At 39.9% G+C, this 57671-nt stretch carries 44 protein-coding genes (2 of these 44 running past the window's edge); 22 read left to right on the top strand and 22 right to left on the bottom strand.

Features of this window, described 5'->3' with window-relative positions; all coding sequences use genetic code 11:
* From CVU62_05065 to CVU62_05050, 4 genes are all read left to right on the top strand, one after another.
* On the top strand, positions 1-966 hold the 3' portion of the coding sequence (locus CVU62_05065; protein PKN38231.1) for a phenylalanine--tRNA ligase subunit alpha. Its footprint begins 51 nt before the window's first position; 966 of the gene's 1017 nt are visible here — the last part of the coding sequence; the start codon falls outside the window, past its left edge; it ends in the stop codon at positions 964-966.
* Positions 967-981: 15 nt separating this feature from the next.
* Positions 982-3390 (top strand): phenylalanine--tRNA ligase subunit beta, encoded by a 2409-nt coding sequence (locus CVU62_05060; protein PKN38230.1) that lies wholly within the window; start codon positions 982-984, stop codon positions 3388-3390.
* Positions 3391-3423: 33 nt separating this feature from the next.
* The gene (locus CVU62_05055; GenBank protein PKN38229.1) at positions 3424-3696 is read left to right on the top strand and encodes an integration host factor subunit alpha; all 273 of its coding nucleotides are present in this window, start codon (positions 3424-3426) and stop codon (positions 3694-3696) included.
* Positions 3697-3931: 235 nt separating this feature from the next.
* The gene (locus CVU62_05050; protein ID PKN38228.1) at positions 3932-4270 is read left to right on the top strand and encodes a MerR family transcriptional regulator; all 339 of its coding nucleotides are present in this window, start codon (positions 3932-3934) and stop codon (positions 4268-4270) included.
* Between the two features lie 306 nt (positions 4271-4576).
* Here CVU62_05050 and CVU62_05045 read toward each other — a convergent pair whose 3' ends face one another.
* The gene (locus CVU62_05045) at positions 4577-4858 is read right to left on the bottom strand and encodes a hypothetical protein (protein ID PKN38227.1); all 282 of its coding nucleotides are present in this window, start codon (positions 4856-4858) and stop codon (positions 4577-4579) included.
* A 246-nt stretch (positions 4859-5104) separates the two neighbouring features.
* On the opposite strand from CVU62_05045, the gene CVU62_05040 reads away from it, so the two are divergent.
* From CVU62_05040 to CVU62_05010, 7 genes are all read left to right on the top strand, one after another.
* Positions 5105-5554, top strand: coding sequence for a D-tyrosyl-tRNA(Tyr) deacylase (locus CVU62_05040; GenBank protein PKN38226.1), 450 nt, complete (start codon positions 5105-5107; stop codon positions 5552-5554).
* A 3-nt stretch (positions 5555-5557) separates the two neighbouring features.
* Positions 5558-6028 (top strand): hypothetical protein, encoded by a 471-nt coding sequence (locus CVU62_05035; protein PKN38225.1) that lies wholly within the window; start codon positions 5558-5560, stop codon positions 6026-6028.
* A gap of 172 nt (positions 6029-6200) precedes the next feature.
* Positions 6201-7661, top strand: a complete 1461-nt coding sequence (locus tag CVU62_05030) for an IMP dehydrogenase (protein PKN38224.1) — start codon at positions 6201-6203, stop codon at positions 7659-7661.
* A gap of 48 nt (positions 7662-7709) precedes the next feature.
* Entirely contained in the window at positions 7710-11180 is a 3471-nt protein-coding gene (locus tag CVU62_05025) for a DNA polymerase III subunit alpha (protein PKN38223.1), read from the top strand.
* 280 nt (positions 11181-11460) lie between these two features.
* Entirely contained in the window at positions 11461-12180 is a 720-nt protein-coding gene (locus CVU62_05020; GenBank protein ID PKN38222.1) for a hypothetical protein, read from the top strand.
* 158 nt (positions 12181-12338) lie between these two features.
* The gene (locus CVU62_05015) at positions 12339-13202 is read left to right on the top strand and encodes a hypothetical protein (protein PKN38221.1); all 864 of its coding nucleotides are present in this window, start codon (positions 12339-12341) and stop codon (positions 13200-13202) included.
* 265 nt (positions 13203-13467) lie between these two features.
* Positions 13468-14874: a hypothetical protein gene (locus CVU62_05010; protein PKN38220.1), complete on the top strand. Its 1407-nt coding sequence runs from the start codon at positions 13468-13470 to the stop codon at positions 14872-14874.
* Positions 14875-15312: 438 nt separating this feature from the next.
* Here CVU62_05010 and CVU62_05005 read toward each other — a convergent pair whose 3' ends face one another.
* The 9 genes from CVU62_05005 to CVU62_04965 all read right to left on the bottom strand — a co-directional run bounded on the left by CVU62_05005 (position 15313) and on the right by CVU62_04965 (position 24135).
* Positions 15313-16275, bottom strand: a complete 963-nt coding sequence (locus tag CVU62_05005; protein ID PKN38219.1) for an integrase — start codon at positions 16273-16275, stop codon at positions 15313-15315.
* Positions 16276-16373: 98 nt separating this feature from the next.
* Positions 16374-16955 (bottom strand): indolepyruvate oxidoreductase subunit beta, encoded by a 582-nt coding sequence (locus tag CVU62_05000; protein ID PKN38218.1) that lies wholly within the window; start codon positions 16953-16955, stop codon positions 16374-16376.
* A 66-nt stretch (positions 16956-17021) separates the two neighbouring features.
* Positions 17022-18785, bottom strand: a complete 1764-nt coding sequence (gene iorA, locus CVU62_04995; GenBank protein PKN38217.1) for an indolepyruvate ferredoxin oxidoreductase subunit alpha — start codon at positions 18783-18785, stop codon at positions 17022-17024.
* Positions 18786-18810: 25 nt separating this feature from the next.
* Positions 18811-19491 (bottom strand): hypothetical protein, encoded by a 681-nt coding sequence (locus CVU62_04990; protein ID PKN38216.1) that lies wholly within the window; start codon positions 19489-19491, stop codon positions 18811-18813.
* A gap of 1 nt (position 19492) precedes the next feature.
* A complete protein-coding gene (locus CVU62_04985) occupies positions 19493-19912 on the bottom strand; it encodes an acyl-CoA thioesterase (GenBank protein PKN38215.1) in 420 nt (139 codons plus the stop codon).
* Entirely contained in the window at positions 19902-21125 is a 1224-nt protein-coding gene (locus CVU62_04980; protein PKN38568.1) for a cofactor-independent phosphoglycerate mutase, read from the bottom strand. Before CVU62_04980 ends, CVU62_04985 begins: the two co-directional genes overlap by 11 nt.
* 18 nt (positions 21126-21143) lie before the next feature.
* Positions 21144-22454 carry a homoserine dehydrogenase gene (locus tag CVU62_04975; GenBank protein PKN38214.1) on the bottom strand — a complete coding sequence of 437 codons (1311 nt, stop codon included), beginning with the start codon at positions 22452-22454 and terminating at the stop codon, positions 21144-21146.
* A gap of 316 nt (positions 22455-22770) precedes the next feature.
* Positions 22771-23184, bottom strand: a complete 414-nt coding sequence (locus CVU62_04970; GenBank protein PKN38213.1) for a cupin domain-containing protein — start codon at positions 23182-23184, stop codon at positions 22771-22773.
* A gap of 36 nt (positions 23185-23220) precedes the next feature.
* Positions 23221-24135, bottom strand: coding sequence for a hypothetical protein (locus CVU62_04965; protein PKN38212.1), 915 nt, complete (start codon positions 24133-24135; stop codon positions 23221-23223).
* On the opposite strand from CVU62_04965, the gene CVU62_04960 reads away from it, so the two are divergent.
* The gene (locus tag CVU62_04960; protein ID PKN38211.1) at positions 24019-26844 is read left to right on the top strand and encodes a penicillin acylase family protein; all 2826 of its coding nucleotides are present in this window, start codon (positions 24019-24021) and stop codon (positions 26842-26844) included. The two genes, CVU62_04965 and CVU62_04960, sit on opposite strands and share 117 nt — an antisense overlap.
* Before the next feature lie 48 nt (positions 26845-26892).
* On the opposite strand, the gene CVU62_04955 is transcribed toward CVU62_04960, so the two are convergent.
* Positions 26893-29355 carry a DNA helicase RecG gene (locus CVU62_04955; GenBank protein PKN38210.1) on the bottom strand — a complete coding sequence of 821 codons (2463 nt, stop codon included), beginning with the start codon at positions 29353-29355 and terminating at the stop codon, positions 26893-26895.
* Positions 29356-29450: 95 nt separating this feature from the next.
* Between CVU62_04955 and CVU62_04950 the strand changes: the two genes are divergently transcribed.
* The 5 genes from CVU62_04950 (at position 29451) to rpmB (ending at position 34316) form a co-directional block, all read left to right on the top strand.
* Positions 29451-30500, top strand: a complete 1050-nt coding sequence (locus CVU62_04950; GenBank protein PKN38209.1) for a phosphoribosylformylglycinamidine cyclo-ligase — start codon at positions 29451-29453, stop codon at positions 30498-30500.
* A gap of 10 nt (positions 30501-30510) precedes the next feature.
* A complete protein-coding gene (locus CVU62_04945; GenBank protein PKN38208.1) occupies positions 30511-31131 on the top strand; it encodes a phosphoribosylglycinamide formyltransferase in 621 nt (206 codons plus the stop codon).
* Positions 31132-31194: 63 nt separating this feature from the next.
* A complete protein-coding gene (locus CVU62_04940) occupies positions 31195-32637 on the top strand; it encodes a hypothetical protein (GenBank protein PKN38207.1) in 1443 nt (480 codons plus the stop codon).
* 3 nt (positions 32638-32640) lie between these two features.
* Positions 32641-33939 (top strand): diphosphate--fructose-6-phosphate 1-phosphotransferase, encoded by a 1299-nt coding sequence (locus tag CVU62_04935; GenBank protein PKN38206.1) that lies wholly within the window; start codon positions 32641-32643, stop codon positions 33937-33939.
* A gap of 179 nt (positions 33940-34118) precedes the next feature.
* Positions 34119-34316, top strand: a complete 198-nt coding sequence (rpmB, locus tag CVU62_04930) for a 50S ribosomal protein L28 (protein PKN38205.1) — start codon at positions 34119-34121, stop codon at positions 34314-34316.
* Here the strand turns inward: rpmB and CVU62_04925 are convergent.
* A complete protein-coding gene (locus tag CVU62_04925) occupies positions 34309-35103 on the bottom strand; it encodes a hypothetical protein (GenBank protein ID PKN38204.1) in 795 nt (264 codons plus the stop codon). The two genes, rpmB and CVU62_04925, sit on opposite strands and share 8 nt — an antisense overlap.
* A gap of 26 nt (positions 35104-35129) precedes the next feature.
* Positions 35130-35351, bottom strand: a complete 222-nt coding sequence (locus CVU62_04920) for a DUF4911 domain-containing protein (protein PKN38203.1) — start codon at positions 35349-35351, stop codon at positions 35130-35132.
* A 110-nt stretch (positions 35352-35461) separates the two neighbouring features.
* On the opposite strand from CVU62_04920, the gene CVU62_04915 reads away from it, so the two are divergent.
* The 3 genes from CVU62_04915 to CVU62_04905 all read left to right on the top strand — a co-directional run bounded on the left by CVU62_04915 (position 35462) and on the right by CVU62_04905 (position 39558).
* A complete protein-coding gene (locus tag CVU62_04915) occupies positions 35462-37378 on the top strand; it encodes a hypothetical protein (protein PKN38202.1) in 1917 nt (638 codons plus the stop codon).
* Positions 37379-37450: 72 nt separating this feature from the next.
* Positions 37451-39190, top strand: coding sequence for a single-stranded-DNA-specific exonuclease RecJ (gene recJ / locus CVU62_04910; GenBank protein ID PKN38201.1), 1740 nt, complete (start codon positions 37451-37453; stop codon positions 39188-39190).
* A gap of 23 nt (positions 39191-39213) precedes the next feature.
* On the top strand, positions 39214-39558 hold the full coding sequence (locus CVU62_04905) for a hypothetical protein (protein PKN38200.1): 345 nt from the start codon (positions 39214-39216) through the stop codon (positions 39556-39558).
* A gap of 133 nt (positions 39559-39691) precedes the next feature.
* On the opposite strand, the gene CVU62_04900 is transcribed toward CVU62_04905, so the two are convergent.
* The 9 genes from CVU62_04900 to CVU62_04860 form a co-directional block, all read right to left on the bottom strand.
* Complete coding sequence (locus CVU62_04900; GenBank protein ID PKN38199.1) at positions 39692-40960, bottom strand: AMP-binding protein; 1269 nt, start codon at positions 40958-40960, stop codon at positions 39692-39694.
* A gap of 222 nt (positions 40961-41182) precedes the next feature.
* On the bottom strand, positions 41183-41983 hold the full coding sequence (locus CVU62_04895) for an ABC transporter ATP-binding protein (protein ID PKN38198.1): 801 nt from the start codon (positions 41981-41983) through the stop codon (positions 41183-41185).
* A 148-nt stretch (positions 41984-42131) separates the two neighbouring features.
* Positions 42132-43202, bottom strand: coding sequence for a branched-chain amino acid ABC transporter permease (locus tag CVU62_04890; protein ID PKN38197.1), 1071 nt, complete (start codon positions 43200-43202; stop codon positions 42132-42134).
* Positions 43203-43214: 12 nt separating this feature from the next.
* Positions 43215-44093: a branched-chain amino acid ABC transporter permease gene (locus CVU62_04885; protein ID PKN38196.1), complete on the bottom strand. Its 879-nt coding sequence runs from the start codon at positions 44091-44093 to the stop codon at positions 43215-43217.
* A gap of 10 nt (positions 44094-44103) precedes the next feature.
* Entirely contained in the window at positions 44104-46137 is a 2034-nt protein-coding gene (locus CVU62_04880; GenBank protein PKN38195.1) for a long-chain fatty acid--CoA ligase, read from the bottom strand.
* Complete coding sequence (locus tag CVU62_04875; protein PKN38194.1) at positions 46049-46876, bottom strand: ABC transporter ATP-binding protein; 828 nt, start codon at positions 46874-46876, stop codon at positions 46049-46051. The genes CVU62_04880 and CVU62_04875 overlap by 89 nt, the downstream gene beginning before the upstream one ends.
* Positions 46877-46967: 91 nt before the next feature.
* Complete coding sequence (locus CVU62_04870; protein PKN38193.1) at positions 46968-48173, bottom strand: hypothetical protein; 1206 nt, start codon at positions 48171-48173, stop codon at positions 46968-46970.
* Positions 48174-48491: 318 nt separating this feature from the next.
* Positions 48492-49859, bottom strand: a complete 1368-nt coding sequence (locus tag CVU62_04865) for a Fis family transcriptional regulator (protein PKN38192.1) — start codon at positions 49857-49859, stop codon at positions 48492-48494.
* A 63-nt stretch (positions 49860-49922) separates the two neighbouring features.
* The gene (locus CVU62_04860; GenBank protein ID PKN38191.1) at positions 49923-51593 is read right to left on the bottom strand and encodes a hypothetical protein; all 1671 of its coding nucleotides are present in this window, start codon (positions 51591-51593) and stop codon (positions 49923-49925) included.
* Between the two features lie 128 nt (positions 51594-51721).
* On the opposite strand from CVU62_04860, the gene CVU62_04855 reads away from it, so the two are divergent.
* Positions 51722-54295, top strand: a complete 2574-nt coding sequence (locus tag CVU62_04855) for a DNA internalization-related competence protein ComEC/Rec2 (GenBank protein ID PKN38190.1) — start codon at positions 51722-51724, stop codon at positions 54293-54295.
* A gap of 351 nt (positions 54296-54646) precedes the next feature.
* Positions 54647-57671 carry the 5' portion of a hypothetical protein gene (locus CVU62_04850; GenBank protein PKN38189.1) on the top strand. 2339 nt of this gene lie beyond the right edge of the window, so 3025 of the gene's 5364 nt are visible here — the first part of the coding sequence; it begins with the start codon at positions 54647-54649; its stop codon lies off the right edge, out of view.

Raw genomic sequence — 57671 nt, 5'->3', positions numbered from 1 at the left:
ACGGCTGAGACCGAAGATCAATTTTTAAATATAAGAACCAAATATCTTGGTCGAAAAGGGCTATTGACTGGTCTTTTAAGGAATATTGCTCAAGTATCCGACGCAGAGAAACCTCTATTCGGTAAACTTTGCAATGAATTAAAAAACCTTCTCGACGCCAAAATTGAGGAAGCGCTTCAACAGCAGGCGATCCGGAATAAAGAAGACATCCTGTTGAAGGAAAAAATTGATGTCACTTTGCCCGGAAATGCCATAAAATGCGGACGGATTCATCCTGTAATTCAAATACGCAGGGAAATTTGTGCCATATTTGCTTCTTTTGGTTTTTCCGTAGTGGAAGGGCCGGAAGTCGAACTTGATTATTATAATTTTGAGGCTCTGAATATTCCCAAGGATCATCCCGCCAGAGACATGCAGGATACTTTCTACATTTCAGATAATGTCGTTTTACGCACACATACCTCGCCGGTACAGGTGAGGATTATGGAAAAAATTCAACCGCCGTTGCGGATTTTATCACCGGGAAAAGTTTACCGGCGTGATTCGGATGTTTCTCACACTCCGATGTTTCATCAAATAGAAGGATTGCTGGTGGATAAAGGCGTTAGTTTCGGCGACCTCAAAGGAATTTTAACAGCTTTTCTTAAAAATATTTTCGGAGATAATACCACTTTGCGATTCCGTCCCAGTTTTTTCCCTTTCACAGAACCATCGGCGGAAGTAGACATTCGCTGTGTCATGTGCGGCGGACGCGGCTGTCGTGTTTGCGGACAAAGTGGTTGGCTGGAGATCCTTGGTTCCGGTATGGTTGATCCCGCAGTTTTTCAAAATGTTAATTATGATTCTGAAGAATATTCCGGTTTTGCCTTCGGTCTCGGTCTGGAACGCATTGCCATGTTGAAGTACGGCATTTCCGACATCCGGTTATTTTTTGAAAACGACATCCGATTTCTTAAACAATTTTAGGAGATATTTTTCTTTATGCTGGTCAGTCTCAAGTGGCTTAAAGATTATGTTGATATAGAATTAACAGCGGAAGAGCTCGCTCACCGCCTGACAATGGCCGGTCTGGAAGTTGACGAGATAAAAACTATCCGTCCGCAATTCAGCGGTGTTGTCGTCGCTAAGATTTTATCTGTAGAGCGTCATCCTTCCGCGGATCGACTCTTGCTCTGCTCCGTCAGTGACGGTGAGCAAAATTATCCTGTCGTTTGCGGAGCAAAAAATATCGCGCCCGGAGATATCGTTCCCCTGGCTAAAGTCGGCGCTGTAATCCCCGGCGGATACACGATTAAACCATCAGTTCTGCGCGGAGAAAAATCCGACGGAATGTTATGTTCCGAAGCGGAACTGGAGATCGGCGATGATGAATCGGGTATCATGCATTTACCTGCTGATTTGCCGCTTGGCTCTCCTCTGGAGACTGTTTTAAATATAGAAGATACCGTTCTTGACGTGAATGTTACTCCCAACCGCTCCGACTGCTTGAGCATGATCGGAATAGCGCGGGAAGTGGCCGCCATGACCGGTAAAAAAATAAAACTGCCGTCTATAAAGATTAAAGAATCGTCCGAGGATATCAATTCCCTGGCTTCAGTTAAAATAATTGACGCCGATCTTTGTCCCCGTTACACGGCGAGAATGATAAAAAACGTTAAAATAGGTCCTTCGCCTGTCTGGATGAGGGCCAGACTGGAAGCGGCCGGATTGCGCGCCATCAATAACATTGTCGACATCACTAACTTTGTCATGCTGGAAATGGGACAACCACTGCACGCATTTGATTTCCGTTTTCTGGAAGAGGGAAAAATAGTTGTCCGCAAATCCAGAGAGAATGAAGAATTTATCTCTCTGGACGAAAAAAGCCACAGACTTCCCGAGAATACTTTACTGATCTGCGATGGTGTCAAGCCCGTGGCGATTGCCGGAATTATGGGCGGCCTGAATTCCGAAGTTAAAGAAGATACGCAGGTTGTTCTGCTCGAGAGCGCGTATTTTAATCCGCCGTCCATACGCCGTTCCGCTCGAAAGCTGGCCATGCCTACCGACGCCGCTTTTCGCTTTGAACGGGGCATTGATCCGGAAGGGGTGGTAAAGGCACTTAATCGAGCCGCTCAGTTGATTGCCGATATTTCCGGCGGCCACGTTTGTAAAAACCTTATTGATGAATACCCGAAAAAAATCCTATGCGCCCAGGATATTCCACTACGACTGGATAGAATCCGCCGAATCATCGGCACGGAAATAAGCGTAAAAGATGTTGCCGGAATTTTACGCAGTATCGGCATGCTTGTTAAACGGGGAGGGAAGGGTACATATCTTGTTACGCCGCCGACTTGCAGGGTTGATATCTCGCGGGAAATCGATTTAATTGAAGAAGTGATCAGACTTTATGGTTACGATCGCGTCCCTGTCACATTGCCCGCCGTTGCCGTGACGGAAATGGAAGTTATTCCCCGTTTAGACATGGAAGAAAGACTCAGGCTATTACTTGCAGGCAGCGGATATACTGAAATTGTCAATTACAGTTTCGGAACACCACAGGCTTCGGATATCCTGTGTTTGCCGGAAAACGATGAAAGGCGGAGTCCTGTGCGGATTAAAAATCCGCTGGGTGAAGATCTTTCCGCCATGCGCACAACAATCATTTACGGGCTTCTGGAAACGGCTAAAAAGAACGCTAACAACGGTTCTTTTGATTTAAAAATTTTCGAAATCGGGCGTGTTTTCCTAAATCCTTCAGCGGCGGAACTTCCTGTAGAAAAAAATATTATTGCCGGACTTTTGACAGGGAAAATGACCGATGATTTTTGGGATTCGAAAAAAAACGCCGACTTTTATACGTTAAAGGGATGTCTGGAAAATATTTTCTTTGATTTAAAAATAAATAATTGCCGGTATATTTCCTCTTCGGCTGAACCATTTTTACATCCCGGAAAATCTTGTGGAATTTATTTAAATGGCGAGAAAATCGGTTTTGCAGGAGAGATTCATCCAGATGTTCTGGAAAAGATTGATTTAAAAAATAATCTCTATGTATTTGAAATTAATTTAGATATTTTGGTTACAGCTTACTTAAAAAGAAATATTTCCTGTCATGAAATATCAAAATATCCGGCTGTAACTCGTGACGCCGCTTTCGTTATTCCTGATGCGATGGAAGCCGACCAAATGCTTAATATTGTTTTGGGACAAGAAGAAGATTTACTTGAAAATGTTATTATTTTTGATGTATACAAAGGAAAGGAAATTTCAGAGGGGAAAAGTCTGGGGTTGCGTTTTTCCTATCGCGCTCCTGATCGAACATTAACCGATTTAGAAGCAAATGCCGTCCACGATAGAATTGTGCAGAATACCGTTAATCTAACGGGTGCAAAAATAAGAACATAACAGAATTGATAAAGCTAAAATGGAGGTAAAGACATGACGAAGATTGATATTATTCAAAACGTTTACGAAAAGCTCGGGTTTTCCAAGAAGGATTCGGCAGACATCGTTGAAGCTGTGTTTGACATTATTAAAGACAGCCTTGCACAAGGCGAACTGGTAAAGATTTCCGGATTCGGTAACTTTGTGGTCAAGGAAAAAAGATCGCGCCGTGGACGTAATCCGCAGACCGGACAGGAAATATCGATCACCGCGCGGAGAGTATTGACTTTCAAATCTTCGCAGGTATTACGAAAGGCTCTAAATTAATAATAGCGAGTTAAAGAGGGCAGGGCATTTATTTAAAACATTTCCCATGAGCTCTTCCACTCGATTTAGCGAAGCACTTTGTTTTGCTTTGGAAACAATAAACTCAATCCATTTATACATATTTTAATATACATCAATAAATATTTTATTGGTTTATTAATATTTATCTGTGTGTTCTGTATTAAATATTTTTAGCTGTCCGGTGAATTGGCCGTAAGGGTTTTTAAGGAGCTCTATGGAAACAATAATTCCCGAAAAGGCATATTTCCGCATAGGAGAAGTTAGTAAAATCCTCAACGTTGAGCCTTATGTTATCAGATATTGGGAAACCGAATTTAAAACTGTAAATCCGGTGCGCACAAAAACGGCTCAACGCTTGTACAGAAAAAAAGATGTGCAGGAATTATTAACAATCAAAGACTTGCTTTACTTACAGCGATTTACCATTGATGGTGCCAAAAAGCAGCTTCATAAAATGCGTGGAAATATCGAACCCGAAACTATAAATTCCGAGAAACAAAAATTAGATCAGATTAAACAGGAACTACAGAAAATAAAAGCAATGATCAGCTAATACCATCCGCTTGTAATTACCACCTTGAAGGCGGTAATTACCGGTAAGGTAAAAAACATTATTTCTAATGCGCTCCCCTGCGGGATGCGCCTCCGGTCTTTGGCTAACTTTGTTGGCTACGTCGTCGGCTTCCTCAACGTATTATTAATACGCCTGCGGAGCCTCCTCCCTGCCGCCGCGTTATCCTTTGAAAGCAAATGGTATTAAAAAAAGCCGGCGATTTACATCGCCGGCTTTTTTATTCTACTGAAAATAACTTGTAAAAAATTAATATTTTCACCGCGACAAAATTGAGTGCAGTTTTTATTATTTTTTATTTGCCCTTTTAGACGCCTTGAGCGGATTGATTTTTTGCGTTGATTCTTGTATTTCCAGTTTAACATGCGTTGCGGTTGGACATCTTCCGTTTTGCCACTTACTGGTTGGATCAGGATAGACTTTGCAGTATTTCCCTGATTCATAATCCATTATCTTTCCACAGCCTTCGCATTTGTCGATTATTTTCTGACAGCTGCCGTTAAAGAAACCGCATCCTTTTTTGCTCATAAAAGCGCATTCGAATCCCGCTTTAACAGTTTGACAAAGCATTTGAATTACCCCCTTATATAATAAACTACTCCATTTTTAAGACGTTGCCGGAAAATTGAAGAAAAGAAAAAGAAATTTCCACAAGCGCCATTGACCTAAAACCGGCGTGTCCTTAGCAACAAAAACAACACATGTCAAGAAAAATTGAATCCTTAAAAATTAAAACGGGCATAATCTAAGCAGAAATAACTTGAACCGGAAACAATTTGTTGCTAAACATAACGAAATTATTAAACGGAATCACCAATGCGTGCAGTTATTCAGAGAGTTGACCATGCCGGTGTCAGAATCAACCATCAGGAATTATCTTCGATAAATGAAGGAATTCTTGTATTATTAGGCGTAGAAAAAGAAGATTCAGAGGCGGACGCCGATTATGTCCTGGAAAAGTCAATAAACCTGCGCATTTTCGAAGATGAACAGGGTAAAATGAACCGGTCTTTGCTGGATATCAATGGCTCGATGATGGTTGTATCGCAATTTACCTTATTGGGCAATTGTGTGAAAGGAAGAAGACCTTCATTTATTGCCGCGGAAGAACCCATAAAAGCAAATAAACTTTATGAATACTTTGTTGACAGGGCAAAAGAAAAAGTAAATCAACTGGCAACAGGAAAATTTCAGGAAATGATGAAAATTGAGCTAATCAATAATGGCCCTGTTACCATATTAGTGGACAGCAGGAAAAATTTTTAAACAATGGATAATTTTGAAATAAAAATAGACAAAGACGGCACCTGGTATTATAACGGTGCACACATGTTCCGCAAAGAAATACTGAATGTCTTTTTTGAGCATCTAAAAATTGATGAATGCGGTAAGTACTTAATTGAACTGGGTCCGGAACGCTGTTATCTTGACGTGGAAGATACGGCTTTTGTTGTTGAGGCCGTTTACAAAACAAAACTTTCTTGTGATAACCGGGAGCAAATTGAAATTATTTTAAACGATGACTCCTGCGAAAAACTGGAAATGAATTCTTTGTATACAGGCAAGGAAAATGTTCTTTATTGCCAAGTTAAAGAAGGAAGATTTACAGCCCGATTTTCGCGCAAAAGTTATTATCAGCTTGCTGAATTTATAGAACCGTCTGAAAATGGCACTGATTATTTTATTAATTTAAATGGTGAAAAATATTTTATTACTGAAACTCCAATTCCGAAAGCGTAGCGCAGCGGAATTGGCAAGTTGTAATGAGTCTAGAGTTTCAGAAGCTAAGCGCGCTGAAACTTGCTAGACGAATTATCCCGCATAGCGGAGGGCATGACACAATCAGGCTTTTTGAGGAATTCATACCCGTGATCAACAGCAATAAGGCTTTATAATTATATAGGAGGATACAATGCTTGATGATACAGTAAAGGAGTCTTTGACCTTTGATGACCTTCTTCTAATTCCGGCAGCTTCCAATGTTTTGCCTCGGGATGTCAATACATCCACTTTATTAACAAAAAACATTTCTCTCAATATTCCCATAGTTTCCGCTGCCATGGACACGGTAACGGAATCACGCACCGCTATTTGTATGGCCCAGGAAGGCGGCATTGGCATCATTCACCGCAACATGAGCATAGAACAGCAAGCGATTGAAGTGGACAAGGTAAAGAAATCAGAAAGTGGGATGATTGTTGATCCAATTACCATCGAACCAGACCGCAAAGTCAGCGACGCTTTGAAACTGATGAATCAATATTCCATTTCTGGTGTGCCGGTTGTCAAAAAAGGAAAGCTTGTCGGGATTCTTACCAATCGGGATCTGCGGTTTGAAGAAAATATAGATCAGCCTGTCGCCAATGTCATGACCAAGGAAAATCTTGTTACAGTATCTGCGAATATTTCTCTGGAAGATTCCAAGAAACTTCTTCACCAGCATAGAATTGAAAAACTTCTTGTTGTTGATAAAGAGTACAGATTAAAAGGCTTAATCACAATTAAAGACATTGAAAAAATACGCCGCTATCCAAACGCCTGTAAAGATTCATTAGGAAGACTGCGGGTAGGCGCAGCGGTCGGAATTATTGATAGAGAAGCAAGAATTGACGCGCTTCTTGCGGCCGGTGCTGATGTAATTTCAATTGACACATCACATGGACATTCCGCAGGAGTCATAAGAGCCATTAAAGCGACTAAATCAAATTTCCCAAAATGCGAGTTAATCGCCGGAAACGTCGCAACATCGGAAGGTGCCAAGGCTCTTATTGCCGCCGGTGTTGATGCCGTAAAAGTCGGTGTTGGTCCCGGATCCATTTGCACCACACGAATTATTGCCGGAGTCGGTGTGGCTCAGATGTCGGCAATCCGAGACACGTATAAGATTGCCTCCAAAAAAGGCATTCCCGTAATGGCTGACGGCGGAATAAAATATTCCGGTGATATTGTCAAAGCAATCGGCGCAGGAGCCCACTGTGTGATGATCGGCGGATTATTTGCCGGCACAGAAGAAAGTCCGGGAGAAACCATTTTATTTCAGGGACGCAGTTATAAAGTTTATCGCGGCATGGGTTCGCTGGAAGCAATGAAGATGGGCAGCCGTGACCGTTACTATCAGGATGATATCGAAGGTCCGGCAAAAATCGTTCCCGAAGGAATCGAAGGAAGAGTTCCTTTCCGCGGTTCTCTTTCCGCAAGTATTCTTCAACTTATCGGCGGACTCAAAGCCGGCATGGGTTATGTCGGATGCAAAACAATCCCGGAAATGATTGAAAATGCGCGTTTTGTCCGCATTACTCAGGCAGGTTTGAGAGAAAGTCATGTCCATGATGTAATTATTACCAAGGAAGCACCCAATTACTGGCTGGATTAAAATTTCAACTGTTTATCACCATTTTATTACCAATAACGAAGTTTAACTATGAAGCATTCTGATTTTGTACACCTGCATTTGCATACACAATACAGTCTGCTTGACGGAATGATTCGTCTGGAAGACCTGTTCAAAAAAGCCCGCGAATATAAAATGCCGGCAATAGCCATCACCGATCATGGCAATATGTTCGGCGCAATTGATTTTTATCAGCATGCCTACAAACATGGAGTCAAACCTATAATCGGGTGTGAATTATACGTCGCTCCCAATAAGCTAACGGATAGAACCGCCAGCGGTGAAAGCGCAAAACATTTAATTGTTCTGGTCAAAAATGCACAGGGTTATAAAAACCTGATGAAGCTGACAACGGCCGGTTATTTGAAGGGTTTTTATTACAGACCCCGCGTGGACAAAGAATTGTTGAAGGAATGTCACGAGGGATTAATCGCTTCCAGCGCCTGTTTGCATGGTGAAATAGCCGATTTAATCATGCGGGGTAATATAGAAGAAGCGAAAAAAGTCGCCCGTCATTATCAGGACATTTTCGGTGAAGATAATTTTTATCTGGAAATAATGGAGAACGGGATTCCCGAACAGAAAATTGCCAACGCGGGTTTATTAGAAATCAGCAGCGAGTTATCAATTCCGCTTATAGCAACCAACGACTGTCATTATCTGGAACGTGATCATGCCGAGGCGCATGATATTTTACTGTGCATCCAGACAGGTAAAACAATCAAAGATGCGGACAGGATGAGCTTGAGCACGGATCAATTTTATTTCCGTTCTCCCGAAGAAATGCACCAACTCTTTTCCCTAACGCCGGAAGCCTTGTCCAACACGATAAGCATTGCCGAAAGATGCAACTTTTCTCTGGAAACAGGTAAATTTTATTTACCTAATTTTGAAATCAAGAATCCCGAAGAATCTCTTAACGAATATCTGGAAAGAAAGGCAAGGGAAGGGCTGGAAAAGCTTTTTCCTGTTATATTAAAAGGCCAGAAAGAAAATGAATCGGCCATAAAGGAAAAGTACGAAAAACGTCTTAATGAAGAATTGGAAATAATTAAATCCATGGGTTTCGCGGGTTATTTTTTGATTGTTTCCGATTTCGTCAAACATGCCAAACATAATAACATCCCCGTAGGTCCCGGTCGTGGTTCCGCTCCGGGAAGCCTTGTGGCATATGCGATAAGAATCACTAACATCGATCCCATCCGTTATAATTTATTCTTTGAACGGTTTTTAAATCCCAGCCGTATTACTATGCCGGATATTGATATTGATTTTTGTCAGGAAGGCCGGGATGAAATTATTAGATATGTGACTGAGAAATACGGCCAGGACAAAGTTTCTCAAATTATCACTTTTGGAAAAATGCAGGCCAAGGGCGTAGTTCGTGACGTAGGACGCGCCTTGGATATACCTTACAGCGAAGCGGATAGAATCGCCAAATTGATTCCCAACACCCTTAACATAACACTCAATGAAGCGATCAAGGCGGAACCTCGACTGGCTCAGGAAGAAAAAAATAATCCTCAGATAGCCAAGCTTTTATCATTGTCCCGCATTCTGGAAGGAATTAACCGTCACGCCTCGACTCACGCAGCGGGAGTAGTAATCTCCGATGTGCCTTTGGTCGAAAGGGTTCCTCTTTGTTCTCCCAAAGACGATGTTGTTTCTCAGTATTCCATGAATGACATCCAGACAGTTGGTTTGACTAAGTTCGATTTTCTGGGTCTTAAAACATTAACAGTAATTAAAAACACTCTTAATTTCATCAAGGCATCAAAAGATATCGAGATAGACATAGACAACTTGCCTCTGGATGATAAAAAAACTTATGAACTTTTAATGAAAGGTGAAACAGACGGGATTTTTCAACTGGAAAGTTCCGGTATGAGAGATCTTGCCATTAATTTAAAGCCTGATCATATTGAAGATATAATCGCCCTTATTGCTCTTTACAGGCCCGGGCCGATGAAAATGCTTCCGGAATTTACCGCCCGCAAACAGGGGAAAACCAAAATATCATATGAGCTGCCTCAACTGGAAGCTATACTGAAAGAAACCTACGGTATTATTCTTTATCAGGAGCAGGTTATGCAGATTGCCAGCATAATCGGCGGCTACAGTATGTCCGAAGCGGATACCTTACGTAAAGTTATGAGCAAAAAAAAAGCCGCGGATATGGACAAGGAAAAACCCAAATTTCTTGAAGGCGCTAAAAAACATAAAATTAATGAAAACAAAGCAAAGACCATCTGGGAGCAGATGGAGACATTTGCTGAATACGGCTTTAATAAATCTCACAGCACGTCATATGCGATAATTGCTTATCAGACTGCCTATCTCAAGGCCCATTATCCGGCGGCATTCATGGCCGCGCTGCTCACAAGTGAAAAAGACAACCGGGATAAAATAATAAAGTATATGAGCGCCTGCAAGGAATTGGGCATCAATATTCTGCCACCCGATTTAAATGAGTCACAAAGAGATTTTACGATTTCCGGAGAAAATATTCGTTTTGGAATGGCAGCGATTAAAAATGTCGGTTTGGCTGCTGTTGATTCGATAATTTCTGTCCGTAAAGAAGCGAAATTCACTTCCTTTATGGATTTTCTGAACCGGGTTGATTTGCGCAAAGTCAACAAAAGAGTAATCGAAAGTCTTATCAAATGCGGTGCTTTTGATTCTTTGAGCTATAAGCGTCGTCAACTCATGGAACATTATGAAGAGGCTATGGATGAAGCTCAGCGCAATCAAAAAGAAAAACAAAGCAATCAGTCCAGTTTTTTTGACCAATTTAAATCCGGTGCTTCATCAGAAAATAATGGTGCTCAATTTTATCAAATACCGGATGATGTACCGGAATGGGATCACAAAAAACTGTTATCCATTGAAAGGGAAGCTTTGGGTTTCTATATTACCGGCCACCCTCTACTGCGTTTTGCTGATCGTTTGAAATTTGTTACCAATGCTGATTCCGGCAATTTAAACACTAAAAATGATAAAGATACTGTGACTGTTGCCGGAGTAGTAAGTGGCATCAGTGAAAAAACGACAAAAAGAAAAGATATAATGTGTTACGTTACTCTCGAAGACTTGCAGGGTTCAATAAATATTATATTTTTTGCTGAGTTATATAAAAAATATTATTCTCTTCTACATGAAGAAGAACCAATCGTCGTTAAAGGAACTCTTGATATAGGTGGGGGGGAGGAAACGCCGAAGATAATTGCTCTGGAAGTAACTTCTTTGAGTAAATCTTTAGAAAATCCTTATAAGCAAGTCCGGTTTATGGTTGACGCCAATAAGGTATCGACGGAGAGCCTTTCATCGTTTATTTCTTTGATGAAGAAATACCAGGGTAAATACGAAAGTTACATGCACATTATGAATGGGAAAAGTGAAACAATTGTCTATCTTGGTGATGATTTTCGTCTCGACATTAATGATAAATTAAAGAAAGAAGCGGATGGGATATTAGGGGAGGGCGCCACAATCTACTCTTAATACCATTTTCTTCTTCGGCTAACTTTGTTGGCTTCGGGTTCGACTTCCTCAACGTATGTTAACAATACGCCTCGTCGTTTCACCCTTGCCGCCGCGTTATCCTTTGAATAAAATGGCATTAATGAGAGATACTTTGTTGTCATTACCCGGTCATAGATGACCCCACGGTGACTTTAGGTTATTCAGGGTAGAGAGGACTAGGACTAGTCCTTGGGTGAGGGTGAAAATCACCCGTTCATCCACACACCATCCAGGGGTAGAGAAAATTCTTGCAATTGATATGAAACATGAAGAAAGAACATATAGATCATTAATAAATAAAGATAATCTTACTTCGTATAATGTCCAAATTGCCGAGAGCGATTTATTGATCAGCTCGGATACCAACCTTACAGACGAAGCCTTCGAATCATTGGGCAGATATCGCCACTCATTAGAAACATATATTAAAAATCATCCGAACTTTCGTTCTTCACTTCTGCCCCTGCCGGAAGACAATTTAGCGCCACAGATAGTTCGGAACATGCTTTTAAAATCAAAAATATGCGGGGTAGGGCCGATGGCTTCTGTTGCCGGAGCCATATCCGAATATGTGGGAAACGATCTTCTCCGTCAAACTGAAAACATTATTATTGAAAATGGCGGAGATATTTTTTTAAAGTCGAAAAAAGAACTGACTGTTTCAGTTTACGCAGGAGTTTCTCCTTTAAGTTATAAAGTAAATTTTATAGTAAAACCTGAGAAAACTCCTCTAGGTATTTGTACATCATCTGCCACTGTCGGTCCATCTTTGAGTTTTGGTAAAGCAGACGCTGTCTGTGTCATTTCCCCATCCGCAACACTGGCCGACGCCGCTGCTTCTGCCATTGGCAATAAAGTTAAAAGTAAAATAGATATTAAACGCGCCCTTGATTTTGGAATTAAAATTCCCGAAGTTACAGGAATAATCATTATCATCGGCAATGATATGGGAGCGATAGGGGAGGTGCAGTTTGTTTAAGAAAACTATACATAAAATCCGGCGGATGCCATGGGGTATGTTCATCTTATTTTATTAATAATAAAAAAGAATTTGACTTTTTAAATATTTATATATAACACTATTCAACAATATTTTAATTCTAAGCTTTCTTATATTGATGGACTTGGAGATTTTTCATGGTTCAGCTACGCAAAAAGTTATTGCTGATTTTACTCGTAATTTGTTTTTGCCTTTTTCAAATTATAGCAGTAGCTTATGGCACGGGTGTAACGATTGACTTTAGTAACTTTAGCCTTGGAAACATTCAGTGGGGAGCAACAAATAATAATCCTTCTTCTCAACCAACTCAGCCAACACCACCTCCACCGTTGTTAATACCTACAACCGTCAATACAACTACTTCATCTTCGACACCAATTACCAATTCAAATATTTCTAACCTTACTAATTTTACATCTTCATATCAAAAATTTAATTCACCATCAGGGCAATCGCCAATTTCTTCCATTGATACACACAAACTTACTAAAGAACTCACTCAATCTGTTCCTGTTACTTTTGGCTCTTTACCAGAAAACGAACCTTTATTGCCGAGTCCCGAATCTTATATTGTGACTGTGTGTTTATCCTTTAATAATATGCCTGCATCAGGCTGTTCCGATAAAGCAACATCGACACAGGCAAGCGAAAAACTAGCAGAAATCATTCTGGACAAATATTTTAAAGGTACTGAATCCAGACCTTTCAGAGTTGTTATGTCCTCAACGATGACGATGGCTCAGCAAAAAGAATTGCTGCACCAAATTGAAATACAGGCTATGACTCTTGTTGAAACTGGAATATTTAAATCTAATGGAACATTTATAAAGGAATATGACAAAGTTGCCAGAGAAGAAGCAGAAAGAGGCGTCAACTGGTCACATACATCGAAAGATAACAAGTCAATTCATGATTTTTATACAAAAAAGGCTTTCACCAGGTTAAACAATATTGCAATTCAAGAGAAAAAACTGAGTTCTAAGAATTTCAAAAATAACTGAACAAAAGTGAGATTGAACATTAAAAAATTAATTGCTTCCCATGTCATGTTTACATAAGATATCTTATAGGACGTAAACTTTATGAAACACCTTTATTTTCCTCAGCAAAATTTTCATGCTTTTTATTTTTCAAAATTACGGAAGCTTGTGAAGATTTATTTTTAATTTCCATGAAAAATATATTTGATCAAAAAATAAAATGCTTGTTAAAATTAACATGATATACTATTCATATTAAGTTTTAATTTTTTGGAGGTAGTAAAATATGAAGTTATTAAGTAGAAGAGTCTTTGTTTTAATTAGTTCACTGGTTTTGATTCTTGCGTTTGGAACTAATAGTTTTGCGGCAGAGGCTCTTGTAAAGAAGACCTTAAATCGCAGGGTAGATCCTGTTATCATGGATGGTAAACTTGCCAGTGAGGTTATAGGTTCTTCACTTGAGGGTTTACGACTCTATGCTTTTCATAATGGAAGATTTGAACCTATTCGTTTTCAGATAGATGAAATGACTGGCGAAAAAGGTGACTGGATATTATATGGTGGACCAATTCCCAACTGGGATTTAAGCAACGGTAAATTTGATACCTGGGATAAATTGCTCTTTATGGCCGAAGATACCGGGGATAAAGCACCAAAAGAGGCTTGGCTTCCTGGATATACCAGGGGTTCTGAAATAGAAGTAATTGACCCTCTTACCGGAGAAAAAGGATGGTGTTATTTGCTCTACTTCGCTTCCAATCCCCCTGCCCGCTCGAAGTTACCGGATTATGTTAAGTATGATTATAGTACTGAGACTACACAAGGCAGTTCTTATTATTATCAGTATATAATTACCAAAGACGGTTTGCATTCCACATATTATAAGGTCATGAGTTTGAAAGGAAAAAACGGAATAGGTAAAAATTTTGTTGACCGGCTCAAAGTAAGACCAACATTAAAAATAGCAGGCGCCATTCCCTTGCATTTCAATGAAGAGACGCTCAAGAGTAATGTGATAGCCTATAAAACCGGTCCTGTACGGGCCATCAGACGCGTTGAACAATATGTTCAGATCGCCTGGATGAAATCTCTTCGTGCTGTAGTTGACGTCATGTATTATGCTGATGTGGTAACAGTTCCGATGATTGTTACTATTCCACTTAAACCCAGCTCATTGGGAAGTTCTCTAGTGGTCAGATTTGGGACCGATTATAACCCTAACGCTTTTTCAGACATGCATGCCTATAATTCCAGTAATCCAAAAGGTTTTCTAATCAACGGAAAGATGGATGAAACCAAAAAGAATTTCAATCCGGAATTTGACTCGTGGAGATTAGTGCGTGGTGAGCAAATGGGTGGAGCATTTATGACCCGAACAATCATTAATCCCAATTTAAAAGGGTATTTAAAACTTAAGATGGGTCTCATTGACGACAACACAAAAAAAGATTCTCCTGAGAACCATCCAGGGCTTTACGGTTTTATGTGGCAGGATTGGGATATATCAGATGTTCCCAAGGGTAAATATCATTTTTGCTTCCTGGAATTCTACGGTATATCTCCATACAAGCAGGGAGATGAAGTCTCTTACTGCAACTATATGGATCATCTACTCAAAATCAGGTCGGGAAATCAGGAATGTATAAATCGGGCCACACTTCTCCCTGAATTGGGAGATCGATACAAAAAATAAATTTATTCTTCGAAAGATGCTGATGCACCCGAATGGAGAAGATACTGCTTCTATATTTATAATATTGGATTATATTCGATTGATTATCAGATAATTAAGCTGCAGAGCTTTACGCAGCAAAATTAAGAAAGTAGCGTTAAAAAGGCAATATCGGAGACGAACCATTATCTTTTTTTGATTTTTGTTTTTCATAATATTTTAATAGGTTACGCATTGCTTCTTCAAGTACATCATTAATAGGTCTTTCAAGATCTATAGCAAGTTTTTTAAAATTTTTGAGCAAGTCGGCATTGATTTGATTCGTAAACATTTTCTTTTTCATATTTATATAAATAACATAAGTTAATTAAGAAATCAATAAATATTTAAATAAATATATCAATAATGGATAGGACTATACTGTTTTATTTATTAATAAATGATGGCTTTTTTAATGAATCAAATTCCATCGTCAGCAAGTTGCTGAACGAGCTTCATTTGACGATCTGATAACTTCTTTGGGACATCTACATTTATTTTTACGTATAGATCTCCTTTGGGAGCACCTTTTAATCCGGGCACGCCATAACCCTTCATTCTTATCTTGGTATTGTTCTGTGTGCCGGGGCTAATTTTCAATCTCTTTACAGAGCCATCTAATGTGGTGACATCGATAGATGTTCCCAATATCGCCTGGGTAAATTTGATGGTTTTTTCAATATATAAATCGTTGCCGTCGCGTGCATATATAGGATGCGGCAATACGTTTATATTCAAGTATAAATCGCCGCTTGGTCCACCATTATAACCTGATAATCCCTTGCCGGGTAGCCTTAGTTTTTTGCCGCTACTGATTCCGGCCGGTATCTTTACACTGATATCTTCGACGCGATTTTCCAACTGAAAAGAAATCTTTTTATCCGCGCCAAATACTGATTCTTCCAAAGCAATAGATAGGTTATATTCAGCATCCTGCCCTTTTTGAGGCATGTTCGCATATTGTTGCCGTCCGCCACCCATACCACCACCAAACAAACCGGCAAAGGGATCGTCATAATCATCACGGGCACCGCCGCCTCTTCTAGTTGTCCGGAAAGTTGTTCTTCCTCCCCCTGCCCTTGCTCCGCCAAAACCAAAACTCCTTAATATTTCGTCCAGATCGACATCCCGGAAAATGTCTTCCTGAGAATACTGCTGTCTATACTGCTCGGCGGAACCAAACTGGTCGTACTCTCCACGCTTTTTATCGTCGCTTAAAACGGCATAAGCTTCGCTTATTTTTTTGAATTTTTCTTCCGCGGCTTTGTTATTTGGATTTTTATCCGGATGCCATTTTAAAGCTAGCTTGCGGTATGCTTTTTTTATATCGTCCGCTGTTGCTTTTTTGTCTACACCTAGAACTTGATAGTAGTCTTCTGCCATATTAACCCTTTCTTACGGCCACGTAAAAAAAACGTATTCTACTTTGCATCTGGAGATTTTTACGAGGTCTTAAATGTTACGCATTTATTTTCGTTAACTTAAGCATCAATTCCCATTTGAAAAGCAATTAAGTTCATTTTTACCAATTTTTCCGGAAATGATTTCTTAATAACGCTTTCCCAGATAGATTTATCAATATTCATAAGGTTGGATATAGCACCCAGAAGGACCACATTTGCCGTTTTGATGTTACCGGCTTTCTGAGCAAGCTCGGCAGCATTTAAACTTATAACCTTCCCATAATGCTTCCGCAAAAAAGATATAATTTCTTCCGGATATGGTGCATCACCCATATTGACTTCCGGAGGATAAATTTCTTCCGTGTTCACAACAATAACAGCATTTCTATACAGGAATTTTAAATAGCGCAGAGATTCCATTTTTTCGAAAGCTACAAGCGTTTGAATTCTTCCCGGCTCTGCCAGCGGTGAATATACTTTTTCCCCATATCGGACATGGCTGGTCACACAACCACCCCGCTGAGCCATGCCATGAACTTCGCTTTTTTTAACATCCAAACCGGCTTCCATGATCACTTCACAGATAATATCACTGGCTCTTAAAATACCCTGTCCGCCAACACCGGCAAACAATATACTTTTTACTTCATTATCAGACATTTCACCCTCGCCCTCGCCCTAGCCCTCTCCCCTCAAGGGAGAGGGAAGAAAAGCGGTAATTCTACGTTAACTTATAGCTCCGAATTTGCAAACCTGTTCACATAAACCGCACCCATTACAAATGGTTCCATCAATAAAAGAAATACCTTTGCGTTTTGATCCTTCCTTCGTTATACCTTTTTTCCAGGATATCGGCGGGCAATTCAAATTTAAACACATCTTGCAGCCTTCACATTTATCCGGATCAACTTTCAACGCCGGCTTCGCTTTAATATTTGCTCTCTTAAATAAAGCACAAGGGCTTTGGGCAATAATGACAGATGGGCCATCTTTGCCCAGTTCTTCTTTGATGGCACTTCTTGTTGCTTTCTGATCAAGCGGATCAATAATCTTTATATTTTCAATGCCTAGGGCTGATACTAAAACTTTTAGATTAACTTTTTTCGCCTCTTCCCCCATTAAGGTATAGCCGGTTCCGGGGTGTTCCTGCATCCCTGTCATGGCTGTTGTGCTGTTATCCAGGATAATGATTAAAGCATCACTATTATTATATGCCATATCCAAAAGAGGAGTTATTCCTGAATGTAAAAAAGTAGAGTCGCCTATTACTCCAACCACCTTGCCCTTCCCTTTTTCCTTCATAGCTTTACTCATACCGTGCGCCATTCCGATACTTGCGCCCATACAAATGCAGGAATGCAAACCTTCCAATGGTTTCATATAAGACAAGGTATAACAGCCGATATCACCGTGAACATAAACTTTGTGTTTACGTAATGCATAAAACAATCCGCGGTGCGGACAACCGGGACAAAGATTCGGCGGACGTGGCGACAGGTTTTCTTTGTAAGGCGAAACGGCTTCAGGTGTATTTTTTTCAATTGCGTTTTTAATAACTCCCGGATCAAATTCAAGAGTATAAGGAAAGATTTCCTTGCCGATTAATTTAATGCCCATCGCTTTTATCTGTTCTTCCAGAAAGGGATCCAACTCTTCAACGACATATATTTTCTTAACTTTCGATGCAAAATCGCGAATTAACTTCTCCGGCAACGGATAAACCATGCCCAATTTTAAATATGAATAATCGGGAAAGACTTCTTTGGCATAGTTATAAGGCATTCCAGCTGTAATAATTCCAACGTTCGGATTGTTGATTTCCATTCTGTTTTCAGAAAATGTTTCCACGAATTCTTTCAACAGCTGCTGTCGTTTTTCCACCTCCACCCTTCGCAGTCGCGCACAGTGAGGTACCATAACGTATTTCTCGGTGTTATAGACGAAACCCGTTTTGTCTTTATATTTTTCTGGTTCTTCAACAGTTACAACTGATTTGGAATGAGACACGCGTGTGGTAGAACGTAAAAAAACCGGCGTATCAAATTTTACGCTGATTTCAAAAGCAAGCTTTATATATTTCTTAGCTTCCTGAGCATCGGATGGTTCCAGGATGGGAATCTTGGCAAACCGCGCGTAATTGCGATTGTCCTGCTCATTTTGAGAGCTGTGCAGTGAAGGATCATCGGCACTGACAATAACCAACGCCCCGTTAGTTCCGGTATAGCTGACTGTGAAAATAGGATCGGCGGCAACATTGACACCAACGTGTTTCATAACCGCCATGGCTTTTTCTCCGGCCAAAGCCGCACCTATGGCAACTTCGACAGCAACCTTTTCGTTGGTCGACCATTCGGCGTAAACACCTTCATATTTTGCAAATGCTTCAAGAATTTCTGTGCTGGGAGTTCCCGGATAAGCTGCCGCAAACCTAACGCCCGCTTCATACGCACCGCGGGCAATAGCTTCATTCCCTGACATTAGTACTTTCAAAATATTGTCCTCCGCATCGTTTTGATCAGCTCAGGAAAGATATCTTTCGCTTGATGAAAACCGTCATGGAAGGATCAGTGGTCTTTTGTAAAGCTTTTTTATAGTTTTCCAAAGCGTTCTTTTTATCATTCAATTGTTCATATATGCGGGCAATATTGCGAAAACCGATTGATTCAAATCCAATATTATCACTCTTTTGAGCTTTTTCGAAATATTCCAGCGCAACTTTAAGATCTTTCTTAGCTTCATAACAATAGCCCAATGAGGTAAGGGCCAGAAACTTTATTCCGGCTTTGTCCGATCTATAAGAAGAAACAAATTTTTTATATTCAGAAGTCGCATTATCAATTTCACCTATACTGTAATAAAGATTCCCCAGATGATAATGCGACATTCGTCCACTCCAACTATGGGGGTATTTTGCAATCAATTCCTGAAATATTTTAATATTTACTCTGACGGCATCCGGATTTCCGATATTTCTTGCGATATCATTCCGGGCTTTAGCATACATTTCTCTTGCAGAGGATTGATAATAACTCCAGTACATATAAATGCCGAAAGTAATAACCGCAGATACTATAACCGCCGTCACAATGGCATAGAAACGGGTCTTATTTTCGGAAATATAATTCATTATCACTTCCACAGTGGACTGAAAAGCATCCGGTTGTTTCAGTTCTTTTTTTGATAATTTTGCCGCCATATTATTCCCCTTTAATATTATATTTATTTATCAGCTCAAGAAGCAGTTTAGGTATTCTGCGTATTTTACCCTCATTATTTGTGCAGGCGTGAATAGTGTATCCTTCCGCAATCAGATTTTCTTTATTTTCATTCCATATTCTTGAATTGTATCTTACAGTTGCCTTCTTGATATAATCAAATTCAGTCTCGACAGTCAAAAGCTGATCGTATGTCGCAAATTTCAGATATTCACAGCTTACTTTTATAAGTGGAAGATTCAGACCAACTTTTCCCAGTTCCGTATAGGGAACCCCCATTTGACGCATTAATTCACTGCGTCCGATTTCAAACCATTTTATATAATTTGTGTGATAAACCACGCCCATAGCGTCGGTATCCGCGTAAAGCACTCTGACTTTAGTTGTATTGCTAACTGACAATAGTTTTCCAATCCTTTATAAATTTTTCCATCAACAGATACCCCGGAGAAATTAATATAGAACTTTCTTTCGCGGTTATCTCATTAAAGGGCAATCCCGCAGCTTTGTTCTCTTCTTTAATGGAAGATAAAACAGCGAACGGGCTGGGATCGCTGACATGGGTTCTCACATCCAGCGGCGTTGGATGATCACTTAAAACAATAATCCGGTAATTACCGAAAGATCCAATTTTGTTTAAAATCGGTCCTACTATTTTTTCATCAAAAAGTTCGATCGCCTGAATTTTACCGGCGGCGTTTCCTTCATGTCCCATTTCATCAGGAGCTTCCAGATGGACAAAAACAAAATCCATAAAATTCAAAATATCCAGAGCCATTTTAGCCTTGCCATCATAATTAGTATCAATGTAGCCCGTCGCCCCTTCCACAGGAAATACTTTTAATCCGGCAATAATGCCGATGCCTTTGAGTAAATCAACTGCGGAAATCATTCCGCCCGACAGAGCATATTTTTGAGTAAGTGGAACAATCTGCGGTTTTCTCCCCTGCCCCCAGAGCCAGATGGAATTAGCCTGTTTCTTGCCGGCATTTTTTCTTTTGGCGTTAACAGGATGATTTAGTAAAATTTCTCCGGCACGCCGCATAATCGAATTAATTTCCTCAAAAGAATTGCCGCGTGGAATATATTCAGCAATGGGCTTGCCGGTGATATCATGAGGAGCAGTTGTTTCAGGAGCATCAGGAGCATCACGCCAAACGAACAAATGACGATAACCGACACCCGGGAAAAACTGGTACGGAGGCAAACCGAGTTCTTTATTTATATCAAGAATTATTTCGCGTGCTTCTTCAGTGGAAATATGGCCGGCGGTAAAATCATCCATAAAAGCGCCGGGCGAATCCTTATCTCCTATTGTTACAAGATTACAACGATAAACCATATCATTAGGTTCGATGGTTATCCCCATGCTGGCCGCTTCCAGCGGTCCGCGACCGGTATAGTTCTCAAGGGGGTCATACCCCAGAACGCTTAAAGTGGCGACATCGCTTCCCGGATTCAATCCTGCGGGAATGGTATCGACACGTCCCAGAGTGCCTTCTGCGGCAATTTGATCCATAAAAGGAGTAAATGCACACTGTAGTGGAGTTTTTCCGCCAAGTTTCTCTGTCGGATAATCGGCCATGCCATCGCCGAGCAATACTACGTATTTCATATTTGTATTCATATAATTTTAATTTAAATCATCCTCAATTCTGATCAAAACAGTGTTACCGTGAACTATATCCAGTTTATCTATCTTCTTGAGCGCCTGACGCACGTTTTTTTCCTTAGCCTTGTAAGTTGTCATAACAATCGGTACGGCTCCTCTTTTACCCCGCGCCTTCTGGATGCAGGTAGCAATGCTGATGTTATATTTTCCAAGTATACCGGAAATCTTGGAAAGAACTCCGGGACGGTCATTCGCGGAAAAACGGAAATAATATTTTGTCTCAACATTATCCATAGGTATAAGTTTTATCTGCTGCATATCTGCTTCATTTATCGAACGCAATGGTCCACGGCAGTTTGTGCCGTTTAAGACATTGCGGGCGCTGTCTATAATATCGCTGAAAACGGCGCTGGCGGTGGGCATCATTCCTGCCCCTTGTCCGAAAAGAAAAACAGGACCTGAAGAATCACCCACGATGTGAAAGGCATTATAATTCTGATTGACGTTAGCTAAAAGGTGAGCGGAAGGAATCATAGTCGGATGGATTCTCGCTTCCACCGCGCCATTTTTTAAGATGGCGATCGCCAGTAATTTTATTCGATAACCCAATTCCCGGGCAAATCCGATGTCCTCGCGGCTTATTTTTGTAATTCCTTCCAGATAAATGTCTTTCAGGTCTACTTTTTTCCCGTAAGCCAGAGAAAGAATTATGGCCATCTTATGAGCGGTATCAATTCCTTCAATATCAAAAGTCGGATCTGCTTCAGCAAAACCAAGCTTCTGCGCTTCTTTTAATACAGTATCAAACGCTTTATCTTCATCGGTCATCTTAGTCAAAATGAAATTGCAGGTGCCGTTCATAATGCCCATGAAGGAATTGATTTTATTGGCGACAAGACTTTCTTTTAAAGTCTTAATTATTGGAATAGTTCCGCCAACACTGGCTTCAAAACCGATATCCACCGCTTTTTTCTGGGCAGCCGGAAATATTTCATTTCCGTAAGTCGCCAAAAGCGCCTTGTTGGCAGTAATAACATGTTTGCCGTTGGAAATTGCATCGAGAACAAAAGTACGGGCTGGCTCATATCCACCCATCAGTTCGACAACAATGGGAATGTCTTTATCATTGATTATCTCTCTGGCATCGGTAGTCAGTAGATTTTTACTAATTTTGATACCGCGGGATGAGGTAATATTAATATCAGCGATTTTCTTCAAAACAAGCCTGGCACCCAACTTTTTTGTAATAAGTTCCTCATTCTGCCGTAATAGCTTAACCACACCTGTTCCAATGGTACCAAAACCAATTAACCCGATATTAATATCCTTCATCATACACACCTGATATTATTTTAATATTTTGCATTTCTAACGTAAAAGGCTAACAATTTCACACGGATTTTTCTATAACAAATACGGTCGTTTTGTCAATTAAATATAAATTATATTTAAAGATTTAGCTGATCAAAATCTAAAGAATTAAATAGCAGGATTTATAAATTATAATATTTTTTTATGCGCTTATACCGTTTTCTTTCAAAGGATAACGCGGCGGCAAGGAGGAGGCAACGAGGCGTATTATACATACGTTGAGGAAGCCGACGACGATGCCAACAAAGTTAGCCAAAGAAAGAAAACGGTATACTATTTATTTGATTGTTATCGGTTTATTAACCGTGCCTGCGTAGAAAACTACAATCTCTGCCGTTTCCATACCCTCGTTTTTTCCATAATGTTTTTTATTGACCAGCTCGACAATGGAATCTCCAGCTTTGAGACGTAGTGTTTTGTTGTCTTCCGCTATTACAGTTAGCTTTCCTTTAAGTAAAATTCCCGCATTTATTACCGGATGATTATGAATTTCCAATTTAGCACCGGCGGGAATCTTTATTCGTAGTATTGTGACTTCCGGCTGGCCCTTAGGATAAGCTGGTAAAGGTTTACCATCCCAACTTTTAGTTGATTTTGCCAACTGCTCAACGGCAACATTGTTTAAATTTCCCGCACAGGCAATAATAAACAAGGACGATATAACTAATATCCCCAAAATAATTTTTTTCATTTTATCTTCCTCTTACGTCATGTAAATAATCAGTGACTATTTCAATTGATCATAAATTTCATCATGCAGAGGTGTGGGCACACCTGATTCTTTACCTGCTTTACAGAGGTAAGCGGTCAAAGCATCAATTTCCGTTTGTCTGCCGTTTTCTCTATCCAGTTGCATGGATGTTTTTGAGTTGTAACCAAAACCGGCGACCATTTCCATCGCTTGATCCACTGCTTCTTCTGTTAAATTAACATGATGAGCTTTGGCAACAGCAACTACTTCCAGCATCATGTTTCTTGCCTTTTTTCTAAGTATAAGATCCTCCCATATACCGCCGTATGTTTTACCTGTAGCAGAAGTCAGAGAACCGATGGGGCACATCAGCAGGTATTTTGTCCATAATACCTCTGAGATTTTATCGGTTAAGACGGCATTGATTTTTGCTTGCAATAAGACATCAAGAATGTATGAATATTTTTTCGCCGTTTCTGAGTCATCCGTGCCGAATGTCAGTTTGCAAGCGCCTCCTTCCTGTTTGACAACTCCTGGCTTTTCAATGTGAGAAATGATGTAGACACTACCGTTTATGATATGTGTCTGCGGCAATACAGACCGAAGTCTTTCCGAAGCGTTGACACCGTTAAGAAGCGGAATCACGATTGTTTTATTATTAAAACAAGAGATAAATTCCCGTGCCGAATTTTCCAGCGAGTAACTTTTGGTACAGAAAAAAGCTATATCGAACAGTCCGGCTGTCGCCGGATTATCCGTGGCAATGTTCGGCCATGCCAAATAATCCCCTCCCCTCGTATATAAGTGTAATCCGTTTCTTTGAATAGCCTTTAAATGTTCACCACGTGCGATAAAAATTACTTCGTGTTCGCTGGACTTTTCATTTGCTTTGGCCAGCTTGCCGCCGAAATAACCGCCTACCCCACCTATGCCGATAATTCCTATTCTCAATTTCTTTCTCCTGACTTATTTTTCTCGCTAAAAATTATATATCATCTTTTATTAAGTCAAGTGTTGAAAATATTAATACAGTATTATTATTTCTTGCTGGTCGGAATATTTACCTTGACGGGCACATCTGACTGTAAATATATAAACTATATTAAAGAACCATTCATCTTCCACATTAAGGGGGTTGTTATGAGAATCTTTTCTTTTGCCGATTTTTTCCGTTTAAAATTATCTGTAATTCTTATCATTGCCTTTTGTCTTATAATCTGCGGCTGTTCATCAATTCTTAACATGTCTTTCAGCAAAGCACTGCCGCCGATGGACGGAGAACAGATTGTTCCCGGCATATCACAAAAAATCACTGTAAAACGCGACAATATGGGCATTCCATTGATTGAAGCCGCCAATATGGACGACCTCTTATTTGCCATGGGATATGTAAGCGCTTATGACCGTTTTACACAAATGGAAGGATTTCGCATGGTGGGCAAAGGCAGGCTTTCCGAACTTATCGGCAAAGCCACTCTGGAAATTGATATTTACATGAGGGCATTAAATATTAAACAAGTGGCTGAAACTTTATACGGCAGTGCTTCTCCGGAAATTCTCCACATACTGGAAAACTACAGTAACGGTGTTAATGCTTATCTGGCAAATGCACCTCTTCCCATGACACTAAAAATGGCCGGACATAAGTCTGAACCTTGGAAGCCAATTGATTGTGTCTACGTATTTGTGGTTTTGACACTTGGTTTGGGTCAAAATCTTCATGAAGAGATTGATATGCTGAACATTGCCAAACAAATCGATGTTGATAAATTAGCCTGGCTGTTTCCTATTTATCCCGATGAACCTTTACCTTTTGATGAAATGAAAAAATTAAAAGGACTTGATTTGAAATCCGCTTCCCTGGATATTGAAAAACTTCGTCAAATTTCCAGCAGGGTAAACCAGATTGTTATTCCTGCATCGGCGGCATCTAACAACTGGGTAGTATCCGGAAAACTTACCAAATCGGGCAAGCCTATTCTTGCTAATGACACTCACCTGCCTCTCACGATGCCTTCCATCTGGCATATGATGCACCTTAAATGTCCTGACATCGAAGGCGCAGGCATCGCCATTGCCGGAGTGCCGGGAATTATTGCCGGATATAACGGCAATATTGCTGTGGGCATGACAATGGTAATGGCTGATAATCAGGATATCTTTCTGGAAAAACTTAAGCAGGAATCCGATGGTCTTTATTATCTTTACGAAGATAAATGGCAGAAAACAATCAGCCGTGAGGAAAAATTTATAGTCAAAGGTCAAAAAGATATTATTACCAAAACATTTTATGAAACCCGTCACGGCATACTTTTGAACAACATTCTTACTGATCAACCACGACATCATCTTGTACCCATGCCTGTAAGCCAGACGTTGGGTATTGCATTCAGTTGGGCAGCAAGAGAACCCGACCGTTCGATGGACGCGTTTTTCAGCATAATGCGCGCCAAATCTGTTGATGAGATTCTGAAATATACATCGCGGGATACTTCCATCATTCCTTTAAATCTGGTAATGGCCGACAAAAACGACATCGCCTGGCAGGTGACGGGTCGTTATCCTTTGCGCAAAAAAGGCCGCGGACTTTGCCCATCACCGGGCTGGACAGGAGAATACGACTGGAAAGGATTTCTCGATCCATCGTTGCATCCATCCTTAAAAAATCCGGAAAAAGGATATATCGGCACTGCCAATCATAGAACGATTCCGGCTGACTTTCCCCATATTCTTACATCTTCCTGGTATTATCCGGACAGGGCCGAGCGCATAGACCAGATGATGAAAGCAGCAAAAGATTACACGGTAGAGAATGCCAAAGCGATGCAGCTTGATGTTTATTCACCTTTTATCGAAGTAATTAAAACTGCGCTATTGAATGAAGAGACTTTGAAGGAAATGACCGCCTTTTGGAAAGATTCACAAAGCCCGAATGCCGAAAAAGCAATGGTTCTGCTGCGAAACTTCGACGGAAAAATGCATGTTGATTCCTCGGGGGCGGCTTTTTGTGGCGCTTTTTTATTCTCTTTGAGTAAAAATCTCTTTGCCGACGAACTCGGCGGCACTGAGTCCCAGGCGTATCAATCTCTTCTGGAAACATTTCTTATGAAATATTCAGCCCTACATGATCATTTAACCGACCGTTGTAAAGACAGTCCCTTCTGGAAAGGAAAAAGAAGTCAAATTCTTGCCCAAACCGTTATGGATGCCGTGGCTCTTCTGGAAAAACGCTGCGGGAATAATATAGAAGACTGGCAATGGGGTAAACTTCACACCTATTATTGGAAGACGGACGGCACTTTGCTTGCCGATTATATGGACTTCGTGTCAAAGACCGGCATCAAACTTCTTTCCGATTACTTTGACAGAGGTCCTTACCCGGCACCAGGCGATCATACAACTCTGAACGTTTCTGCTTATCATCCCGGCAAAGATTTTGATGTTTGGTTGATTCCGGAAATGCGCATTATCGTGGACTTCGGAAGTGATGAGCCGCTTATCGGTATCAACAGCACAGGGCAGTCGGACAATCCTTCAAGCCCTCATTACGATGACGGAATAACTGCTTATCGCGAGGGACGTTATCAGGCTTTTCCATTTAAAGAGGAAAATATAAAAACTCATTACATGAAGAAGCTTACATTGGTGCCAAAACAATAAAAATATAGAAAATTAAAATGAGGGTGGTATTTTAATCACCCTCATTTTTTATCCGGTTCTGGCTAAATCCAGCTTTCCCTGCCATTTCCAAAGCAATACTTCTTTTAAAATTATATGTTCCGGTTTCTCTAGAAAAGGGTCTCTTTCAGCTAATTGAAACGCATCCTCTTTAGCATCATTTAAAATTCGCGCATCACGAATGATGCTGGCTATACGAAAATCGGGTAAGCCGGATTGTCTCGTTCCCAGAAAGTCTCCTGGGCCGCGTATAGCCAGATCTTCTTCGGCTATAGCAAAACCATCCGTTGTTTTTTCCATCACCTTTAATCTTTTACGGGCATCCGCCGAACATTTATAATCAGCAAGTAGAATACAGCTCGACGGAATATCCCGCCGCCCTACCCTGCCGCGCAGTTGATGCAGTTGCGACAAACCGAAACGCTCGGCATGTTCTATTACCATCAAAGATGCTCTCGGCACATCAATACCCACTTCAATTACTGTCGTGGAAACAAGAATGTGTATTTTATTTTCCAGGAATTCCCGCATTATTTTATCTTTTTCTTTATCTTTCATTTTGCCGTGGATTAATCCCACATGAGCATCAGGGAATATATCTTTCTGAAGGTGGGCAGCCATATTGGTGGCGTCTTTTAAATCAAGAATTTCCGATTGTTCAACTAAAGGATAAATGATGAACACCTGATGGTCTTTTTCCAGTTCTGCTCTGATCGCATGATAAACTTTGTCTCTCTTCCCTTCCGATACCAGTATAGTCCGTACCGGCTTTTTACCGGGAGGCATTTCATCAATTACAGAAATATCCAGATCACCGTAAACAGTCATGGCCAGTGTCCTTGGAATCGGCGTCGCTGTCATAACCAGAACATCGGCATTGATTCCCTTGGCGCGCAGTGTTGCCCTCTGCATAACGCCGAAACGATGTTGTTCGTCTATAACAACCATTCCCAATTTATGAAAATCGACATCTTCCTGAATTAAAGCGTGGGTGCCAATGATAATGTTGGCTTTACCGTTTTGAATCTGACTAATTACTTCGTTCCTTACCGAATTTGTCATGCCTCCGGTTAGTAATACTGCCTTTAAACCTAATTGTCCCACCCATGTATTGATGGTTTCAAAATGCTGCTTAGCCAGAATTTCAGTAGGCGCCATAATTGCCGCCTGATAAGAGTTTTCACAGGCTGTAATCATCGCTGCCATTGAGACAATAGTTTTCCCGCTGCCGACATCGCCTTGCAGAAGTCTATGCATCGCTGTTTCTTTGGCCATATCAGCTCTTATTTCATTAATTACCCTTTCCTGAGCAGTCGTCAATTTAAAAGGCAGCAGCGCCAGAAATCTTTTTAAATAATTTCCATCGATATTGAATTTAATACCGGCATCGATAATCCGTCCTTTTTTCTTGACTGCCATGCCCAGTTGAAAAAAGAAAAACTCATCATAGATTAAACGTCGGTGGGCCTCCGATTGAAAAGACATAAATATTTCCGGTGATTCATTGTTGCTGGGGAAATGAACTGACAACAGCGCTTCATGAATATTGGACAGATTGCGCTTCTCGCAGATATTATAGGGTATCGGTGAAGTCACATAACGTGAATAATTTTCCAGCGCGAAGCTCATCACCTTGCGAAAATATTTCTGATTTAGCCCTTCCGTCTCCGAATAAATCGGTACTATTCTTTTAAAGTTTAAAAGATTATCTTCGTCTTTATCATCCAGTATTTCATAATCAGGATGAATCATTGACTTGCCGCTATAATCGGGCCTCACATCTCCCGTAAATATTACTTTTGTTCCCTTTTTGAAAATTCCAAGCAGATAAGACATTTGCCCTTTAAACCATTTCGCAGTAAGATTTGCCGTTCCATCGCTGATAACGATTTCCAGTATTTTTTTTCTGCCATAATAATGATACTGCGCTGATGTTACACTACCAACTGCGCTCTGATTTTTTTCTACTTCCAGACGATTTATTTTTTTAATTTCCCGTCTGTCTTCATAAGTTCTCGGTAAAAATAACAGGAGATCTTCGACATTAGTAATTTTTTTGGCGGCAAATCTGTCGGCCATTTTCGGTCCGACACCCTTTAAGTATTGAACCGGCAGGTTAAGCTTTGCCAAAGCTTCTTTCAAATCTGATATTCTTTGAATTGTCTGTTGGTCTGGAGGATGAATAGTTTCGTATGCTTTTGACGAATTAATAGCAATTTTCATTTTGTCTAATACAACCATAGCACTTTCAATTTTAATTTTTTTTAATTCCATTTCCTGCCAGTCGTAATCAGAAAATATTACCAGTAATTCTTCCGTGTGACGCAAAAAATCAGCATCTGCGACGGACGTTAACGAACTTTTCAGCAATGATAATAAATTTAGAAGGGATTTGCCCAAATCTTTAATGTGAGGAAGATTTTTATAATTATCCTTGGATCCAAAAATCAAAGGGTTTTCTATTTTGTGCAAAATCTCTCTTATTGAATCCATTTAAGTCTCCACAAGGAATGATTGACTTAAAAACTGATTTACGTTACACAAATTAACACACTTTATATAAATAATCTATTTCATACAGGGGCGACATGACAAATAAAACTACCTATAAAGATGCAGGCGTGGATATTGATACTGCTAACGAATTTGTAGAACGCATTAAACCAGCAATAAAAACAACCGCACGCAAAGAAGTTGTTTCAGGTATCGGCGGTTTTGGCGGTCTTTTTCATCTTAATCCTATCAATTATAAAAATCCTTTGCTGGTTTCTTCCACCGATGGCGTAGGCACTAAACTTCGAATTGCCCAATTACTGGACAAGCACGATACCATTGGCATAGATCTGGTAGCCATGTCGGTAAACGATGTAGTTGTTCAGGGCGCGGAGCCTCTATTTTTCCTCGATTATCTCTCTACGGGGAAAATAGAATTAGAAAAAAGTGTAAAAATTATTGAAGGAATAACTGAGGGATGCAGGCAGGCCGGATGCACACTCTTGGGCGGCGAAACAGCTGAGATGCCCGGTTTTTATAAATCCGGAGAATATGACCTTGCCGGCTTTTGCGTTGGCGTGGTGGAAATGGATAAATTAATTAACGGATCCACAGTTAGTGTAAATGACCGGCTGATCGGACTCGCTTCCAGCGGTTTACATAGTAACGGCTTTTCTTTAGCCCGAAAAGTTCTTCTGGAAAAAGGGAATTTAAGTGTTAACGATAAAGTTACCGGTCTGAAAAATACAATTGGTCTGGAGATGCTGGAACCAACACGAATTTATGTTAAACCTCTCCTGAATCTTTTTAAGAGTTTCAATGTCAAAGGTCTTGTCCATATAACCGGCGGCGGATTTTACGACAATATTCCCAGGATAATCCCTCAATCCTGCCGATCAGTGATTAAAAAAGGCAGTTGGGAAATACCTCCTATCTTCCATGTTATTCAGGAAATAGGCGATGTTGAAGAAAAAGAAATGTTTCGTGTCTTCAACATGGGCATTGGAATGATGATCATCGTTGCAGAAAAAGAATGCGAGGAAGTTCTTCATCGTTTGGAAATGCTGGGCGAAAAAGCTTATCTGATAGGTGTTGTAGAAAAAAAAGAAGACAAACAAGAGCAGGTTTGTCTTTCTGAAAATTAGGATTAAAAACATGGCTGATTTATTGAAATTGGGAGTTCTGATTTCCGGCAATGGTTCCAATTTGCAATCTATTATAGATCACATTGAAAAAGGATCCTTAAGAGCAATTATTAAAATTGTTATCAGTAATAATCCCGATGCATACGGTATCATCAGAGCAAAAAAACACGGCATACCCGTTGTTATTTTAAAACACACAAACTTTAAAAACAAAGAAGACTTTGATTTAGAATTAATAAATATTTTAAAAAGCAATAATGTTGATCTTGTTATTTTAGCCGGCTTTATGCGTATTCTTACTCCTGCGTTTTTGAAAGCTTTTTCTCATAAAATAATGAACATTCACCCTGCCCTCCTGCCATCTTTTCCAGGAATTCACGGACAGAAACAGGCTGTGGAATACGGTGTCAAAATATCCGGCTGTACAGTCCATTTTGTTGATGAAGGCGTGGATACCGGACCGATCATAATTCAAAGCGCTGTACAGGTTTTTGATGATGATACCGAAGAAACATTAGCCGCGAGAATATTAAAGAAAGAGCACATGATTTATCCTCAAGCAATCCAACTTTTTGCAGATGGCAAGATAGAAATAAAAGGACGCAAGGTACGAATCAAAGCCCAAGAATAAACATCTTTTAGTTTGGATTGATATCACCTGTATTATTTTATTAATGGGGAAATAAATTAATTTATGTACGATTTAATTGTCATAGGTGATGATCTTTCGTCCCATGTTGCCGCTGCAGTTGCATCCCGCCAAAACATCAATACAGTTTTGCTGGCAGAAAATGGCATAGGAGAGTCTTGTTTAATTGGAGGTTTTCCTTTCAATGTCGATCCCACGCCTTTAACCGGTTTTGGCGAAAATCAAATATGTCTTTCACTTCTTGCTGAGGCGGGAATTTTCCCAATTGAAGAAAAAAGTTCTTTATTAAACCCTGCTTATCAAATAATCCTGCCTGAACATCGACTGGATTTTTTCAACGATAAAGAATTACTGATTCAAGAAATAATTAGAGAATTCCCGCAACTGGCCGGGGAAATTCGTTCCTTTTACGATGCTGTTGTAAAAAATTCTGATATCTTAAGTACATGGGTTCATAATCACCCGTCTATTCAACTTAAAAGTGTAAAAGACTACTTTGAATTTTTAAAGCTGATACCACATTTAATCAAATATAAATTTGATAATATTAAATTTAAGTGGACTTGTTCAGGAAATATTTCTTTCAGAAAAGTCATGGAAGCACAGCAGGCGTTGCTTTCCTTCAGAATAAAAGATCAAGATTCTATTTTTTCACATTTTCAACTCTCCGCGCCTCTGCGCGGCGTTTATTATTTTTCACAAGGCAAGCAAACAATTTTAAATTCTTTATTAAAGGAGTTGGAGTCCACCAACGGTTCGTATCTTAATAATTGCGAAATATCGTCTATTAAAAAAGATAAATTAATCGAAGTAAATTTTACTGATAAAAATGGTGTTGCCTCAAAGATTTCAGCTGATAACTTAATTGTCAGTACGAAATGGCAGAAAATGAACATGCTCTTTGATCGTAAAAATCAAATTAATCTGGATGATTTGATCAGACCGATTAAAGTTCCTTATTATCCTTTTACAATTCATCTGGGAATTCGCCAGAAATCTGTGTCTGAAAAAATGGCCAGGCATGTTGCTGTAATTTCTGATGTAAATAAAGACCTCTATGACGATAATCTGATTATTTTGGAACTGAGCTCGTCAGATGATGAAAAAACTACCTCTTTGGCAAAAAGTTCTTTATCAGCAACTGTTTTCCTTCATGATGATCAAATGATTTGGTCCAGCGAGAACTTAACGGCAAATTCACGATCAATAATTGAGCGCCTCGAATATTTTCTGCCTTTTTTAAAAGAAAATATTGAAATTTTCGATATAAAAGAATCTATAAATATTTCCAGAAAACAACGCGATATTGTTAATCCTAAATATCAATTACGAAATTCTTTCATTACCGGTTTTGCAGCAAAAAGTAATAAAACTAAATTTGACAACATTTATCTTACCGGTGCGTCATTATTAGCAGACGCCGGCTTCGAGGGAGAAATAATTTCCGGCATAAATGCCGCAAACTTTGTAACAGACAAAAGAAAGTGATTTATGAAATACGATTTTTCAATTGATAATCTTGGGGAAAGATTAATTAAATCTCCTCTGGCAATAAATAATTTCACAGATGACAATAAAAGATTATTGTTCAATTCTCTTTTAGATAATTATCTTTCCTTCGCCGACAAGAAAGGTCAACCTCTTTCCGTGGAACTTGCAGGACCACGTGATAAGATATTTTTTAATCCTTCACAAACGAGAGCGGCAATTGTTACCTGCGGCGGTCTTTGTCCGGGTATTAATGATGTCATCAGATCAATTACAACAGCTCTCTTCTTCAGTTACAATGTTAAAGATATAATCGGCATCAGGTATGGCCTGCGGGGGTTGAATCCTCATTTAGGGCATGAGTTAGTCAAACTTTCTCCGGAATTGGTAAAAGATATAACCAGCATAGGAGGAAGCATCCTTTCCACGTCCCGTGGCCCACAGGACGTTAATGTGATGGTGGATTATCTTAACCGATTAAGAATCAATATTCTTTTTTGCATTGGCGGTGATGGAACAATCAGGGCGGCTGAAAAAATAACAACTGAAGTAAATAAAAGAAATCTGAAAATTTCCATTGTCTGCATTCCCAAAACTATTGATAACGATCTTAATTTGATTCAGAAATCATTCGGTTTCGATACAGCCATAGAAAAAGCGGCGGAAGCCATAAGAAGTGCCCATGTGGAAGCCAGGGGAGCCTTCAATGGGATTGGACTGATCAAAATTATGGGACGTAATTCCGGTCACATAGCCGCCTATGCGGCTCTGGCGCAAAATGACACCAACTTTGTTTTAATTCCGGAAGTGCCTTTTGACATGGAAGGTAAAAAAGGATTTTTAACAATACTAAGAAAACGCATAAAAACCAGAGGACACGCCGTTATTCTCGTCGCGGAAGGAGCGGGGCAAAACCTCTTAAGAGAAAACGAACTTGCTTTGGAAAAAGATCCTTCAGGAAATATCCGTTTGCTTGATATAGGACTATTTTTAAAAAATGCGATTAACGATTACTTCAATAAAATCAATTTGGAAATTAATTTAAAATACATTGAACCAAGTTATCTTATTCGTTCTGTTCCCTCCAATACTTCAGACGATATTTATTGCAATATGCTGGGTCAGTACTCGGTGCACGCTGGAATGGCCGGTAAAACCGGTATTCTGGTTGCTCTAATGAAAGATGAATACGTTCATCTTCCCCTTGGTGTGGTCACTTCCGGGAGAAAAATCGATCCGCAGAGCGATATCTGGTTCAGAGTTCTAGAAACCACCGGACAACCGGTTTCAATGAAAAATTAACAAAATCATAAATACTGTTAATAATATCAATTGTTTAATATTGTCTGTTCATGATTATTCCCGACAATATTTATTTTTATAAATACAAATCCCTTTAATTTAGAATATTAACGAAAAAATGCTTGCAAAATATTGACTTATGGTTTAGGTACGACGCACAATTTTAGGAGGATATTCAAATGTCTCGTGTTTGTGAAGTATGCGGTAAAAAGCCGTCTGTTGGCAACTTGGTGAGCCATGCTAATAATAAAACGGCAGCGGTGTGGTATCCAAATCTTCAAAAATTACGCTGTGTTGATGAAAAAACCGGATCGATAAAGAGAGTAAAAGTCTGCACTCGTTGTATTCGCTCCGGATTTGTAAAAAAAGCTATATAAAAGTTGGAAGCCAACTATAATTTTTTATAGTCTGAACGGTTTCTTGAAAAAATAATTCTTCATCATCAATTAAATCTCTAGCGTGCTGAAATAAATTTTTAAGACCATCATAAAATAGTTGATCATCGCTTTTCAGGCCGAATTTATCTTTGTAAAGATGAATTCGGCTTTCAATATTCATGATTTCCTCCAATCTATCTTTAGTAATATAGATGGATGCATTTCTCATTACTTCATTAATTTCATTTTTCCCCACGCCATATAACCAATTGATTGTGGCAACGAATTGATCCATTTTGTTTTTTGCAGTGAAATCTATGGCTTCCGCTAATAGATCAATAGTTCTAAATGAATTAATCTGATTTAAAATAACAAGATCATAGCTCATCTCGATAATCAAATGTGATTGATAAATCGCCTCCTCATAAGAAATTTCTTTTTTGATCATTCTGTGCAGGTCCAAGATGGAATTAATCAAATATTTGCCTTTTAGATAAGAATAGCCTTGAGAGTTAGAGTCGAATGCTTTGTGAGAATCGGAGCTAATATATCCATAATGGGAGAGATCATCTACCAGAAGATGAAACATAACGTAAGCCGATCGTGAGTATTGGGCCGGTATTTGTAAAGTTCTTCGGATATTATGAGTTTTATCGGAATTAATTTGCGGATGAATTGTTAATAAATCAGGGACAATGTTATAAACATAAATATCCAGGTCAATATTTTGTAAATCTGCCGCAGCTAAAAATTTCTGCAAGAAATAAGTGTGAGTTAACATGAACATATAAATTTGCCTGCCAAAATTGTTTATTATTTTGTCTGATAATCAGCAACTTCTTCCATTTTATATTTATTTTTCAGATCGTTAATTATATCACCCATCTCTAAAATAAAATCCGGGATAATAGAAACTTGGATTATTGCAGCGTGAGGATCAATTGTTGTTACCGTGGCCATTCCCTCATATCCTTCAATAATAAATTGGATTAAGGAAATATCTTTTCGCATTAATTTTAAATATTTTCTTATCATTTTTTGATTTTATATTTATCATTGATCAACTCAAAGATCAAGAATCAATGACCAATTGACGCCGGAATATAAAGACTGTATGATCAATCAAAATAAAATCGGAGCAAATCATGCACACACCTAAGATCATACTTATCTTTTTATCATTATTCATTTTATCCTGTTCTGCCATTAACTCCAATATTAGAAGCATAACCGACGATGGTGATATAAATACGTTTTTAAATCAGGCGCCAAAAGCCGAAGCACATCCCAACGCCGGAGTAGATGTCTTATATTCCTATAGCTATATAGAATTTTTCACCGACGGTACCAGTATCAACAAGAATTTAATGCGTATTAAAATATTTAATGAGCGTGGACGCAGTTTTGCGTCACGTTCTATATCCTACCGCGAAGGATATCAAAAAGCTAAAGTTCTTTTTGCCAATACCATCAAACCTGATGGAAAGATTGTTACTCTAGACAGTAAAGACATTATCGATTCTTCAGAGTATGAAGGTTATGAATTTTACACCGACATTAAAGTAAAGCGATTTACCATCCCGGCAGTGGAAGATGGCTGCATAATTGAATACGCTTACGAAATAGAAAATTTAAAACCTGTTTTATCCTTCGACTACTACGACATCTTTTTCTTCCGCAATATTTTCCCCATAGAAAAAGACATATTGGAAATAGTATTACCGTCCAATATCGAATTAAAATACAAGATATTTCAGACAACTCTTGCACCTCAAATCATTTCCGACGGCAGCAGAAAAAGGTATATTTTTGATAATACTAAGCAAAAAGAAATAATTCCGGAATCCAGGATGCCTTCTTTTTATGACAGCGATATCTTCCCTCAGATTTCTTTTTGGACGCTCAACAGTTGGGACATCATTTCCAATTGGTATATAAAACTTATTAAGGAACAGATGCAATCCGATAATGAATTGGATAATTTTACCAGGCAACTTATTTCCGGTAAAAATACCGATGAAGAAAAGATCGATACTATTTTTAATTTTGTTTCTCAAAACATCAGATATATTGCTGTTTTACTGGGCCCTCATACCCATAAGCCTCATAAGGCATCCGAAATATTCCAAAAAAGATATGGCGATTGCAAAGATAAAACAGTTCTTTTACTGACTATGCTTAAAATAGCCGGCATTGAAGGAAAACCTGCTCTTGTTCCAGCTAACGGCAAATATTTTGATGAATCCACGCCTTCATTAAATGCTTTTAATCATGTCATCGCGGTTATTCCATCTTCCAAAAAATATTTCTGGCTGGATGCCACGAATGAAACCGCCGCTTATAATTCGACCCCTTTTCTTATTTCCACTAACGTTTTTCTGATTAATGACGACGGCTCTTATCGCTTTATTAAAACTCCGGATTTGGACAGGAAAAAAGATTATTATAATGTAGATATAAAATACAATATTAACCAGGAAGGAAATGCGACTATTGATTATACTCAGACATATTTTGGAAAAGCTGCTGAATCTGTCAGGTACTCTTTTAAATATTCTCCACCGGAACAAAGAAAAAAATTTTATGAAGAACGCGGAATTGAAGTTAAGGATTTTAATATAAGCAGTTTTACAGACACTCAAAGACCATTTGTAATCAAACTTTCGGGAAATATAAAGAATCTGGCGCAAAAATTGGATGAAGAAACAATGGTCTTGTCCAATATTATTACTTTTGATTCTTACCGGGATATAACCGCTACAAATGATCGCCAATATCCGATTAGCTTAAAAAAGTCATTTTTCTCGATAGAAAACTATTCCTATAAATTTCCGTCAGGTTTTAAAATAAAAAGATTGCCGTCTGACTTTACGTTCAAAAAACCGTTTAAATACAGAACTGAAAAATACAGTTTCAAAAGATCCACTTTTGATGTCCATCTTGAATCAGAAAACATGGAACAAACTGTTAAAGTGGAGAATATTAATGATTTTAAAAAATATGCTCTTGAATTACAAAAACATGAATCATCAATAAAAAACATTATTTTCGAAAAGAAATAGCAAATGCTTGACATAAAACGCTACGTTGATATGATAAAAAATAAAGAAAGTAAATAAGAAGTACCACATACAATGACGACAACTAGACGATTACCGGTAACAAAATGGAAAATAATAGAATCCGGCGATAAAAATATAAAAAATCTATTCAGTAAAGAATTCGGGATTCACCCGATTATATCTCAAATTCTGGTCAATAGAGGCTTTCAGGATAAGGAAGTAGTTCGTAATTACCTCTACCCTTCCCTTAATAATCTGCACAGTCCTTTTTTAATGAAAGATATGAAAAAGGGCATTTCACGTTTATTAAAGGCGATTTATGATCACGAAGAGATAATTATATACGGGGATTATGACGCTGACGGAATAACTTCTGTTGTTATTCTTTTCAAGTTTATCAGAGAAATAACACCTAATGTAAATTATTATATCCCCGACAGGGTACAGGAAGGTTATGGTTTAAACATACCAGCCATTGACAAATTCAAAAATAATAATGTCAAATTAATCATCTCCGTTGATTGCGGTATTTCCGACCTGGAACAAATTGCTTATGCCCGATCACTGGGCATTGATACGATTGTATTGGATCATCACGCAATATCAGGTCCGCTCCCTTCTGCTATAGCCTCTATAAATCCGAATCGTGAAGATTGTACGTTCCCGTTCAAAGGGCTCGCCGGTGTGGGCATTGCTTTTAACTTTCTTATTGCTTTACGCGGCACATTAAACAAAGAGGGATTCTGGAAAAACAACGATTATCCTAATTTAAAAGAATATCTGGATATTGTTGCTCTGGGGACCATTGGCGATATCGCACCTCTTGTTGACGAAAACAGGATTTTTTCCAAAATCGGGCTCGAATTAATTACTGAAGGTCTGCGACCGGGAATCAAAGCTCTCAAAGAAGTCAGCGGTGTTGATAATCAGAACATAGATTCTTTCAAAGCTTCTTTTTCTCTTATTCCCCGTATTAATGCCGCCGGACGCATTGCTTCTCCTCTGGATGCCGTGGAATTACTCTTGACTAATAATATGGAAGAAGCCCGATTACTGGCCAAAAAGCTTGATTCCTATAACCGGCAACGTCAATTTATGGGCAAAGAAATTATAAATGAAATTCTTGAAAAAATAAGAGCTAACCAGAGTCTCGGTAAAAGAAATGCTCTTGTTTTTACATCTGATAAATGGCATCCGGGAATTATCGGCACTGTAGCTTCACAACTCGTTGATCTTTTCAATCGTCCGGCATTTGTCATCAGCTTAAACAATGGTATAGGCAAAGGCTCAGGAAGAAGTATTTCCGGTTTCAATATTTACAAAGGCATTCAACAGTGCGCCCCTCTTTTACTTTCCTATGGCGGGCATTGTTATGCCGCCGGCTTCTCCATCAAGGAAGAAAACATTGAACAATTTACCTTTCATTTGGATGAAATAATTTCCAACAGTGTTCAACTTCCGGAACTTCTTTCTCAAACTATAATCGATGCGGAATGCCAACTCACAGATATTAATCTGAATTTAATGAACCAGATGGAAATGCTTGCGCCATTTGGCAGCAATAATCCTGAACCAGTGCTTTACGCTCACAATATCAAAGTTTCCGCACCTATCGTTGTCGGCAATAACCATCTGAAAATGTGGCTCAATCGCGATGGTATATCCCACGGGTCCATTTGGTTTTATATGGGTGAACATTTGCCTGCGATTAACGGATCCAGTCTTGATATAGTCTTCACACCGCAGATCAATGACTGGAACGGCTCTTCGGATATTCAACTGAAAATTAAAGATGTTGATGTTATTTCCTGAAAAAAGGGGCTGAAGATAGCTCTATGAAGACTGCTACCAAAGCATTATTGTTTAACGCCCTTTTATTCCCCGGATGGGGACAGATTTATTTAAAGCAATACAAAAAAGGCATCTTAATAATTTCGGCCGTCATGGCCGGAACTTCATCTATTTTGTGGTATGTAATTCAAACAACCAGAGATATTTTAAAAATCACACCCTTTAAAAAGGGAACGGTTACTTTTGAAGCTGTTGTAAGATTAGCAATCAAATCTCTAGCGGAGTTAAATCTGGATTATATTCTTCCTCTTTTGTTTTTCATGCTGTTACTTTGGATGTTTTCCATGATCGACAGTTATCAATCAGGGAAAAAGCTGATTAATAAATGAAAATTTCTACAAGTATTTTAATTTGTCATTCCGGCGAAAGCAGGCGAAGTGCCCTTTAGGGCAAATCCAGTATTATAACTTATAAGATTATGGACACCGGCCTTCGCCGGTGTGACGGTTTTTTGTTATCTTGTTACCACTTTCTCTGATCAACAATCAACTTCTCCTCCGGTTTGATTGCTCCGGCTTCTATGTATTCCAGAGTATTGATTCCCACCGTGCAGATTTCGCGAAATACTTTTTTGAAATTTTCCCCCCAGGAAGCGCTGCCGATTTCCGGCGAGATCTTTTCAATCCGCAATTTCAGCACATCTTCATGACCTGTTCGACTGACGACCACCTGTAGAGGAAGATTATTAAATTTCGCCTGAAGCATTTTGATCTGGCTGGGAGCGACAAACAATCCGCGAACTTTCACAGCATCCCCTACCCTGCCAGCGATTCCTGCCAGGCGATATGAAGTACGTCCACAGGGACAAGCTTTTGTAATCAAACGCGACAAATCCCCTGTTCCGAAACGCAGTAAAAAGAAAATGTTGTTGAGTCTCGTGACCACCACTTCACCCAACTCGCCATCACGAACATTTTTACCGGTTGCCGGATCAACGATTTCCACGATGGTCTCTTCACAGATATGCCATCCTTTTTTCTCAGAACATTCATAGGCAACATCGCCTACTTCAGTTGCTCCATACATTTGATAAGTGTCAATGCCGTAATCATTTTCGAAAGAGCGGCGCAAATCCGGTAGCAGTGTCTCGGCGGCAAAACAGGCTTTTTTCACCAGGAAATCCCTTTTGAAATCGAAACCCATTTCCTTAGACTTATCAATAATGGCCTTCAAAAAGCTTGGTGTGCCCACGTAAGAAGTAACTTTCAAATCTTTTATTAACTGCACCTGCACTTGAGAAGAAGAAGCACCGGAGGGAACTACTGTAGCGCCGACTCGGCGCAGGCCATTATGAAATGTCAGTCCTGCTGCAACCAGGTGATACGAAAAGGCATTGAGCGCGATATCTTTTGGACCAATACCCGCCGCAAAAAAAGCCCTTGCCCACAAATAATCTGTTTCTGAAAGATGCGGTTCATAAACCGGCCCTGGAGAGGTAAAAATTCTGTCGATGGGAATATCCGGATTTTCCAGCCCGGCATAAGGCGGATTCTGCTGTTCCATTTCGACTAATTTCTCCCGCGATGTAACCGGCAGACACTCCAAATCCTCGCGCGATTTAATATTGGCAGGATTGATATTATTAGCATCCAGCATCTTTTTTACACGCGCCGATTTTTCGTACCCGAGCTTGACCATCTCCACCAACGCCTTATCCTGCTGGCTTTTTCTCTTCCTCTTCCCCCACGATTCTTTTTTATCAAATAGTTGATTCATATATTTCCTTCCCATACCCTTTTGCTTTCTTTGGCTAACTTTGTTGGCGGAGCCTGTCCCGCGTATGCGGGATCGTCGTCTTCCTCAACGTATTTTCATATACGCCTGCGGAGCCTCCTCCTTGCCGCCTCGTTATCCTTTGACCGGATGTGCAACCGAAGGGCGCACAATAGAAAATGACTTCTTCCTTACCGGGAAGTGTCGCCAATTAGGCGGCATCTTCCAAGCGAAAGGGTATCAGAGCCAGCGTTTGCGGCGTCGATACGACTTCACGTCTTTGTAAGATTTCGCGATTCCCGATGCGGCCATGCCCAGATAGAATTCCTTTATATCGGGATTGTCGGATAATTCTTTGGAAGTCCCTTCCATCATGACTTTACCGTTTTCCATAACGTACCCGTAATGAGCGACCTGCAGGGCCATCCGGGCATTTTGTTCCACAAGTATGATTGTCGCTTGTTGTTCTTCGTTAATTTTTTTGATGATGCGAAATATTTCCTGCACAACCAAAGGCGCCAATCCCAGTGAAGGTTCGTCAAGTAATAAAAGTTGCGGATGCGCCATTAAAGCGCGGCCGATTACCAGCATCTGCAATTCACCGCCGCTGCAATATCCGGCCAGTGCTTTTCTTCTTTGAACCAGAGCGGGAAAATAATTGTAAACAAGCTCCAAATCCTGTTTGTAGGGTTTCCCGAATCTGGTGGCGGTGCCCACGCGCAGGTTCTCTTCAATTGTGAGATATTTAAAAGGCTGGCGACCTTCAAGAACCTGAATGATGCCCTGACGGGTAATGAATTCCGGCGCCTGATTCTGAATGTTGACTCCGTTGTAGATTATTGTTCCTTCTGTTACTTCACCGTTTTCCGGTTTCAGCAACCCTGATATGGCTTTGAGCGTGGTTGTTTTACCGGCACCGTTACTACCCAAAAGAGACACGATATGGCCCTTTTCCACACTTAAAGAAACACCTTTTAATACCTGTATAACATCTGAATATACAACAGATATATTATTAAGTTGTAGAAGAATATCGCCCATATACACACCTTGAGACCTTTCAACAACCAGATCAATTCATTAATTTTGTCATACCGGCGCAGGCCGGTATCCAGTATTTTCAATTATTTTCTGGATTCCGGTTTTCACCGGAATGACTAAAAAATAGTTACGCAAAGCTCTCACTTTATCAATACGAAAACGGCCAGAGCCGGAAACTGGAACGAATTATTCGCCAGATTTCAGCCAAGCCCTTCGGTTCTATTAATATAAATAACACAATCGCCAGACCAAAAACAAATTCGCGCAGCGGAGCCATGTTTAAACCCCAACTGGCTATTGCAGGAACATTCATTAACACACCGGTGAAAAATCGTAAAAATTCATTCAGCAGTGTAATAAAGGTAGCTCCAAAAATCGCGCCGGGAATATTGCCCATGCCGCCGATAATTACCATGGCTATATATTCAACGGAAAGCCCCAGGTTAAAAGGTTCCGTTGTAATGCTCACCATATAATAAGCCCAAAGGGCTCCGGCAAATCCCGCGTAAAAAGAACTGATGCCGAACGAAAGTAGTTTGTATTTGAAAATCGGGATACCCATACCTTCTGCGGCACGGTCATTATCACGGATGGCTATAAAAGCCCGCCCGTATTTGCTCCTGATTATATTTACCGCAAACCAGGTCATCAAAACAAGGCTCACGAAAATCAGGAAGAAAAAAGCTTTGTCTCCCGCTATCTGCCAATTCATGATTTGCGGCGAAGGAAGAGTAATTCCCATTGTGCCTTTAGTTAGACTGTCCCACTGTATCAAAACGTACTCAATGATAAATTGTCCGGCCAGTGTGGCTATTGTCAGATAAAGACCTTTCAATCTTCCTGAAGGTATACCAAAAATCATACCGATGAGAGCGGTAATAATACCCGCCGCAGGAATTGCTACGTAAAATCCCACTCCCAGTCTTGTAGCCAGAATCGCCGCAGCGTAAGCCCCCACGCCAAAGAAGGCGCCGTGTCCCAGAGAAATCTGCCCGGTGTAACCGATCAAAATATTAAGACCGATGGCGGCAATGGCCGCGATACCGATTGTATTCAGAATATAGAGCATGTATGGACTTAAAACAAAAGGAGCGACAAAGAAAAGCATTGCCAGAAAAACAAACAGCCAAAGCCTGCCGAAATCGGTTTCGAAAATATTTAATTCCTGCTTGTAAGTCTCACGATAATTACCGCAGGGATGAAAAGATAATTTTTTCATTTTATTTATTTCCTAAACTCTTTCAATTTCCACCAGGCCAAACAAACCGTATGGCTTGACCATCAAAATAAATACAAGAACAATATAAGGAACAACGTCACGCAACGATGGCGACAGGTAACCGCCTGTAAATGTCTCCAGAAGCCCGATGATAATTCCGCCGATAATCGCGCCGCCGATGCTGTCCAGCCCCCCCAAAATAACCACAGGGAAAACTTTAAGGCCGATGGAACTCAAATCATGAACATTGACGCCGTTGATAATTCCGAGAACAATGCCGCTCATGGAAGCGACAAGCGCGGCAATCGCCCAGGAAAGCGCGAATACTCGTCGCACATGAACACCCAGCGATAGCGCCGCTTTCTGATTATCGGCAACTGAGCGCATATAAATCCCCTGGGCTGATTTTTTAAAGAATAACCCGAACAGAACAAGAAAAATAACGCTGATGACCAGCGTGGCCGAATAAACCGGTGCTATATAGATGGCACCAAATTGCAGCCCCATTGTCGGGGGCAGGAATTCCGGATAGGTATATAAATTACCGCCCCAGATCAGAAGAATCAGGCCTTTGAACATGGCGGCCAGTCCTACTGTCAGCATAATAACAAAAATAAGTTTTTCGCCGATTAACGGACGCAGAAAAAATCTCTCAATTAGGAATCCAAGAATAAAGCAACCGATAAGGGTAAGAATAAAAGCGACGAAAACTGGCAATTGCGCCCAGGTAACTAGCGAAAGAAAAAAGAAAGCTCCCAATGCCAGCAGTTCTCCATGGGCGAAATTCAATACACTCGATGATTTAAAAATCATGACAAAGCCCATCGCGGAAATACCGTAGAGCAGCCCCACGCAAACGCCGTTGACTAATAATTGCAGAAAAAATTCCATTTATAAATTCCTAACTCACATTAATAATATTGATCGTTGTTTCTATTTCGCCTATTCTTCCATCGCGATACTTTACCTTGCCGGTAACCTCAACATTCTTCTGATTATTGTACATAGCCTCAATTATCTTCAGATACAAGCCGTAAACAAAGCGGCGGCGCACTTTACCGGTACGTGTAAGCTCTTCGTCATCCGCATCCAGTAATTTATACAGCAGAACAATTTTTTTTATCTTCATTACTTCGGGAAGCTGTTCATTTACCGTTATAACTTCTTTGAGAATCAATTCCTCTACTGCCTGTTGCTGGGAAAGATCCATGTATGTTGTGTACGGGATCATTCTGTCCTCCGCCCAGTTGCCAACATTGCCCAGATCAATATTAATCATGGCCGTGATATAGGGGCGAGCTTCACCGAAGGTAACGGCTTCTTTAATATATGGACTGAATTTAAGACGCGTCTCGATAAAATCAGGCGAAAATGCCTCGCCGCTTTTATTGCGAATAATATCTTCCTTGCGGCCAATGATCAGCAAATGGCCGTCGTTGTCGATGTATCCGGCATCGCCGGTTTTGAGCCAGCCGTTTTCAAAAGCGTTTTGCGTTGACTCATAATCATTGTGATAACCGGAGAAATTTGCTTCGGATTTGACCAGCACTTCCTGATCATCAGCTATTTTTACTTCAGTCAGTGTCAGAGGTTTGCCCACCGTTTCCAGTTTGACTTCATCGTCAGGCTGTATCTGAAAGATGCCACACGATTCCGTGAGACCATAGCATTGTTTTAAATTCAAGCCCATCGCCCGGAAAAATAAAATGACATCGGGACTGATGGGATGACCACCGGTAAAGGCGCTCCGAAAACGAGCGCACCCCAAACGATCAAGAAGCGGACGATAAACTGCGACAGACATTACTTTATATAAAGCTTGCAGTGATAAAGGCAAAGGCTCTTTGTGCGATTGTTTTTCCACAACCTTTTTACCGATTTTTTCACCAAAATAAAATAATTTCTTTTTCAACCAGCTCGCATCGGATATTTTTACCCGGATGCGTGAGGCCATATCTTCCCAGAAGCGCGAAGAGGTAATAATCATCGAAGGGCCGATATCCCGAAAATCTTCCAAAACCGTTTCAGCGGTTTCCGGAAAATTCATACACATGGCACTTCCGAGCGCAACGCCCATCCCCCACATCTGATCAACAATCCACGCTGGCGGAGACATCGACAGCCAGTTTTCTTCCGGCTTGATATTTGCAGCTTCCACCCACTGTCCGGCCATAGTGGTCAGATTACGGTGTGACAACATGGCCAGTTTGGGAATGCCGGTGGTTCCTGAAGTCTGGATCATTACAGCGATATCCTCTGGTCTGCCTTTATTTATTTCATTTTCGATAAAATCAGGATGATTTTTGATGAATTTTTCCCCTTCTTCCAGAAGTCTGGCATAGCTTATCAGCCACGGATCATCCTCATACGAAGTCATGCCCGTGGGATCAATATAGATAACTTTTTTTGTCTGCGGTAGTTTATCTTTGACCTCCAAAAGTTTATCCACCTGCTCCTGATCCTGGACAACTACGACAGGTGAGTTAATCCGTTTGATGGAAAAAGCCAGTTCATCGGCAATGGAAGAAGTAAACAAATTTAGAGTTGTCGCGCCCAGAGCGTGCGCGGCCAGCTCCGAGAAAAGCCACTCGGGATGATTATGCACAATCATACAGACGTTTTCACCGCGCTTAAGATTAAGCGAAGCATACCCGGCCGCTGTTGTCCGCATATACCGGCAGTAATCTGCCCAGTTGTATTTCTGCCATATGCCATATGCCTTTTCACGTATTGCTGTTTTGGTATCGCCATACGTAGTGGCATTTTCTACCAACAACTGCGGCAGCGTTAATCTGGTTTTTGTTTTATGTTGTTCTTCTTTATGCAAAATATAACGCCTTAAATGTCTATAAAGCTTCAGCTTCGCCAAGATAAGCTTTGATGACTTCAGGATTGACGCTGACTTCTTCGGCGCTTCCTTCACCCAGTTTTTCACCGAAGTTTAAAACCATAATTCTCTGGGCAATGCTCATGACAATAGACATATCATGTTCGACCAGAATCATGGTAAGCCCCCATCTATGATTCAACTCCAGAAGAAAGCGAACCATATCCTCTTTTTCTTCCATGTTCATACCGGCGAAAGGTTCATCAAGAACCAGCAACTTTGGCTCCAGAGCAAGCGCCCGGCCCAGCTCCACTCTTTTCTGCATTCCATAAGGAAGAGAGCCGACTGTTTTTTTACGTATGGACTGCATTTCCAGAAAATCAATTATTTCTTCAAGAATCTGCCTGTGACGAATTTCTTCTTCTCTTACGGATTTGGAAAAAAGAAATGATTTGATGAAACTGTATTGACAGTGAATATGACGCGCCAGAGTCATATTGGCCAGAACAGTCATTCCCGGAAAAAGTTCTATATTCTGGAAAGTTCTGCCTATGCCCACACCAACAAGTTCATGGGTATGCAGATGAGTGATGTCTTTACCGTTGAAAAGTATTTTCCCCTGCTGGGCCCGGTAAAAACCGGTTATGCAGTTGAGAAGGCTAGTTTTCCCTGCTCCATTGGGACCAATAATCGCCATTAGTTCACCGGTGTGAACTTTAAGATCAACATCCTTGACGGCAACGACTCCGCCGAAACTCAAACGTAAATTCTGAATCTCCAGCTCAGCTTTTTTTTCTTCTTCCCGCCGATTGACCATTATCGACGGCCGGCTGCGAAAAGCCTTCATTTAGACCTCTTATTAAATATAACCGAAACATTTTGCTTACAGACGTTGCCGGAAATTATTCAATATCCGGCAACGTCTGTTTAGTATACATCTACTTCTTTAACAGTTTGATTTTGTCCTTACCGGGAACATAAAAATTTGTAAGTGGTATATAAGTTCCGTCTTCCTTCACTCTAACCATGCGCGCGGTAAAAGAAGCACCGTGATCATCTTTGGTATAAGTTATTGCCGGAACCAAGCCGCCGAAATTTTCTTTCTTGAACGATTCCAGAGCCGCGTTTATTGTTTCCGGATTAATATTTTTACTCTTTTCATATGCACGGATAAAAGCTCGTTCCATAATCATACCGATAACAACTCCTTCCCAGTAAGAAGCATCAAATTTATCCACTGTTTTATATCGTTTCCATAACTGCTGCATTGCGGCAATTCCTTTTGATTTATCAACAGGTAATCCTCCCGGAAACTGGATTATCAGTCTATCACGGATAAGCCCCGCACCCATTTTAAAGAAATCGGGGTCTGTCGACGTCCATGTTCCCAGAAAAACAGGACTGTAATTTATACGATCAGCACTTTTGAAAGCCGTGATGATTGCTGAAGGCAGCATCTGCATAAACACATATTCCGCTCCGGCTTTTTGAAGACGAAGAAGTTCTGTATTGAGATCAACGGTTTTGGGTGGAAATTCTTCCACTGCTACAAGGTTGATCCCTAGCTTCTGGGCGTATTCCTTGCTGGGAGTATGGATTGAACGGCCATAGGCATTGTTGTAAGTCAAAAGACCAACTTTGGGAGCTTCTTTACCTTTATGAATGACTTTAATGTACTCCAACACGGCATGGCAATCCATTCTGTAACTGCCAAAAGGCAAATACATGTAATCAACCGGTTTTTCCAGTATTTCCCAACTGGTGGAATAGTTGATTGTGGGCACTTTATATTTCTGTATGATGGGTTTTGCCGCCAATCCCTCGCCTGCTCCCCAGGTAGCGATCATATCCACTTTATCCTGCAGAACGAATTTGTTTACCGCTGCCTGCGCTTCGGGAACCTTATAAGCGGTGTCATAAGTAATCATTTCAATCTTATTACCGAAAACTCCACCCTTCACTTCGTTTACATAATTAAAATAATCACGCTGACCTTTTTCATGAAATTTGCCCCAAGTTGATGCCGGACCTGTCAGGTTGATTGCAGCTCCAACTTTAATTGTCTTTGCCTGCACATTGCCAAAGCATGCAACCAGAAAAACAGCAGCTAAAATTGTTATCCAGAATTTACTTCTCATAGTCATTTCCCCTCCCCTTTTGTTCTTTTTAATTTAGTAACATGCCATAATTATGGCAAAAAAAAACCGTGGGATTTTCTCTGCCCACGGTTCATTTCCCTTTGTAAATGGTCATGATTTTATCAGGCAGACCTTTAAGTTAATAAAGATAAAAAAATAAAAGAAAACTGCCCTTTTCATAAAATGAAATCTTAACATTTTCATTGTTGCCTCTTATAATGAGGGATATAGAGCAAATATCGCTTAAAAGTCAAGGAAAAAGAAACAAAAAAACCGCCGTGGATGACAACAATCTCCAAGCTTTTATTTAATTATTTTTTAATATTATTCAACGCCAAGCTTTTCAATGCGGTAGCGCAAAGAATCTAAGGTGACATTTAACAATTCAGCAGCCTTTACTTTTGATCCATTAGTTTTCTGCAAAGCTTTTTCAATTATTATCTTTTCTATTTTTCCCATCTCCATGTTGAGGTCAATTCCTTTATCCGTTATCTCAATATCAAACCTTGGGACACTTTGAGACGCTTCAGGATGCAAAGTTAAGCTTTCCGGAAGTATTATGTTGGAGCTCTCCATGGCGACACTGCGTTCAATAATATTTTCTAATTCACGAACGTTGCCCGGAAAAGCATAATTTGTCAACAATTCCATGGCATATGAAGAAATATCCCGTATCTCCTTGCCGAACATTTCCGCATATTTTATTATAAAATAACTGATAAGAAGAGGAATGTCTTCTTTCCGCTCTCTCAGCGGAGGAAGATGAATGGGAATAACATTGAGTCTATAATAGAGGTCTTCTCGAAATTCTCCCTTGCTTACCTTTTCCTTTAAATTCTGATTTGTCGCGGAAATGATGCGTACATCTGCCTTGATGTCTTCCGAACCACCTATCCGCCTGAATGTTCTTTCCTGAACCACCCTCAAGAGCTTGACTTGCAAAGTCGGAGATAACTCGCCTATTTCATCAAGAAATATGGTGCCGCCACGCGCCATTTCAAAGAATCCCGGTTTATCGGCGTAAGCTCCGGTAAAAGAGCCTTTCATGTATCCGAAAAGTTCGCTCTCCAGAAGATTCTCCGGTATTCCACCACTGTTAATGGCCACAAATGGTTTTTTTAGACGGGAAGAATTTTCATGAATAGCACGCGCGACAAGCTCTTTTCCTGTTCCGCTTTCACCCAGTATTAAAATATTCGCCAGTGTATCGGACACTTTTTTTATTGTCGCGAATATTTTAATCATTTCCCTGTTGGTTCCGATCATTCCGCAGAATGAATTTGCCGCATCTGCCAGTAATTTTTCTTCCCCAATATTATTTTCAATCAATCCTTTTTTCTGCAGGGCCGAGCGTACAACTTTTTTTATTTCTTCAATACTTCCGCCTTTTTCCACATAATCATAAGCCCCTTCTTTCATCGCTTTTATTGCTGTTTCTCCTGAAGCGTAAGCCGTAATAAGAATAACTATGGCATCAGGTCTGTGATCCTTGATGACTTTGAGAAAATCAATTCCACTGATTTTAGGCATTTTTAAATCGGTAATAATCAGATCAAAGGCGGTCTTGCGGCATAGATCAATTGCTTTTACCGGTTCTCCGATGCTGGTTACATCGTAGCCTTCCTGAGCAAGCATAATTTCCATAAATTCTCTCATGCCCTGATCATCATCAACAACCAGAATTTTCGCCATGCTTTTTACCTCCGCTTCCTTTCAATAACATCTCAACAGCAGAATATTTAATTCTTCTTTTCACTATATTACGGGCAACCAGACATAACAGACAGTTCCCTCATTTACGGTACTCTCTATTTTGATTCTTCCATTGTAGCCGTCAACGATATGATTAACAATGGTTAATCCCAATCCGGTTCCCTTCGTTTTATTCGTGAAAAAAGGTTCAAATACTCTGTTTAACTCATCTTTGCTGATACCGCATCCTGTATCCGCAACTTTGATTTCGGCATATTTTTTCTCATCATCTAACTGCACGATTTTAGTTTCGACAGACAAAACACCATCCTCTTCCATGGACTGCACGGCATTGAGAACCAGATTGTTAATAATTTGCCGGACCTGTTCTTTATTGGCAAATGCTTTCTCATTAGCCGATAATTTTTTCTGAATTCTGATTTTGTCTTTCCATTCCGGAGACAACTTTATATGTTCGAAGACTTCTTCAACAACTTCCTCTAAATTAACAAATTCCCTTGATACCGGTACCGAACGAGCCAGCAAAAGAAAATCACGGGCGAAGCTGTCCAATTGGTCTTTGCTTCGCAATATTATCTCCATTAAACGCTTATTGGTTCCTTCGGGTTCTAATCCCTTCTTTAATAGTTCTATTGAACCGGTTATTGCCGCCAGCGGATTACGAACTTCGTGTGCCCATCCGGCCGCCATTTCGCCGATTATTGCCATCTTCCTGTTCATTTCGAGTTTCTTTTCCATCTCTGTAATTTGAGTTAAATCCTGAAATATTAAAATGTTTCCAATTTGATTTTCGCTTCTTCCCTTGAGCGGAGAAACCGACAAACCCAAATTAACTTCACTACCCCTTCCTCCATTTATTAAAACTTCAATCCGGTTTTTGAATTGTTGATCGATCATTTCTGTATTCATAAAAGGCAGAAACTCAGGGAATACATCATCTATTTTAAGACCTAATACTTTTGACCGTGGAAATCCGGTAATTTCTTCCGCAGCGTTATTAAAAGTTTTGATAATATTATTCAAATCAACAGTCATGACACCGGTATAAACAGACTCTACAATGCTGCGAAAAAGCAAATCCAATTGATTAAATTCCGATTTCTTTTCTTCCAGTAAAGATCTTGTTTTCTTTTCCTGCTCAACAGCAAAACCGGCTAAAAAAGCTAAAACGTAAAAGGATACGATATGCACCAGAATATTTGTTAATACATCATAAGCGTTAAGATTATAATAATGTCCGATAGAAGAAGCAAAAGGCAGTAGGTCGAAAAATTTAAGGCCCACCAGCACGCCATAAAATATGCTGGCAACCGAAGCTACAATTAATCCTCCACTGCGACCCAGAAATGGCACCGAATAAATTATAACCAGCGTGTAAAAAAGAGAATAATCAATTTGGATGTTGTCGGTCAGGCCAACAAGAAAAGTGATCAAAACGATATCCACAGTGAGTTGTAAATAAATATTACTCCGTATATTTTTCAGAAATTTAAGAAGGAAAATATAAACAACCGAAAAGAAATAAAACGCAGCAGTGATAAAATAAAAAAAACTAATAGTTATTTGTGATATTGAAAATTCCTGTTTTCTGATATCGAGAAAAACGGTTGTCCCCAGAAATAGAGTTACAAGAATAACCCTGGATACGATTAAAAAAAATAAACGCCTTGTATTTTTTTCTTTGATTAAGGCTTCGTTATACAGTACAGGCATTTCATTTCCTTTTGAATCACGGGTATGAAACCCAAAGCAAGTTGTAATTTAAAATCATACTATAATATTTTAGCAGTTTTCGCTAATTAATTTGAATTATTGTCTTGTAAAAATAAATTTTTAAAAATATGCGCAGACCATTAATTTATCTTTTAATTGCATTCATCGCCGGAATTATTGCCGGAAGATATTTCTCCTTGCCCTATTATTTTTTATTAATCACAATTATATTAACTTTTCTTCTTATTATAACAATCATAAATTACGGGCCTAAAACCACAAATCATTCTTTAGAAAAAGACTCCGCAGCACTTCGCCTGTCATGCGCCTGGTTTTACTTTCGGAATTGGAGTTTCACGAATAAATGGTTGATTACCGGTCTATTTTTAATTCTCTTCCTTATTTTTCTGCTTGGTTTTTTTAATATTCAAAAGCAGCGGTATTTTTTTGAGCAAAATCAACATATCGGACAATATACAGATAAAGGCAAATTGGCAATGGAAGGCATTGTGATAGAAGCTCCCCTCGCCTACCTCGATAAAAATGTATTGATCGTACGTTGTTTGAGAATAATCAGAGATAAAAATTACATTTCGGTATCAGGTAACATTCGTCTGGTTATCCCACCGAATTTAGAATTCCAATATGGTGATTTCATCCGCTTTCACTCAACCTTAAAAAAGATTCATAGTTTCAATAATCCGGGCGGGTTTGATTATGAACGTTATTTGAATCTTCAGGGTATACATGCCACTGGATTTATTTCTGACGCATCCAAGATTATACTTCTTAGACAACGAACAGCAGACTGCACGCGTCATTATCTGGAATCTTTTAGAAATTATTTAAAACAAATAATTTATAATAATTCCTCTTCGCCACAAAGGGAAATCATCGAAGCCATGACTATCGGCAATCAAAATGAAATTCCCACAGATGTGCGGGATAATTTCAATAAAACAGGCGCTGCGCATATCCTTTCCATATCCGGTCTGCACATCGGAATGGTCTCGGCTGTAGCTTTCTTCTTCGCTTTCCTCATCTTGAAATCTTCAGAATATCTAATGCTCAGATTCAACATAATTAAATTAGCGGCAACGGCGGCATTTATTATGGTATTGATTTACGCCTTCATTGCGGGGATGGGAGTTACTGTTATGCGTTCGGCTCTCATGGCACTGATTTTTTTGATCGCCCTGATTTCGGGAAAACAAAAAGACCTCTATTCTACCCTGGCTTTGGCGGGACTAATTATTCTGGCTATCTCACCTCAAGCTCTTTTTGATATTTCCTTTCAGCTTTCTTTCATGGCTGTCTTATCATTAATCTATATTGTACCCAAATTCAGTGGAATTATTTCAGGAAATATTTCAACGCTTCCTTTATGGACGCAAGGTATAATCCATTATGCGTATTTGTCAGTTATCGTTTGCATTGCGGCAACAATCGGCACATTGCCTCTGATCATGTATTATTTTAACCGTGTCTCCTGCGTGACAATTATTGCTAATCTGATTGCTGTTCCACTTCTGGGAACACTGACGCTGGCTATATCCATGCTTTTTATCCTTTCCGCCTTCTTTTCTTCAACCATTGCCGGTTATTTTATTAAACTGGCTTCTCTCTTTGTGCAAATATCAGTAGACATGATTAATCAATTAGCTTCTTTTCCCTGGTCTTCACTTAGCACCATCAGGCCTAATTTGATTGAAATTGCAGTTTTTTATTTATTAATATTTCTTCTTATTCAATTTATTGAAGCAAAGAGAAGAACAATTCCAATAGAATCTTTATCAGGCCGCTTACGGATTATAAAATATTTATTAGTTGTCACTGTTTTATTATTTGCCGCGGATATAATTTATTTTACTGTTAGAGATAAATTATCTTCAGATTTAAAAATTACAGTTATAGACGTAGGACAGGGAAACTCCATTCTGGTACAATTTCCCGGCGGGGATAATATGCTTATCGACGGCGGCGGTTTCTCGGAGAGTACCTTTGATATTGGAAAGGCTGTTGTCGCTCCATTTCTTTATCACGAAAGGATTGGCCATATTGATACGGCAGTGCTCAGCCATCCTCATCCCGATCATTTACTGGGACTTATTTATATTATGAATAATTTTGATGTCCGTCAAATCTGGAAGTCGAAGCTTCCGGTTGATCCGGAAGATTTTCCGGAATGGGAAAAAACGATTAAATCCAACAATCAAAGTGTTTGTTTGCACTCCAATAAATCTCCGGAAAAAATATTTAATGGAGTCAAATTCAAGGTATTATGGCCGCCCAATTATTCGGAGAATGATATCAATGACCTGTCCTATGATGACGTTAATGATTCTTCTCTGGTTCTAAAAATAACATTCGGCAAAGTAAGTTTTCTGATTCCCGGCGATATATCCGGCGATGTTGAAACGCAGCTTATTGAAGCTAAAACAGATTTACGTAGTGACGTTCTGGTGGTTCCACATCATGGGTCCAACCATTCCAGCAGTACCGAATTCATCAAAGCTGTCTCTTGTCGTTATGCGATTGTCAGCGCCGGTAAAGCGAACGTATTTCACCATCCACATCCTTCAACCATGCAAAGATATAAAGACGCCGGCGTCAATATTTTACGCACTGACCACAATGGAGCAATAATTCTAACGACCAACGGAAATAACTTAAAAATAGATACATTCATAAAAAACAAATAAATTACTGTATATTACCTGTTTAAAAGCCAATAACCGAAAAATTTTTCTTTTTTATAAAGATTTTGTCGTGCTCATGGCAATAATTGCTGATACCACGGGGAAAACAATATCTTACGACCATAAATAATATTGACTTTATGACTTTCAAGTGTAGAATATGAAAAAAGCACAAACAAATCGAAGGGATTTACATAATTTTTATCAACTTTAGTTATCAATACGGAAGGCTCATGTTTAAGCTTGTCCCTGATAAATTCATTTTTTTAAGCAGTACATTTTCAAACAGCCCTCAGCAGCAATTCTTATAGAACTTATAACCATTAATAGTATACCGTGAGGTAAGATCGAATTATGAAAAAGAAACCTAAGCTGATATCCCGACAAAAAAAACAGGGTAAATCTGTACCTAAAACAATTCGTTCATCTAAGATTGTCAATAAAAGTAAGCCTGTAACGGGGATGTTCTGGAAATCCTCTCTTGATGCAGTCACCGACGCGGTCTGTTTTTTGGATCCTGATCAACGTATTCTGCACTGCAACCGTGTCATGACAGAAATGTTCGGTCTGACACAGAAAGAAATTATCGGGAAACACTGTTGGGAAATTGTACATGGTACAACCAAACCATTTTCAAAATGTCCGGCTACACGGGCGAAAAAATCATTCGCTCGCGAAAATGGTGAGATCCGCAAAGGAAAGAGGTGGTTTAATATCATCGCTGATCCTATAGTGGATAAAAAAGGCAAGATTAAAGGTGTGATTCATACATTACAGGACATTACCAAACACAAAAGTACAATTCAGAACCTGCAGGAATCAGAAAATAAATACCGCGAATTAGTAGAGCATGTAAGTGAGGTTATCTTCTCTGTCGATATGCAAGGCTTTATCACCTACATAAGCCCGGCCATGGAACATTTAACCGGATACTCAACAAGTGGAGTAATCGGAACCAACATAACCGAACATATTATACCGGAAGACCTGCCGAAGGTGCTGGCCAGTATCAATCGAATTCTGGTCAGTAGCGAGAAAGAATCAGTCGAATATCGTATTAAAATCAAGAATGGTGAAATACGCCACGTAGTCAGTTCAAGTAATGTAATTTTTAAAGATGGACAGCCGGCAGGTTTAACAGGTTCCATCACCGATATCACCCAGCGAAAGCTGGCTGAAAACGCCCTAAAAGAAGCAGAATTAAAATTCAGAACGATATTTGATTCCGCATCAGACGGAATTCTTTTAGCAGAGGTGGGCAGCAGAAATTTTATTTCCGCCAATAAAAGCATATGTAAAATGCTGGGCTATACTAAAAAAGATATTGTAAAATTAAACGTTTCCGATATCCATCCTAAAGAATCACTGTCGTACGTTATTGATCAATTTGAAAAACTTTCCAGAAAAGAAATATCGATAGCCCGCGATATACCTTTAATGAAAAAAAACAAGACTCTGTTTTTTACGGACGTAAACACTTCCTCAATTGTCTTAGACGGCAAAGAATGTCTGATTGGCATGTTCAGAGACACTACACAGCGCAAAAGGTCTGAAGAGGAACTGCGCGAAAGTGAAAAAAAATATAAGTTTCTCACCGAAACAATTTCCGATATCATCTGGATTATGGATTTGAACTTACGGACAACTTACGTGAGCCCCTCCATACGGAGAGTGCTTGGTTTTTCTCAGGAAGAAAGATTGCGTCAAACCGTTTATGAACAACTGACACCTGATTCATTATCCGCCGCCAAGAAAATTCTGGAGGATGAACTTGCTCTGGAAAAACAAGGGAAAACCGATCCTCAGAGAGCCCAAACTTTAATATTGGAATTCTATCATAAAGACGGTTCAACGCGTTGGCTTGAAAATACCATTAACGGAATCAGAAATGAGCAGGGTATTTTAACCGGTCTCCATGGTGTATCGAGAGATATTACCGAACGCAAACGCGCGGAGGAAGCGTTGAAAGAACGTGACATTGTGTTCAAGAAGTTGTCTGCCAATGTTCCCGGAATTATTTACCAGTTCATGATGAAGCCTGATGGAACTTTTTGTATCCCTTTTTCCACAGAAGCTGTCAAAGATATTTACGGATGTGCTCCTGAGGATATCGTCAATGATTTTTCGCCTATACTAAAAGTTATACACAATGAAGATACTGACAGGTTCATTCAATCCATAAAATGTTCAGCAAAGAACATGACTTCCTGGCAATGTGAATACAGGGTTCAAGTTCCCGGCAAGCCGCTCAGATGGCTATTGGGCACTTCCACACCCGAAAAACTGCCTGATGGCAGTATAATCTGGCATGGTTTCAATACAGACATTACCGAACGCAAGAAGGCTGAAGAAGAACTTTTTCTTATCAAAAAGGCTGTAGAAGATTCCAGCGATGCCATCGGCGTTTCCGATCCACAGGGTCACCACTTTTATCAAAACAAAGCATTCTCTGATTTATTTGAATACGCGACTGCCGAAGAACTCGAAGCCGCAGGCGGCGGACCGGCAGCTTTTGCCAATAAAGATACCGCATCTGAAGTTTTTGAATCAATCATGAGCGGGAATTCATGGCAAGGCGAGATCACAATGATATCAAAAAGCGGGCGCAAATTTCCCGTTCAAATTCGCGCGGATGCGATAAAGGACGAGGCCGGAAAAATTATCGGTCTTATCGGAATTCATACGGATATCACCGAACGTAAACTTGCGGAGGAAGCACTAAAACGTTCCGAAGAAGACTTCCGCTCTCTTTTTGAACAAAGTATTGATGGTATAACAATCAATGATCCATCCAGCATAATTGAAGCTAATTATGCCTTTTCCGTTATAAGTGGTTATCCTGTTGAAAAAACAATTGGCATGAAACCTCTTGATTTCATTCATCCCGACGATCGAGAAATCGCCGCACAAAGACTCCAACAAAGGCTAAAAGGTATGCGATCTCCCGAAGGCTATATTTATCGGGCCATTCGGGCGGATGGTTCTATTTCATTGGTTGACCTGAGAAGCAGGCTTATCGAGTGGAAGGATAAACCTGCTTTTCTGACTATTATACGCGATATCACCGAAATGAAGCAGGCAGAGGAAGCATTACGGGCAAGCGAAGAGAAATACCGGGGAATCTTTGATGAATCAATTACAGCAATTTATATATTTGATACAAAAAAGAACTTCATAGATTCCAACCAGGCCGGCCTGGACCTCCTCGGTTATTCTAAAGAAGAGCTGATGAGAATGAGCATTCCGGATGTGGATGATGACCCTGTTAACGTTTTGCCGGCTCATCAGGAACTTTTTGACGGCGGGCGCCTCATCAACTACGAACACAAACTCCGGCGCAAAGACGGCAGTATCATTACTGTACTAAATAATTCCAGAC

It is taken from the genome of Deltaproteobacteria bacterium HGW-Deltaproteobacteria-2 (assembly GCA_002840505.1).
Classification (GTDB): Bacteria; Desulfobacterota; Syntrophia; order Syntrophales; family Smithellaceae; genus Smithella.
Note: the sequence above shows the minus strand (reverse complement) of the source record. Positions and strands in the feature narration are given on the sequence as shown.

Coding starts and splice junctions, on each gene's coding strand:
- CVU62_05060 (PKN38230.1), top strand. CDS start 982: ATGCTGGTCAGTCTCAAGTGGCTTAAAGATTATGTTGATATAGAATTA.
- CVU62_05055 (PKN38229.1), top strand. CDS start 3,424: ATGACGAAGATTGATATTATTCAAAACGTTTACGAAAAGCTCGGGTTT.
- CVU62_05050 (PKN38228.1), top strand. CDS start 3,932: ATGGAAACAATAATTCCCGAAAAGGCATATTTCCGCATAGGAGAAGTT.
- CVU62_05045 (PKN38227.1), bottom strand. CDS start 4,858: ATGCTTTGTCAAACTGTTAAAGCGGGATTCGAATGCGCTTTTATGAGC.
- CVU62_05040 (PKN38226.1), top strand. CDS start 5,105: ATGCGTGCAGTTATTCAGAGAGTTGACCATGCCGGTGTCAGAATCAAC.
- CVU62_05035 (PKN38225.1), top strand. CDS start 5,558: ATGGATAATTTTGAAATAAAAATAGACAAAGACGGCACCTGGTATTAT.
- CVU62_05030 (PKN38224.1), top strand. CDS start 6,201: ATGCTTGATGATACAGTAAAGGAGTCTTTGACCTTTGATGACCTTCTT.
- CVU62_05025 (PKN38223.1), top strand. CDS start 7,710: ATGAAGCATTCTGATTTTGTACACCTGCATTTGCATACACAATACAGT.
- CVU62_05020 (PKN38222.1), top strand. CDS start 11,461: ATGAAACATGAAGAAAGAACATATAGATCATTAATAAATAAAGATAAT.
- CVU62_05015 (PKN38221.1), top strand. CDS start 12,339: ATGGTTCAGCTACGCAAAAAGTTATTGCTGATTTTACTCGTAATTTGT.
- CVU62_05010 (PKN38220.1), top strand. CDS start 13,468: ATGAAGTTATTAAGTAGAAGAGTCTTTGTTTTAATTAGTTCACTGGTT.
- CVU62_05005 (PKN38219.1), bottom strand. CDS start 16,275: ATGGCAGAAGACTACTATCAAGTTCTAGGTGTAGACAAAAAAGCAACA.
- CVU62_05000 (PKN38218.1), bottom strand. CDS start 16,955: ATGTCTGATAATGAAGTAAAAAGTATATTGTTTGCCGGTGTTGGCGGA.
- CVU62_04990 (PKN38216.1), bottom strand. CDS start 19,491: ATGGCGGCAAAATTATCAAAAAAAGAACTGAAACAACCGGATGCTTTT.
- CVU62_04980 (PKN38568.1), bottom strand. CDS start 21,125: ATGAAATACGTAGTATTGCTCGGCGATGGCATGGCCGATTATCCGACA.
- CVU62_04975 (PKN38214.1), bottom strand. CDS start 22,454: ATGAAGGATATTAATATCGGGTTAATTGGTTTTGGTACCATTGGAACA.
- CVU62_04970 (PKN38213.1), bottom strand. CDS start 23,184: ATGAAAAAAATTATTTTGGGGATATTAGTTATATCGTCCTTGTTTATT.
- CVU62_04960 (PKN38211.1), top strand. CDS start 24,019: ATGTTCACCACGTGCGATAAAAATTACTTCGTGTTCGCTGGACTTTTC.
- CVU62_04955 (PKN38210.1), bottom strand. CDS start 29,355: ATGGATTCAATAAGAGAGATTTTGCACAAAATAGAAAACCCTTTGATT.
- CVU62_04950 (PKN38209.1), top strand. CDS start 29,451: ATGACAAATAAAACTACCTATAAAGATGCAGGCGTGGATATTGATACT.
- CVU62_04945 (PKN38208.1), top strand. CDS start 30,511: ATGGCTGATTTATTGAAATTGGGAGTTCTGATTTCCGGCAATGGTTCC.
- CVU62_04940 (PKN38207.1), top strand. CDS start 31,195: ATGTACGATTTAATTGTCATAGGTGATGATCTTTCGTCCCATGTTGCC.
- CVU62_04935 (PKN38206.1), top strand. CDS start 32,641: ATGAAATACGATTTTTCAATTGATAATCTTGGGGAAAGATTAATTAAA.
- rpmB (PKN38205.1), top strand. CDS start 34,119: ATGTCTCGTGTTTGTGAAGTATGCGGTAAAAAGCCGTCTGTTGGCAAC.
- CVU62_04925 (PKN38204.1), bottom strand. CDS start 35,103: ATGTTCATGTTAACTCACACTTATTTCTTGCAGAAATTTTTAGCTGCG.
- CVU62_04920 (PKN38203.1), bottom strand. CDS start 35,351: ATGATAAGAAAATATTTAAAATTAATGCGAAAAGATATTTCCTTAATC.
- CVU62_04915 (PKN38202.1), top strand. CDS start 35,462: ATGCACACACCTAAGATCATACTTATCTTTTTATCATTATTCATTTTA.
- recJ (PKN38201.1), top strand. CDS start 37,451: ATGACGACAACTAGACGATTACCGGTAACAAAATGGAAAATAATAGAA.
- CVU62_04905 (PKN38200.1), top strand. CDS start 39,214: ATGAAGACTGCTACCAAAGCATTATTGTTTAACGCCCTTTTATTCCCC.
- CVU62_04900 (PKN38199.1), bottom strand. CDS start 40,960: ATGGGAAGGAAATATATGAATCAACTATTTGATAAAAAAGAATCGTGG.
- CVU62_04895 (PKN38198.1), bottom strand. CDS start 41,983: ATGGGCGATATTCTTCTACAACTTAATAATATATCTGTTGTATATTCA.
- CVU62_04890 (PKN38197.1), bottom strand. CDS start 43,202: ATGAAAAAATTATCTTTTCATCCCTGCGGTAATTATCGTGAGACTTAC.
- CVU62_04885 (PKN38196.1), bottom strand. CDS start 44,093: ATGGAATTTTTTCTGCAATTATTAGTCAACGGCGTTTGCGTGGGGCTG.
- CVU62_04875 (PKN38194.1), bottom strand. CDS start 46,876: ATGAAGGCTTTTCGCAGCCGGCCGTCGATAATGGTCAATCGGCGGGAA.
- CVU62_04870 (PKN38193.1), bottom strand. CDS start 48,173: ATGACTATGAGAAGTAAATTCTGGATAACAATTTTAGCTGCTGTTTTT.
- CVU62_04865 (PKN38192.1), bottom strand. CDS start 49,859: ATGGCGAAAATTCTGGTTGTTGATGATGATCAGGGCATGAGAGAATTT.
- CVU62_04860 (PKN38191.1), bottom strand. CDS start 51,593: ATGCCTGTACTGTATAACGAAGCCTTAATCAAAGAAAAAAATACAAGG.
- CVU62_04855 (PKN38190.1), top strand. CDS start 51,722: ATGCGCAGACCATTAATTTATCTTTTAATTGCATTCATCGCCGGAATT.